The organism is Commensalibacter nepenthis, assembly GCF_029953305.1.
GTDB lineage: Bacteria > Pseudomonadota > Alphaproteobacteria > Acetobacterales > Acetobacteraceae > Commensalibacter > Commensalibacter nepenthis.
Window position 1 is genome coordinate 1,720,163 of the sequence record NZ_JASBAN010000001.1, and the last position, 57,671, is coordinate 1,777,833.

At 37.0% G+C, this 57,671-nt stretch carries 60 protein-coding genes, 4 tRNA genes and 1 pseudogene (2 of these 65 running past the window's edge); 37 read left to right on the top strand and 28 right to left on the bottom strand.

Features of this window, described 5'->3' with window-relative positions; translation table 11 throughout:
- From QJV33_RS08055 to QJV33_RS08065, 3 genes are all read left to right on the top strand, one after another.
- On the top strand, positions 1–634 hold the 3' portion of the coding sequence (locus QJV33_RS08055) for a squalene/phytoene synthase family protein (RefSeq protein WP_281462840.1). Its footprint begins 209 nt before the window's first position; the window shows 634 of its 843 coding nt (coding positions 210–843); its start codon lies beyond the left edge, outside the window; its stop codon occupies positions 632–634.
- Positions 635–738: 104 nt separating this feature from the next.
- Complete coding sequence (locus QJV33_RS08060; protein WP_281462841.1) at positions 739–1,044, top strand: hypothetical protein; 306 nt, start codon at positions 739–741, stop codon at positions 1,042–1,044.
- 76 nt (positions 1,045–1,120) lie between these two features.
- A complete protein-coding gene (locus QJV33_RS08065; RefSeq protein ID WP_281462842.1) occupies positions 1,121–1,474 on the top strand; it encodes a hypothetical protein in 354 nt (117 codons plus the stop codon).
- Here QJV33_RS08065 and tyrS read toward each other — a convergent pair.
- The 3 genes from tyrS to QJV33_RS08080 all read right to left on the bottom strand — a co-directional run bounded on the left by tyrS (position 1,457) and on the right by QJV33_RS08080 (position 3,714).
- Positions 1,457–2,704: a tyrosine--tRNA ligase gene (gene tyrS, locus QJV33_RS08070; RefSeq protein WP_281462843.1), complete on the bottom strand. Its 1,248-nt coding sequence runs from the start codon at positions 2,702–2,704 to the stop codon at positions 1,457–1,459. The genes QJV33_RS08065 and tyrS overlap by 18 nt on opposite strands.
- Positions 2,705–3,090: 386 nt before the next feature.
- Positions 3,091–3,228, bottom strand: a complete 138-nt coding sequence (locus tag QJV33_RS08075; protein ID WP_281462844.1) for a hypothetical protein — start codon at positions 3,226–3,228, stop codon at positions 3,091–3,093.
- Positions 3,229–3,237: 9 nt separating this feature from the next.
- Complete coding sequence (locus QJV33_RS08080; protein WP_281462845.1) at positions 3,238–3,714, bottom strand: hypothetical protein; 477 nt, start codon at positions 3,712–3,714, stop codon at positions 3,238–3,240.
- 147 nt (positions 3,715–3,861) lie between these two features.
- Here QJV33_RS08080 and QJV33_RS08085 point away from each other — a divergent pair, with 147 nt between their 5' ends.
- The 5 genes from QJV33_RS08085 to QJV33_RS08105 all read left to right on the top strand — a co-directional run bounded on the left by QJV33_RS08085 (position 3,862) and on the right by QJV33_RS08105 (position 8,747).
- The gene (locus QJV33_RS08085; protein ID WP_281462846.1) at positions 3,862–4,287 is read left to right on the top strand and encodes a 5-fold beta-flower protein; all 426 of its coding nucleotides are present in this window, start codon (positions 3,862–3,864) and stop codon (positions 4,285–4,287) included.
- A 278-nt stretch (positions 4,288–4,565) separates the two neighbouring features.
- Positions 4,566–4,736, top strand: coding sequence for a hypothetical protein (locus tag QJV33_RS08090; RefSeq protein ID WP_281462847.1), 171 nt, complete (start codon positions 4,566–4,568; stop codon positions 4,734–4,736).
- Positions 4,737–4,977: 241 nt separating this feature from the next.
- Positions 4,978–5,430: a 5-fold beta-flower protein gene (locus QJV33_RS08095; protein WP_281462848.1), complete on the top strand. Its 453-nt coding sequence runs from the start codon at positions 4,978–4,980 to the stop codon at positions 5,428–5,430.
- A gap of 39 nt (positions 5,431–5,469) precedes the next feature.
- Positions 5,470–7,215 carry an aminodeoxychorismate synthase component I gene (gene pabB, locus QJV33_RS08100; RefSeq protein WP_281462849.1) on the top strand — a complete coding sequence of 582 codons (1,746 nt, stop codon included), beginning with the start codon at positions 5,470–5,472 and terminating at the stop codon, positions 7,213–7,215.
- 170 nt (positions 7,216–7,385) lie between these two features.
- Positions 7,386–8,747, top strand: a complete 1,362-nt coding sequence (locus tag QJV33_RS08105) for a mechanosensitive ion channel family protein (protein WP_281462850.1) — start codon at positions 7,386–7,388, stop codon at positions 8,745–8,747.
- Positions 8,748–8,808: 61 nt separating this feature from the next.
- Here the strand turns inward: QJV33_RS08105 and QJV33_RS08110 are convergent, their stop codons facing one another.
- From QJV33_RS08110 to QJV33_RS08130, 5 genes are all read right to left on the bottom strand, one after another.
- A complete protein-coding gene (locus QJV33_RS08110; RefSeq protein WP_281462851.1) occupies positions 8,809–9,177 on the bottom strand; it encodes a recombinase family protein in 369 nt (122 codons plus the stop codon).
- 88 nt (positions 9,178–9,265) lie between these two features.
- Entirely contained in the window at positions 9,266–10,126 is an 861-nt protein-coding gene (locus QJV33_RS08115) for an energy transducer TonB (RefSeq protein ID WP_281462852.1), read from the bottom strand.
- On the bottom strand, positions 10,123–10,548 hold the full coding sequence (gene exbD, locus QJV33_RS08120) for a TonB system transport protein ExbD (RefSeq protein WP_281462853.1): 426 nt from the start codon (positions 10,546–10,548) through the stop codon (positions 10,123–10,125). Before exbD ends, QJV33_RS08115 begins: the two co-directional genes overlap by 4 nt.
- Before the next feature lie 3 nt (positions 10,549–10,551).
- Entirely contained in the window at positions 10,552–11,274 is a 723-nt protein-coding gene (gene exbB, locus QJV33_RS08125; RefSeq protein WP_281462854.1) for a tonB-system energizer ExbB, read from the bottom strand.
- A 127-nt stretch (positions 11,275–11,401) separates the two neighbouring features.
- Complete coding sequence (locus tag QJV33_RS08130) at positions 11,402–11,968, bottom strand: biliverdin-producing heme oxygenase (protein ID WP_281462855.1); 567 nt, start codon at positions 11,966–11,968, stop codon at positions 11,402–11,404.
- 207 nt (positions 11,969–12,175) lie between these two features.
- Here QJV33_RS08130 and QJV33_RS08135 point away from each other — a divergent pair, with 207 nt between their 5' ends.
- Both QJV33_RS08135 and QJV33_RS08140 read left to right on the top strand, forming a co-directional pair.
- Positions 12,176–14,446 carry a TonB-dependent hemoglobin/transferrin/lactoferrin family receptor gene (locus QJV33_RS08135; RefSeq protein ID WP_281462856.1) on the top strand — a complete coding sequence of 757 codons (2,271 nt, stop codon included), beginning with the start codon at positions 12,176–12,178 and terminating at the stop codon, positions 14,444–14,446.
- A gap of 116 nt (positions 14,447–14,562) precedes the next feature.
- A tRNA-His gene (locus QJV33_RS08140) sits at positions 14,563–14,638 on the top strand.
- 26 nt (positions 14,639–14,664) lie between these two features.
- Here QJV33_RS08140 and QJV33_RS08145 read toward each other — a convergent pair.
- Positions 14,665–15,534, bottom strand: coding sequence for an SDR family oxidoreductase (locus QJV33_RS08145; protein WP_281462857.1), 870 nt, complete (start codon positions 15,532–15,534; stop codon positions 14,665–14,667).
- 177 nt (positions 15,535–15,711) lie between these two features.
- Here QJV33_RS08145 and rplM point away from each other — a divergent pair, with 177 nt between their 5' ends.
- On the top strand, positions 15,712–16,194 hold the full coding sequence (rplM, locus tag QJV33_RS08150; RefSeq protein WP_281462858.1) for a 50S ribosomal protein L13: 483 nt from the start codon (positions 15,712–15,714) through the stop codon (positions 16,192–16,194).
- 3 nt (positions 16,195–16,197) lie between these two features.
- A complete protein-coding gene (gene rpsI / locus QJV33_RS08155; protein WP_281462859.1) occupies positions 16,198–16,692 on the top strand; it encodes a 30S ribosomal protein S9 in 495 nt (164 codons plus the stop codon).
- Between the two features lie 264 nt (positions 16,693–16,956).
- On the opposite strand, the gene QJV33_RS08160 is transcribed toward rpsI, so the two are convergent.
- Positions 16,957–18,012: an SEL1-like repeat protein gene (locus QJV33_RS08160; protein WP_281462860.1), complete on the bottom strand. Its 1,056-nt coding sequence runs from the start codon at positions 18,010–18,012 to the stop codon at positions 16,957–16,959.
- 228 nt (positions 18,013–18,240) lie between these two features.
- On the opposite strand from QJV33_RS08160, the gene argC reads away from it, so the two are divergent.
- From argC to QJV33_RS08175, 3 genes are all read left to right on the top strand, one after another.
- Complete coding sequence (gene argC / locus QJV33_RS08165) at positions 18,241–19,158, top strand: N-acetyl-gamma-glutamyl-phosphate reductase (RefSeq protein ID WP_281462861.1); 918 nt, start codon at positions 18,241–18,243, stop codon at positions 19,156–19,158.
- Between the two features lie 271 nt (positions 19,159–19,429).
- Positions 19,430–20,188, top strand: coding sequence for an AzlC family ABC transporter permease (locus QJV33_RS08170; protein WP_281462862.1), 759 nt, complete (start codon positions 19,430–19,432; stop codon positions 20,186–20,188).
- On the top strand, positions 20,181–20,501 hold the full coding sequence (locus tag QJV33_RS08175; protein WP_281462863.1) for an AzlD family protein: 321 nt from the start codon (positions 20,181–20,183) through the stop codon (positions 20,499–20,501). The genes QJV33_RS08170 and QJV33_RS08175 overlap by 8 nt, the downstream gene beginning before the upstream one ends.
- 101 nt (positions 20,502–20,602) lie before the next feature.
- On the opposite strand, the gene rpoH is transcribed toward QJV33_RS08175, so the two are convergent.
- Complete coding sequence (gene rpoH / locus QJV33_RS08180; protein WP_281462864.1) at positions 20,603–21,505, bottom strand: RNA polymerase sigma factor RpoH; 903 nt, start codon at positions 21,503–21,505, stop codon at positions 20,603–20,605.
- A gap of 448 nt (positions 21,506–21,953) precedes the next feature.
- Complete coding sequence (locus QJV33_RS08185; RefSeq protein ID WP_281462865.1) at positions 21,954–22,943, bottom strand: RluA family pseudouridine synthase; 990 nt, start codon at positions 22,941–22,943, stop codon at positions 21,954–21,956.
- Positions 22,944–22,971: 28 nt separating this feature from the next.
- Here QJV33_RS08185 and QJV33_RS08190 point away from each other — a divergent pair, with 28 nt between their 5' ends.
- Positions 22,972–23,349 (top strand): hypothetical protein, encoded by a 378-nt coding sequence (locus QJV33_RS08190; protein ID WP_281462866.1) that lies wholly within the window; start codon positions 22,972–22,974, stop codon positions 23,347–23,349.
- Between the two features lie 78 nt (positions 23,350–23,427).
- Here QJV33_RS08190 and QJV33_RS08195 read toward each other — a convergent pair whose 3' ends face one another.
- The 3 genes from QJV33_RS08195 to QJV33_RS08205 are packed head-to-tail and all read right to left on the bottom strand — an operon-like array spanning position 23,428 to position 24,247.
- Entirely contained in the window at positions 23,428–23,568 is a 141-nt protein-coding gene (locus QJV33_RS08195) for a hypothetical protein (protein ID WP_281462867.1), read from the bottom strand.
- The gene (locus tag QJV33_RS08200; protein ID WP_281463405.1) at positions 23,549–24,031 is read right to left on the bottom strand and encodes a PD-(D/E)XK nuclease family protein; all 483 of its coding nucleotides are present in this window, start codon (positions 24,029–24,031) and stop codon (positions 23,549–23,551) included. The genes QJV33_RS08195 and QJV33_RS08200 overlap by 20 nt, the downstream gene beginning before the upstream one ends.
- A gap of 6 nt (positions 24,032–24,037) precedes the next feature.
- On the bottom strand, positions 24,038–24,247 hold the full coding sequence (locus tag QJV33_RS08205; RefSeq protein ID WP_281462868.1) for a hypothetical protein: 210 nt from the start codon (positions 24,245–24,247) through the stop codon (positions 24,038–24,040).
- A 498-nt stretch (positions 24,248–24,745) separates the two neighbouring features.
- Between QJV33_RS08205 and QJV33_RS08210 the strand changes: the two genes are divergently transcribed.
- Both QJV33_RS08210 and QJV33_RS08215 read left to right on the top strand, forming a co-directional pair.
- Positions 24,746–25,078 (top strand): hypothetical protein, encoded by a 333-nt coding sequence (locus QJV33_RS08210; RefSeq protein ID WP_281462869.1) that lies wholly within the window; start codon positions 24,746–24,748, stop codon positions 25,076–25,078.
- Positions 25,042–25,548, top strand: a complete 507-nt coding sequence (locus QJV33_RS08215) for an integrase core domain-containing protein (RefSeq protein WP_281462870.1) — start codon at positions 25,042–25,044, stop codon at positions 25,546–25,548. The genes QJV33_RS08210 and QJV33_RS08215 overlap by 37 nt, the downstream gene beginning before the upstream one ends.
- A 37-nt stretch (positions 25,549–25,585) precedes the next feature.
- On the opposite strand, the gene QJV33_RS08220 is transcribed toward QJV33_RS08215, so the two are convergent.
- From QJV33_RS08220 to QJV33_RS08235, 4 genes are all read right to left on the bottom strand, one after another.
- Complete coding sequence (locus QJV33_RS08220) at positions 25,586–26,872, bottom strand: adenylosuccinate synthase (RefSeq protein ID WP_281462871.1); 1,287 nt, start codon at positions 26,870–26,872, stop codon at positions 25,586–25,588.
- 46 nt (positions 26,873–26,918) lie between these two features.
- Positions 26,919–28,076: an ATP phosphoribosyltransferase regulatory subunit gene (locus tag QJV33_RS08225; RefSeq protein ID WP_281462872.1), complete on the bottom strand. Its 1,158-nt coding sequence runs from the start codon at positions 28,074–28,076 to the stop codon at positions 26,919–26,921.
- Between the two features lie 45 nt (positions 28,077–28,121).
- Complete coding sequence (locus tag QJV33_RS08230; RefSeq protein WP_281462873.1) at positions 28,122–29,300, bottom strand: phosphoserine transaminase; 1,179 nt, start codon at positions 29,298–29,300, stop codon at positions 28,122–28,124.
- A 49-nt stretch (positions 29,301–29,349) separates the two neighbouring features.
- Positions 29,350–29,433 (bottom strand) — tRNA-Leu (locus tag QJV33_RS08235).
- A 340-nt stretch (positions 29,434–29,773) separates the two neighbouring features.
- On the opposite strand from QJV33_RS08235, the gene QJV33_RS08240 reads away from it, so the two are divergent.
- Both QJV33_RS08240 and QJV33_RS08245 read left to right on the top strand, forming a co-directional pair.
- On the top strand, positions 29,774–29,860 hold the full coding sequence (locus QJV33_RS08240; RefSeq protein WP_281463406.1) for a hypothetical protein: 87 nt from the start codon (positions 29,774–29,776) through the stop codon (positions 29,858–29,860).
- A gap of 99 nt (positions 29,861–29,959) precedes the next feature.
- Positions 29,960–30,793, top strand: a pseudogene (locus QJV33_RS08245) (IS5 family transposase).
- A 7-nt stretch (positions 30,794–30,800) separates the two neighbouring features.
- Here the strand turns inward: QJV33_RS08245 and QJV33_RS08250 are convergent.
- On the bottom strand, positions 30,801–30,926 hold the full coding sequence (locus QJV33_RS08250) for a hypothetical protein (RefSeq protein ID WP_281462874.1): 126 nt from the start codon (positions 30,924–30,926) through the stop codon (positions 30,801–30,803).
- Positions 30,927–31,090: 164 nt separating this feature from the next.
- Between QJV33_RS08250 and QJV33_RS08255 the strand changes: the two genes are divergently transcribed.
- Positions 31,091–32,014, top strand: coding sequence for a DMT family transporter (locus QJV33_RS08255; RefSeq protein ID WP_281462875.1), 924 nt, complete (start codon positions 31,091–31,093; stop codon positions 32,012–32,014).
- 116 nt (positions 32,015–32,130) lie between these two features.
- Here QJV33_RS08255 and QJV33_RS08260 read toward each other — a convergent pair whose 3' ends face one another.
- Complete coding sequence (locus tag QJV33_RS08260) at positions 32,131–32,934, bottom strand: integrase core domain-containing protein (RefSeq protein WP_281462876.1); 804 nt, start codon at positions 32,932–32,934, stop codon at positions 32,131–32,133.
- A 153-nt stretch (positions 32,935–33,087) separates the two neighbouring features.
- Between QJV33_RS08260 and QJV33_RS08265 the strand changes: the two genes are divergently transcribed.
- From QJV33_RS08265 to QJV33_RS08275, 3 genes are all read left to right on the top strand, one after another.
- A complete protein-coding gene (locus QJV33_RS08265; RefSeq protein WP_281462877.1) occupies positions 33,088–39,423 on the top strand; it encodes a beta strand repeat-containing protein in 6,336 nt (2,111 codons plus the stop codon).
- A 333-nt stretch (positions 39,424–39,756) separates the two neighbouring features.
- Entirely contained in the window at positions 39,757–40,257 is a 501-nt protein-coding gene (locus QJV33_RS08270) for an NADAR family protein (protein WP_281462878.1), read from the top strand.
- 79 nt (positions 40,258–40,336) lie between these two features.
- The gene (locus QJV33_RS08275; RefSeq protein ID WP_281462879.1) at positions 40,337–40,696 is read left to right on the top strand and encodes a hypothetical protein; all 360 of its coding nucleotides are present in this window, start codon (positions 40,337–40,339) and stop codon (positions 40,694–40,696) included.
- Between the two features lie 3 nt (positions 40,697–40,699).
- Here QJV33_RS08275 and QJV33_RS08280 read toward each other — a convergent pair whose 3' ends face one another.
- Entirely contained in the window at positions 40,700–41,896 is a 1,197-nt protein-coding gene (locus tag QJV33_RS08280; RefSeq protein WP_281462880.1) for a P-loop NTPase, read from the bottom strand.
- 164 nt (positions 41,897–42,060) lie between these two features.
- Here QJV33_RS08280 and QJV33_RS08285 point away from each other — a divergent pair, with 164 nt between their 5' ends.
- From QJV33_RS08285 to QJV33_RS08295, 3 genes are all read left to right on the top strand, one after another.
- The gene (locus tag QJV33_RS08285) at positions 42,061–43,176 is read left to right on the top strand and encodes an OpgC family protein (protein ID WP_281462881.1); all 1,116 of its coding nucleotides are present in this window, start codon (positions 42,061–42,063) and stop codon (positions 43,174–43,176) included.
- A gap of 172 nt (positions 43,177–43,348) precedes the next feature.
- Positions 43,349–44,935, top strand: coding sequence for a Do family serine endopeptidase (locus tag QJV33_RS08290; RefSeq protein WP_281462882.1), 1,587 nt, complete (start codon positions 43,349–43,351; stop codon positions 44,933–44,935).
- Positions 44,936–44,993: 58 nt separating this feature from the next.
- On the top strand, positions 44,994–46,034 hold the full coding sequence (locus QJV33_RS08295) for an FUSC family protein (RefSeq protein ID WP_281462883.1): 1,041 nt from the start codon (positions 44,994–44,996) through the stop codon (positions 46,032–46,034).
- A gap of 6 nt (positions 46,035–46,040) precedes the next feature.
- Here the strand turns inward: QJV33_RS08295 and QJV33_RS08300 are convergent, their stop codons facing one another.
- A complete protein-coding gene (locus QJV33_RS08300; RefSeq protein ID WP_281462884.1) occupies positions 46,041–46,256 on the bottom strand; it encodes a Trm112 family protein in 216 nt (71 codons plus the stop codon).
- An 84-nt stretch (positions 46,257–46,340) separates the two neighbouring features.
- The gene (locus tag QJV33_RS08305; protein WP_281462885.1) at positions 46,341–47,315 is read right to left on the bottom strand and encodes a tetratricopeptide repeat protein; all 975 of its coding nucleotides are present in this window, start codon (positions 47,313–47,315) and stop codon (positions 46,341–46,343) included.
- A gap of 222 nt (positions 47,316–47,537) precedes the next feature.
- Here QJV33_RS08305 and QJV33_RS08310 point away from each other — a divergent pair.
- The 3 genes from QJV33_RS08310 (at position 47,538) to QJV33_RS08320 (ending at position 48,722) form a co-directional block, all read left to right on the top strand.
- Positions 47,538–47,612 (top strand) — tRNA-Gly (locus QJV33_RS08310).
- Between the two features lie 767 nt (positions 47,613–48,379).
- Positions 48,380–48,454 (top strand) — tRNA-Gly (locus QJV33_RS08315).
- A gap of 100 nt (positions 48,455–48,554) precedes the next feature.
- The gene (locus QJV33_RS08320) at positions 48,555–48,722 is read left to right on the top strand and encodes a hypothetical protein (RefSeq protein WP_281462886.1); all 168 of its coding nucleotides are present in this window, start codon (positions 48,555–48,557) and stop codon (positions 48,720–48,722) included.
- Between the two features lie 165 nt (positions 48,723–48,887).
- Here the strand turns inward: QJV33_RS08320 and QJV33_RS08325 are convergent, their stop codons facing one another.
- Complete coding sequence (locus QJV33_RS08325) at positions 48,888–50,162, bottom strand: O-acetylhomoserine aminocarboxypropyltransferase (protein ID WP_281462887.1); 1,275 nt, start codon at positions 50,160–50,162, stop codon at positions 48,888–48,890.
- A 79-nt stretch (positions 50,163–50,241) separates the two neighbouring features.
- Between QJV33_RS08325 and QJV33_RS08330 the strand changes: the two genes are divergently transcribed.
- Positions 50,242–50,379, top strand: coding sequence for a hypothetical protein (locus QJV33_RS08330; RefSeq protein WP_281462888.1), 138 nt, complete (start codon positions 50,242–50,244; stop codon positions 50,377–50,379).
- A 146-nt stretch (positions 50,380–50,525) separates the two neighbouring features.
- Here QJV33_RS08330 and QJV33_RS08335 read toward each other — a convergent pair whose 3' ends face one another.
- Positions 50,526–51,134 carry a hypothetical protein gene (locus tag QJV33_RS08335; RefSeq protein WP_281462889.1) on the bottom strand — a complete coding sequence of 203 codons (609 nt, stop codon included), beginning with the start codon at positions 51,132–51,134 and terminating at the stop codon, positions 50,526–50,528.
- 181 nt (positions 51,135–51,315) lie between these two features.
- On the opposite strand from QJV33_RS08335, the gene QJV33_RS08340 reads away from it, so the two are divergent.
- The 4 genes from QJV33_RS08340 (at position 51,316) to QJV33_RS08355 (ending at position 54,554) form a co-directional block, all read left to right on the top strand.
- A complete protein-coding gene (locus QJV33_RS08340) occupies positions 51,316–52,125 on the top strand; it encodes a DNA/RNA non-specific endonuclease (RefSeq protein WP_281462890.1) in 810 nt (269 codons plus the stop codon).
- Positions 52,125–52,517 carry a hypothetical protein gene (locus tag QJV33_RS08345; protein ID WP_281462891.1) on the top strand — a complete coding sequence of 131 codons (393 nt, stop codon included), beginning with the start codon at positions 52,125–52,127 and terminating at the stop codon, positions 52,515–52,517. The genes QJV33_RS08340 and QJV33_RS08345 overlap by 1 nt, the downstream gene beginning before the upstream one ends.
- A gap of 239 nt (positions 52,518–52,756) precedes the next feature.
- Positions 52,757–53,368 (top strand): LysE family transporter, encoded by a 612-nt coding sequence (locus tag QJV33_RS08350; protein ID WP_281462892.1) that lies wholly within the window; start codon positions 52,757–52,759, stop codon positions 53,366–53,368.
- 82 nt (positions 53,369–53,450) lie between these two features.
- Entirely contained in the window at positions 53,451–54,554 is a 1,104-nt protein-coding gene (locus tag QJV33_RS08355; RefSeq protein ID WP_281462893.1) for a glycerol dehydrogenase, read from the top strand.
- A gap of 113 nt (positions 54,555–54,667) precedes the next feature.
- Here QJV33_RS08355 and QJV33_RS08360 read toward each other — a convergent pair whose 3' ends face one another.
- A complete protein-coding gene (locus QJV33_RS08360) occupies positions 54,668–54,952 on the bottom strand; it encodes a hypothetical protein (protein WP_281462894.1) in 285 nt (94 codons plus the stop codon).
- Between the two features lie 288 nt (positions 54,953–55,240).
- Between QJV33_RS08360 and QJV33_RS08365 the strand changes: the two genes are divergently transcribed.
- Together QJV33_RS08365 and QJV33_RS08370 are read left to right on the top strand one after the other, a co-directional pair.
- Positions 55,241–56,458: an acyltransferase family protein gene (locus tag QJV33_RS08365; protein ID WP_281462895.1), complete on the top strand. Its 1,218-nt coding sequence runs from the start codon at positions 55,241–55,243 to the stop codon at positions 56,456–56,458.
- A gap of 32 nt (positions 56,459–56,490) precedes the next feature.
- A complete protein-coding gene (locus QJV33_RS08370) occupies positions 56,491–57,633 on the top strand; it encodes an acyltransferase family protein (protein ID WP_281462896.1) in 1,143 nt (380 codons plus the stop codon).
- 15 nt (positions 57,634–57,648) lie between these two features.
- Here the strand turns inward: QJV33_RS08370 and QJV33_RS08375 are convergent, their stop codons facing one another.
- Positions 57,649–57,671, bottom strand: the final stretch of a protein-coding gene (locus tag QJV33_RS08375) for a hypothetical protein (protein ID WP_281462897.1). The gene runs 400 nt beyond the window's last position; only the last 23 of its 423 coding nucleotides appear in the window; the start codon falls outside the window, past its right edge; its stop codon occupies positions 57,649–57,651.

Below are 57,671 nucleotides of genomic sequence, written 5' to 3' on the forward strand. Positions count from 1 at the left end.
CTTACAATGGTGGCGAGAGCTGATTGAAGGGAAAGATCGAACGCACGAGATTGCACCCTTTATCAAAGAAACGATGGAGAAGGGATTATTACCAGCGAATGTTTTGTTGGAAATGATAGAGGCAAAAGAAGAAGAGTTGGATGGTATTCAAGACTGGCATCATTGGGAATCTATTCTGACGCGTTCGTCAGGAAAAACGCATCAAGTGATTGCTCAGATCTTAGGGGTCGAAGATACAGAACAATTAAAACATATTGCGACTTTGGGAATGGCTTACGAGGTGACAAAGATCGCGCGATATTTGCCAAAGATTTTACATTCTGGTCGTTGTCCGTTGCCTCAAGAAATCATTGATGAATATCATTTGCAACGAACGAATGATGGTATTCCAACGACACCAGAGGCAATTGATGCCATCCGCCAAATTCTGATTGCCAAAGCAACAGATTATTTGCAAGCTGGGCGAGGCGTTCGGAAATTAGGGCGTAAAAAAGTCGCTGCTATTTTACATGCGGTCTTAGCAAAAAGAGATTTAAAAAGGTCACAGCATTGGGACCAACTGCCTGAAAAAAGAGGGGCTGGGGATCAGATGGCGGTGTTATGGAGCAATTACCGAGGGAAAGCAGCGTTATAATATTGAGATAATGAACACAAGAATATCTGATTAACATTGGATGTGTTTCATAAATACGTTAAGATGAAAATATAGTGATATAAAAGGCAAAAGGATTATGGGTGATGTTCGAAACATATCTTGTCTTATCTATTCCATTAATCCTTTTGTTGATTTTTATAGGATTAATTATCAGGCTGTTTTTTAGCCCATATAAAAAAATGATATTAATCACGTTGTCTTTGATGGTGGCTGGGTTTATTTTCTTTTGTATTGGAATGCTGCCTATTCTTGCTGCGGGAGCCTCTGCCTCTGGTGGAGGGCAACATTCTACGAGTTTCGATTATGACTCTGGGTTTTATTTTTTGCTGAGTAGTATTTGTACAATAAGTTTCGTACCGTTATCTATTTATTATTTTGTGAAAAAATAACAAAAGACCTCAATTCATTGAGCGAGGTCTGATGATCTAAGGCAATAATGAAATAAAATATCAGAAGGGACATCCAATGGTGGAAGAATGGTTTTGGTTTATTTTTTTGATTTTTGTTGTTATCTTTGTTGGATTACTGATCCGACTTTCATTTAGTCGATACAAGAAAATAATTTTTTTGGCTCTTGTTATGATTCCTGCTGGGCTTATTCTTTTTTGTGTTGGGATATTTCAGACTGTAGCTGCAATTTTGAGTGTAGGACATTCAAATGTTCACTATAATCCTACTTTGTATTTATCCTTGGGTTTAGTCAGTTTAATTCTGGTAATTCCTTGCGCTATTATTGGTTTTTTTGAAATAAAAAAAGCCTCAAAGAATATTTTGAGGCCTGATAATCACCCTTCAAACAGTTTATTTGAATTTAATTAATATATGGTTTTTACGACCAGAAGAAAGTTTAATCGCATCATTTTGCAGATCATTGGCTGTGATGGTTTGTCCTTCATCTTCGACTTTTTCATCATTGATTTTGGCACCACCACCACGAATTAAACGTCTTGCTTCGGCATTACTGGCGGCCAAACCACTTAAAGCGAATATTCTGAACACAGGAATACCTTCGGCAAGTTCATTTTGTGATAAGGTAACTTCAGGCAATCCTGTTTGGGCAACTTTGCCTTGTTCAAAGGTTTCTTGTGCAGCTTTTTGTGCTTGTTCCGCAGCTTCTCTGCTGTGACAAATGGTCGTAACTTCGGTGGCAAGGATCTTTTTCGCTTCGTTAATTTCAGCACCAGGAAGTGCTGCTAAATGTTCGCATTCTGCGATGGGTAAATCTGTGAATAATTTTAAGAATTTACCGACATCGGCATCCTCGGTATTGCGCCAGAATTGCCAAAAATCAAAGACAGAACATTTTTCAGCATTCAACCATACAGCACCTTTGGCGGTCTTACCCATTTTTGCCCCAGAGCTGGTGGTTAATAAAGGTGCGGTCAAACCAAATACTTGTTTGCCTTCCATACGGCGCACTAAATCAACCCCAGAGACAATATTGCCCCATTGGTCAGAACCACCCATTTGCAGGACTGTGCCATAACGTTTATTGAGTTCACGGAAATCGTAAGATTGTAAAATGGAATAGTTGAATTCAAGGAAAGATAGTCCTTGATCCCGATCCAAACGGCTTTTTACGGAATCAAAAGACAGCATTCGGTTGACAGAGAAATGAATTCCAACATCACGTAATAATTCAATATAAGAGAGCTTTTTCAACCATTCAGCATTATCGACCATGATCGCGCCTTTGCCACTATCTTGGATATTCACCACTTGGCGAATATTTTGGGCAATGCCTTCGAGGTTACGATCAATGGTTTCTTGGGTCATCAGGCTGCGGGCTTCTTCTCTGAAAGAAGGATCACCAATTTGTGCAGTTCCACCGCCAATCAAAGCAACGACTTGATGTCCATGCTTTTGTAACAAGCGCAATAACATTAATTGTACTAATGAGCCAACATGCAAACTGTCCGCGGTGGGATCAAACCCAATATAAGCAGAAATTGGACCTTTTAATAGGACTTCATCCAAGGCTTCTATGTCTGTTGCTTGGAAAATAAAACCACGTTCTTGTGCTTCTTGTAAGAATGGACTTTTATGCATGTTGATTCAATCTCAATAAAACGAATATAGGATAATTAGTTGCTTATTATGATTGAACCGATTTTAAAAGTCATCCTCTTTTTTTAAGGAACTCCTTTCATTAAGCGAATGGCTGGATTAGAGGATAAGAACAAATTTACTCCCAAAGCCTATTTATAATTTCAAAGAGTTTCTGAGGTTCTTTTCATACAGATAGGATTTTAAACTCATCATGTTCAAAGATCGGAAATAGTCTTTGCGTAATTCTGGATCATGCCATTCAGCAGGTTCCAAAGCATGTGGATAATCTATTAATTAATAAATTTTTTCATAGACATCGTCAGTGATGGTGAGATTAATTGGATAAACACCTTTTTTATAATTTTCATTCAGATCAATTCCTATAATTAAGGTGTGTTAATATCCCACCCTTGTACGTGGAATCCTTCCAGTGTATTTAAATCTTCTTTAATAATTACCAATGAAATAGGGTTGGTGATTTTATCCAGTGCCGTAAATAAATAACGATATTTTTTACCTGACATTGGTTTGTATTAGTTCTTTTCTGGAGGCAAAGGAATGGGTGCGACATTTCCAGGAAGAGGATTTTGTATTTGGACTGCTTGTTGTCTGTTTCCGTTCTTATAAGGGTTGATCACGGTTGATGGTGGTGTTACATAACTGTTAGGTGACCCATCACTATAGTCGTGTAACATCGTGCCATGTTGCGTTGAGGCGGGATGCGTTTTATTGGTATAAACGCCGCCTTCCTCAATATAAGGATCAGGCAAAGTATGCCATCCGTTGTGACGCAAAGGGTTTTTGGTATTTTTCTTGGCGGGTTTTAAAGAAGGGGTCTTATGATATACAGGACTGTTATGGGGCGAAGTTTGATAGTCTTTTGTCGTATGAACTTGCCATTGTTCTGTATGTATGTTGCCATCTTGATCGCGGGCAAAGGCAGAGCCTGTTAATAATAGACCGACCGCGCAGCCTAATAAGCTATATAAGGGGTGAAAAACTGATTTCATAAGGCGCTCTTGATCTGCTAAACTATTAAAGTAAGAATAGATATATCATTGTTTTGTTAAAAATGAGAACAGCTTTTTATTATCGCAGAATATCAGATTGTCTGATACGGTTAAAATCGTAATAATAATTAAGGGGCAAGGATAACAATGATGTTAAAAAAAATATGGACATTCTCTTTAGGGCTCGTCATGGGGGCTGTTGTTGTGGTTCAATCTGGATATGCGCAAAATAATGGGGCTGTTTATAACAATAACGGTTCCTATCAAGGGCGTATGGATTCAAGCGGTCAATTCTATAACAAGAATGGCACGTATGAGGGGCAAATGAATTCCAACGGCAATATTTATAATAGTTCTGGTTCTTATCGTGGAAAAATAGATTCAAACGGTCAAATATATAATAGTTCTGGGACGTACCGAGGGCGTTTAGATTCCAATGGCAATGTTTATAATAGTTCTGGGACTTATCGTGGCAGAATAGATGCCAGTGGCAATGTTTACAACAGTTCTGGTGCGTATCAAGGTCATGTTGATCCTCAACATAAACAAACAGGATTGTCTTTGTTAAAGTAACGAGCACTTATCTAAAGTCAATGAAAAGCAATAGGGTCTTATTTAAAACAGCTATATATTGTTTTTTAGAGAAGAAAATTTCATTCTGAGTTGAAATCAATCTATATATAATATGAGGCAACCAGTATGAAATTCTCTTAATTTATTTGTTGGTTTTTTGGTGGGTAAGTAACGAGCAATATTATATTCACTAGTTGTGATATTTTAGGTGTTGATATTATTTCTATTGACGAATTAAATATAAATAGGTCGGATTTTTAACAATTGATGTTGAAGGGATGGAAGTTCCTGTTATCAAAGGTGCCATAAAAACGATTGCTTACTATAAACTGTTTTGTTGGGTTGAATATTGGAAAGTCGGATTTGAAAACATTATTGAGTTATTTGACGATGATTATGCTTTTTATATAATGGATAATTTAAATATTTTATGCGCCCCAAAAGAATAATAAACGTCCTAAATGCGGACGTGAACGTCAAACAAATGTTTAAAAAGTAACCTTATCTTTGAATAGGGGGGTAGCGGTGAGTAATAGAGCTTCCGTTGAAGAAAATATCAATTAATTGCAAAATAGATTCAGAGTAATTATGCTTTATTAAAGACAGGTTCTTGTTATTCTTTTGGATAACAAATGTTTATTCTATGTAGATTGCAATGAATTTAACCAGTGATGAAATAAAGGGGATCGTATGAGATTATCTTATGTATTTGCGTGTTTATTGGTCGGGGCTACGCTGAGCAATTCGGTGTTAGCTCAAACGAATGATATTTCGACTGCGGCACTCAACAATAATCCACTTGGTGCAATGATTACTAAAGTTGATAAGCAAGGCTATATCTTTAACGGTAATAATGTCTGTATTGCCAGAATTGATCAAAATGGTAATATTTTTGATGGGAATAACAGAAATCTGGGTCGAATTTATAAGAATGGATATTCTTATAATGCCAAGAATGACAATTTAGGTCATGTAGATAACAAAGGCAATATTTACACGGATTATAATGTGTTGCTTGGTAGAGTTGATAAAAATGGTGATGTTTATAATAGTAACAATGTAAAAGTTGGACAAGTTGATAAAACTCGCAAAGCAGCGGCTTTATTCTTGCTATTGCCAGAAAGTAGCTTATTTTCACAATAGTTAGAATGGATATAAGACCTATCTTTTTGGACAGGTCTTATGCTGTTTCTTGATATTATTTTACCATTGTTGGCATATTTTATGAAAATTCGTTTTGATTTTGCAGAGTATCCTTATTTTTTCAGCCATCCGAAACAAATTATTCAAACGGCTTTATTGTCAGAAATCTTGCCTTGCTTACAACAAATAGAACACGCAGTGCAGCAAGGATATTATGCTGCTGGATTTATAAGTTATGAAGCTGCTCCAGCGTTTCAGACCTATTTGAAAACATATCCTGTGGGGACTTTACCTTTATTATGGTTTGGGATTTTTGAATATCCTCTAGATGCTTCGGTTTTTCCAGAACCAGAGCAGCCCAAACAGGCAATGACATATCCCCAATGGCACGCCAATAGCTCATGGGAAGAATATCAGGTCGCCATCAATGCAATCAAAGATCATATTGCCAAGGGTGATACCTACCAAGTAAACCTTACCCTGCAAATGCAAGCATTTTTCCAACATGACCCTTACCATTTTTATTTGCATTTATTACAAGCTCAGCAATCTCAATATAGTGCTTATATTGATAGTGGTGATTTTCAAATCCTTTCTGTTTCTCCTGAATTATTTTTCGAAGTGCATCAGGGGGTTATTCGTACCAAACCAATGAAAGGAACAGTACCCAGAGGCATGAATAATTTTGAAGATCAGGTTAATCAACAAACGCTGCATAATGAAAAAAATCATGCTGAAAATTTGATGATTACTGATTTATTACGAAATGATTTGGGACAGATTGCACAACAAGGCACGGTTAAAGTCAATTCTTTGTTTGATGCAGAAAAATACCCAACCGTGTGGCAATTAACCTCTACGATCACAGCACAATTAAAACAGGGAATTGTATTAACAGATATTTTCAAAGCATTATTCCCCTGTGGATCCATTACGGGTGCGCCTAAAGTGAACACGATGAAAATCATTCACGAATTAGAAAAAAGCCCAAGAGGGGTTTATTGTGGTGCATTAGGGCTTATTACACCCCATGACCAAGCAATTTTCTCGGTTCCTATTCGGACGATGGTGATTCAAGATCAACAAGCGACTTATGGTGTGGGTGGTGGCATTACGTGGGATTCAACGTCTCAAGATGAATACAAAGAGGTACTGCATAAAATGCAAGTTTTATATGATTCCAAGGTCCCAGAACATTTATTAGAATCTTTATTATTAGAAGAGGGTGTTTATTTTTTGTATGATGAACATTTGCAGCGTGTAAAAGAATCTGCTTTATATTTTGACTTTGCGTTTAATGAAATAATATTCAAAGACACTTTGGATGTATTGAAAGAACACCATCCAACGGGGCGTTGGAAAGTGCGATTATTATTGGATAAACAAGGTCATATTGATTGTGAAGCACAATCGATTAATGTGTTAACAGCACCTTTATTAGTTTCTTGGGCAAATGAACCCATACAAACAAAGAATGTTTTTTTATATCACAAAACGACCAAAAGAGAGTTTTATCCCAAAGCAACTTTGGATCATGAAATTTTATTATTTAATGAACATGATGAAGTAACAGAATTCGTCAATGGCAATGTTGTTTGGTATGACCAAGGTGAGTGGTTCACGCCCCCTTTACAAAGTGGGTTGTTAAATGGCACAATGCGCCAACATTTATTGCAACATGGTAAAATAAAGGAACGTATTATTTATAAAAAAGATATTCAAGATTATTGTAAAATCGCTTTTATAAATAGTGTTCGTGGTTGGCGTGAAGTTATTTGGGCTTAAAAGGTCATATGATTACCATATTTATATGTGCTAATTTACAGTGAAAATCGAATATCAATAACGATTATAAAAATATAGTTTTTGTTTACATTATAAATCTATGTGAAATGACAAGTGATTATTTTTCATCATAGAGTTGGTTTTGATATCAAACGATACAAGGATTTTTAATGCCTAATACACAAATAGAATCAGGAAAACCAGGAATGCTGCAAGAGATGCAACAAGATGGATTGCATTGGTTTTCAGGATTGTTGAGTAAAGTCGGTATTCCGTTAAACGATATTACCTTATTTATTTTGGCGATATCTATTATCATTGTTACAGCTTTTCTCTTACATTTTATTTTACATAAAGTTGTATTAAAACGTTTATATAGCTTTTCCAAAAAAAGTTCTTTGGTCTGGATACAGGTTTTAACTGAGGATCAACTTTTTAATCGTTTAGCCTTTGTCATACAAGGAATTGTATTATTGGTACAGGCGAGTTTTTGGGTACAACATAAAGTTTCGATCCTTTATTTTTTAATTATTTGTACGAAATTATGGATATTATTATATATTTTATTATCTATATTCTCGTTCTTAAATATTGTTTTGCATCTTTCCAACCGGTTGGGAATATCCAATAATTTGCCGTTGGGGGGAATATTCCAAGGGATCAAATTACTCGCTTCTTTATTTATTGGTATCATGATGATTGCAGCGATTATCGATCAATCTCCGTGGAAATTAATCACGGGTTTGGGCGCGATGGCTGCTGTGATTATGTTGGTGTTCAAAGATTCTATTTTGGGCTTGGCTGCGGGAATTCAGCTTTCTGCTAATAAGATGTTAAGGATTGGTGATTGGTTGACAATGGAAAAATATGGTGCTGATGGCACTGTGATCGATATTGGGTTAACCACTGTAAAAGTCCAAAATTTTGATAATACCATGACGATGATTCCAACTTATGCGCTGGTCTCAGATTCATTTATCAATTGGCGTGCTATGCAAGAATCTGGCGGACGTCGTATTAAACGCTCTATTTTAATTGATGCAAATTCCATTCGATTTTTGACCAAAGAGGAAATAGAGAAACTTTCTAATAGTACATTATTAAAGTCTTATATTGTCGAAAGAGCCGCTGAAATTGACAAATTTAATCAAGAAAAAAATTATGATTTGGATATTTCTTTGTTAAATGGTCGTCGTTTAACAAATTTAGGGTTATATCGTGCTTATTTAGAAGAATATTTGAAAAGTCATCCCTCTGTACATCGTAATATGACCTGTATGGTACGTCAAATGGCACCGGATTTTTATGGAATTCCAATGGAAATTTATTGTTTCAGTAACACCGTTGTGTGGAAACAATATGAGGCTATTCAATCCGATATTTTCGATCACTCTTATTCTGTTTTGTCAGAATTTTTCCTGAGCGCAGGACAAAGTGGAACAGGTAATAGTTCAACTGTTACATTAGCTCGTGATTCAGAGGCAACTATGGTCGAAGATGCGAAACCTACGTTGGAGCTCGGTAAATCTTAGAATGTTTTGCTAGGGTATATCATCAATCATTACTTTAAATTGATGACATACCCTAGAGGGTTTATGTATCATAAAGAGATAATTCAAATTGTGCTAAGGCATCAAATAAATGGAAAACGAGTTTACCACCAAGCGTGGTTGTGTCGATATTTTCCGTCAGAGATTTAAAACCAACTTTACGCTCTTTAAGATCATTGATGATTTGGACCAGATGATTAATCGAACGTCCCAAACGATCAAGTTTCCAAACAACCAATGTAACTCCCTCTCTTAAATATAAAATTACATTTAGAAAGTCAGGGCGATCTGTTTTTGCACCAGAGGCTTTATCTTCATAGATTTTATCACAACCAAATTGTTGTAATGCTTTGATTGGCAAAGAGGGGTCTTGGTCTAACGTTGATACTCTGGCATATCCAATATTTACCATTCATCATATGCTTTCTGTCCGAATCTATATCCTATAAAAATTGTCTTATAAATACTCACGAGTCAATATACTGGATGTTTTACACCAATTAATTTAAGTGAAACTCGATTGGAACATTAATTGTCACATTATTTCCTTTGATGCCTTCAGGCACAGCAGGCAAGGGGTCAGCACGATAAGCAAGCGCAACAGCCTCTTTATCCAATAAGGAATAGCCCGAGCTTTTTACGAGTTTGGATGATAATACGTGACCTTGGCGGTTAATGGCAATTTTGATCGTTGCAGAACCTTCCTGCTTATCGCTTTGTGCATCGGCAGGATAACGTTTTAGCCGTTCTAATTTTGCCAAAACATTACCTTGCCAGGTCGCTGGACTCATTGATGATTTTTGATGAGAGGAAGCTGTCGAATTGCTATTTGATGATGCAGAGCTATTGGACGTAGAGGTGGAGTGCAATGAAGAAGCCGTATTATTATTGACGGTTTGAGTATTGATGGGGATATCTTTTTGTTCGTGGACAATTTTTGGTTGTGGTTTAATGTTTTTTTTATGTTGAACGGGTTTTATTTTTTCGAGCTGCTGCGTTTTGGGTAAATTAATTTCAGCCGAGGGTGCCTCTGGTGCATCTAATGGTGCAGTCTCATCCAAAGGTTGGGGCTCAGGTTGTGCAACCATTGGCGGAGGGGCAGGCGGAATAATATCAGTCGACAAATCAAGCGTAATCGCAGGAGGCATATCTGCATTCAAGGGGATTGTTTTGTGATGGGGTATATGAAATGTAACCCATGCGATACCCATTAATAAAATAGAGGTGCCAATTAATGATCCACCCCATAATAACCGATCTTGCTTTTGTTGATAATGTTGATGTTTTTTTTGCCATTGCACAAAAGAGGTTTCTGTTTGTTTATTCATTCCCAAAGACAACTGAAAAAAAGAAGAAATCATTGAGCATCTCCTTCTTTGGCTAAATTGACCAAAGCAATTTTTAAATATCCAGCGGAGCGCAGCTGATCCATAACATTAATAAGGCTTTCATAATCAACTTTTTTATCAGCTCTTAGGAAAATAGGTTCGTTTTTATTGCCTTTGGTGGCTGTTGCCAGAGCTGTTGCTAATTGATCTTTGGTAATTTTATCTTCACCCAATGCCAAAGATTGATCTGTTTTTAAAGTCAGAAAAACAGGATTTGTGGGGGCAGGGGTCGTTTTTTCTGTTGAGCCAGGCAAGTTGACAGGAATATCAACGGTGCTGAGCGGTGCGGCTACCATAAAAATAATTAATAAGACCAAGACCACATCAATGAATGGTGTAACGTTAATATCGTTGACTTCATTGGGTGTTTCATCATTATGACGCATACGAATCATGGTTTATTCTCCAGCAGCACGCAGACCAAATTGAATAACTTGCCCTTTTTCTTGTTGGGCAGTCATTTGGCTGACATCCCGAGAAACAATGCGCATGATTAAGGTGCTGAGATCAGCAATATGGGCGCGGCAATGCATGATATGACGTGAAAAGATATTATATAAAATCACAGCTGGAATAGCGGTTACAAGTCCCAAAGCGGTGGCTAATAAAGCCTCTGCAATTCCTGGTGCAACAACGGTCAGGCTGGTTGCTTTGGCAGAAACAATCCCTGTAAAAGAATTCATAATACCCCATACCGTACCAAATAATCCAATAAATGGAGCGGTTGCCCCTATGGTAGCAAGCAACCCAGTGCCTTTTAATAAACGGCGCCCTTCACTTGCTTCCACACGCTCCAAAGTCATGGCAATACGTTCTTTTAATCCTGTCATGTCATGGGTCATGCCTTTGGAGGATTGATATTCGTCCAATACAGCCATAATCATGGCACCAACAATACATTTTTTATTACTAATTTGCTCTTGTTGCAGCTTGCCAGATTTTTGCAAAGCAGCTTGTTCTTTCGTCAGCTTTTTATGCGTTATAAAAAGCTCAACAGATTTTGCAATACAAATCGTCCAACTTAAAAGGCAACCGAAAAGCAAAATAATCATGACGGATTGAACAACGATATTGGCTTGTAAAAACATTGCCCATGGTGAAAATGAAACTGCTGGGGTCATGAATGATCTCCGTTGAGAATTTAATCATAAAAATCTATAGAAACTCAATAGAATAAAAAAAGCATCAGGGTGAGTTTCATGGTTATAAGAGCTATAGTAACCCTGATGCATAGAATGAAGTCAAAGATTATCCTGTTACATTATGAACATGAGCAAAAACACGATTGAATGTTTGCTCTGCTGCATGAACCGCAGCAGAAATATCAATATTTGCTGTATCAATCGCTGTTTGAAAAGAACGCCATGACACACCACGCCCTTCGTCATCAGCGCCAAGATGTCTGGCACCATATTGATCTGAAAGACCGATCGTGCCAACATGATGTAATAAATATTTTGCTCCTAATTTTGACCCTTCGACAACATATAATGCACCAATCGCAGAAGATGTATTGGTGATTACAGGGGTATGAATTGGTGCTGGGGTTGGGACGTTCAAATCCGTCATGTCTTCTTTTAATTTATCAAAACGATTACGCAGCTTTAAGTTTGGAATAATTGCTGCGAGTTGTGAATTTGAATATAAATGATCGGCATCAAGATGGAGGTAATATTGGATAGTTAGGAATTGTTTATATTTTTCCTTGTCAGAAAATAACCCTAGTCCCATGAGGTGCTTGTCCAATTTTCCGTGAACACTTTTGGTTCTGTTACGGAGTGCTGATGTTAATAAAGGCTCTTGAAGTTCTGACATAGTATAGTTCCAAAAATAATGTCTAAATGAAATAAAATCTCATTGACATGAGAATGAGTCGCAATTACATACAGTATTTATATGATCTGCAAATGATTTGCAATATCTTTTGATTATAATAATTATTCTCATTTCAATTGACATTTATTATCTACTTGTATAAGTGGTGATATTAATAATCATTCTCATTATGGATTTGTGAATAAAATGAAAACGCATCTCATTCGAAAAAAAAATATATCATGGCTAATGGCATCAAGTTTCTTGTGTTTAACATCCGTTGGTGCATGGGGACAAACAACCCAAACAACAACGGATGAATCCACAACAGAACCTGCAACAAACGTTAATCTGAGCCCTGTTAAAGTCAAAGGGAAAAGCGATCCCTTATTGGATTCGATGAAGATTGATCCTGATAAAGATTATACCAATGTGGGTAAATCACGCGTGTTAACCACAACCATTACCAGAGAAACATTAATCGATCGCCAAATCGATGATTTAGAGGATTTTTCGAGACGTGTAGATGCATCTGTTAATTTTAATGAGGATAGTTCTAGCTTAAATATGCGTGGGCTGGATCGAAATCGAGTTTTGGTGACGGTTGATGGAATTCGTCAGCCATTTTCTAACGATGGTGCTTATGCTGGTGGATCGCCAACCCAACAAGGTGGGGTTGGATATTTTGATTTTAATAGTATGGGGGGAATTGATGTTATTAAAAGTTCCGATTCCAGCTTTTTTGGAACGGGGGCATTAGGAGGTGTCCTTGCATTCCGAACCTTGAATCCAGAAGATATCTTAAAACCAGGGGAAAAATTCGGCAATTCAACCAAAGCAACTTATGCTGGACAAAAGGCAGCGGCAGTTTTAAATCAATCTTTTGCAGCGCGATATAAAAATACATTATTTTTGTTGTCTGGTGGCTATCAAAATGGGAGCGAAACAGGTAACAGAGGCGAAACAGGTGGGCAAGGAAGAAATCGAACCAAAGCCAATCCTGCACATTATGTTCAAGGCAGTTTCTTAGGCAAAATCAGGCAATATTTCGCTGGTGGGCATCGTTTGGATTTGACAGGGGAATGGTATGATTTGAATAATCACGAACATACATTGACCTCTCAAACCGCAGCAGGGCAAGATTACCATACAAACACAGAAAATCAACGTTCTCGATTCAGTGCAACTTATGACTATATTGCTCAAAATCCAAAGGATCTATTTGCTGAAGGGCATTTTACAGCTTATTGGCAAGATCAAAATACGATGACAAATACTACAAATTACAATTCTTTGCGTCCAGCTAGCAATCAGTGGCAGGACTTAACACTGAATACGCAAACCTACGGTGCTTTGGGGTCTGCGACTGTGAATGCCTATACGTGGTCTGTGCATCATGCCATTACATTTGGGGGTGAGGCGTATTTGTCAGATACTAGTCAAAAGCAACGTGGTTGGCGTGCAACCCCCAGTGCATTTGTGCATAATAATTATGCCGATATGCCAGACGTTCATGGAACGGATTTAGGGGCAGTTTTACAAGATCGAATTTCTTTAGGTAAAAATGACTGGTTACATTTAACCCCAGGCGTTCGTTTTGACTATTATAAAAGAGACCCTCATGATTCAAAAGATTATCAAAATAATCCAGGTTATACAGGGAAACCTTCTGATGCCAGTGGCTCTCGTTATTCTCCAAAGTTTTTGGCAGAAGCCAGATTGGCAAAGAAGTTAACAGCTTATGCGTTATATTCTCAATCTTATCGTGCACCATCGGCAACAGATCAGTATTTATCTTATAGTACTGCCCCTTTTTATTCTGCGACTGGGAATCCTAATCTGAAAGCAGAAAATGGTCGAGGATGGGAAGTTGGTTTAAAATATGGTGATTCAAAACGTGGGGCTAATGTTGCGTTTTATGATAATTATTATAATAACTTTATCGATATGATGGGGGTTACACCATGTAGCTATATGCAATGTTTTGGGTATACAAACCTCAAAAAAGTAAGGATTTATGGGGTAGAAGCCAACGTAAATTGGGAATTTGATAAACATTGGCACAGTTGGGGATCTTTTGCTTATACCAAGGGTCGGGATACTGATATGGATTACAATTTGGCTTCTGTTGCACCTTTTCGTGGTATTGTTGGTTTTGGTTATAAACAAGAAAATTGGGGAAGCGATTTATCCAGTACATTTGCAATTGCACGAGACAATGCAAAATATATGACCAGTACAGGTACTCCCAGTAAGCAGTGGAATACACCAGGATATGTGATTTTCGATTGGACAGGCTGGTATCGTCCATCTTTCTATAAACCCTTAAAAATCCAAGCAGGGATGTATAATATGTTCGACAAGAAATATTATAACGCGACCTCTTTGCCAATTGGACAGTCAGCAAGTGGTATGCGTCAAGAATTTTACACACAACCAGGAAGATATTTCAAAGTTACAGCGCGAATTGATTTCTAGTATGAATAATTAACTCTCGTCGCTAGTAACAATTCCTACAATTAAAGTAAAATATTTTTAATAAAAACAATTGACGGCTTGTTGGGAAATATAGTAAAGACAGTTCACAGATTGTGGCGGACGTAGCTCAGTCGGTAGAGCGCCGGTTTGTGGTACCGGTTGTCGCGGGTTCGATCCCCGTCGTTCGCCCCATCTGTTATCATTTTCCCCTTAAAATATCATAGCTTTGTTTGTTTAATTCCAATTGTGAACTCAATAGGTTCAAAGTCGAGCTTTTCTTTCATTTCAGTAATATCAAAATTCTTATTTTCCACCAATCTTTGAATCTCATCACGTTCTATGGTGGGAATAAAAGGCACAAACTTCGTAAAAAAAGCTGCTGTTTTAAGTAAAGAAACAGGGAGAGGTATGAAAATTTTGGGTTGAATGCCCAATTGCTGTAAAATAATTTGAATAAATTCTTTGTAAGACAGCACTGATCCTCCTGCAATAACGATACTGTTGGGGGCGTCCCATTGTCGTGATAAAGCGGACAAAACGGCTTTTGTGACATCTGATTGATGAATCGGTTGCACCAATGCTTTACCACCGTTGGGTAACGGAATAATGGGGAGTTTGCGCAGTAGTCTTGCCAAACGTTGCACGTTATTTTCCCCTTGACTGCCATAAATCATCGTAGGATGCAGAAAGACCCCTTTGCGTCCGCTTTTTATAAAAGCCTGCTCGCCAGCAAGAACTCCATTTCCATGCGAATCTGGCCATTGCGTGAATTTGCGCGTGCTGCCTAAAAAGACATAGGTTGCGTCTTTTGGACCTGCTTTTAAGATTGCAGGGGCGTGTCGTGCATGAGCTGTATTCACAATATGGGTTGCATCTTGCAAAGCATCCGCTAACATTGCCGGCGAGTCTTTAAGGTCAATAATCCGATAGTCACAAGAAAGATTGATTTTGTGCCATTTCTCGGGATTCCGAACCAAGGCAATGACTGTACAGCCTTGATTTTGCAGTTCTTTGATTAACGCAGAGCCAGAACGTCCAGAAGCGCCAATAACATGTATTTTTTGAGGAAGAGAAAAGGGCTGTTTCATAAGGGTTTCACATTGATTTATAAAGAGAAAATAAAATTGCGGTAACAGGATACCACGCTCAAACGCACTGAAAAATAATAAAACTAATTATCTTGCAAAAATTACTTGACGAAATCCTTTCTAACGTTAATAACAGGATTAAATTTATAGCTGATTAATTAACGGAATTTAGAGTTAATGAAAACAACCCTTTCGATTAAACCAGCGGAAGTAACAAAAAATTGGGTTCTGATTGATGCAAAAGACATCGTATTAGGTCGCCTTGCTGTTATTATCGCTAATCGCTTGCGTGGCAAGCATAAAGCACAATATACACCACATGTTGATTGTGGCGATCATGTTATTGTGATTAATGCAGAAAAAATTGCTTTGACAGGCAGAAAAGTAGAACAAAAGAAATTCTATTATCATACCAATTTTCCAGGCGGAATCAAAGAACGCACTATTACCCAACGTTTGACAGGTAAAAACCCAGATCACGTTGTTGTAAAAGCTGTGGAACGTATGATTAGTCGTGGTCCATTACAACGTAAACAAATGAAACATTTGTATGTTTATGCTGGTGAAGAACATCCTCATACAGCACAACAACCTGTTCAATTAGATGTTGCTGCATTAAACCGCAAAAACAGTGTTAACAACAAAAAAGTTGGAGCCTAAGAAATGTCAGAAACACAAGAACGTACTGGTGGTTTGGCAGATCTTAAAGGGGCTGTTGTAAACACTCCTTTGGCACAAGAAGCTGTTATTCGTGAACCAAAACGTGACCAATTTGGTCGTGCATATGCAACAGGTCGTCGTAAAGATGCAGTTGCTCGCGTATGGGTAAAACCTGGTAAAGGTGAAATTACTGTAAACGGTCGTGCTGTTGACGTATATTTTGCACGTCCAGTATTGCGTATGGTGATTAACCAACCTTTCGAAGTTGCAAATCGTCAAGGACAATTTGACATTTATTGCACCGTTAGTGGTGGTGGTCTGTCTGGTCAAGCCGGTGCAGTGCGTCATGGTCTAAGCCGTGCGCTTTGTAACTATGAACCAGAATTACGTGGTGCATTAAAAGCTGCTGGGTTCCTTACCCGTGATGCTCGTGTTGTTGAACGTAAAAAATACGGTAAAGCAAAAGCTCGCCGTTCATTCCAGTTCAGCAAACGTTAAGATTTACAGTTTGTATTTCAAAAGGGCGGGGAAAGGGTCAAACTTTTCACCGCCTTTTTTTGTTGGGGAAGTAGTTTTTATGTTTTAACAGGAATATAGGATGCTTTTGAGGGCGATCATAAAAGGTCTTTACTCTTATATGTGAAACATAACAGAAAACATGGTGAGTTTATCCATTATTTGAAAAACGAAGTTAGATACTTCAATTATTTAGTCTTATCAACACAGAAATGAGTCTGTTTTGTTATAAAATATATTCAATTCTTAACCTATTAAATCTTGTTCCTCAGTTAATCTTTCATAAGCGTCGCATCCATCTTGTGATCCATTTGAACAAGCCTGTTGATAATATTCCTTAGCCTTTTCTATATCTTTTGGCACAGCCTCACCATTTTCATACATGACCCCAATACAATATTGTGCTTTTGCGTGATCTTGATGTGCAGCATCCATAAAATACTCCATTGCTTTTGTAGAGTTCTGTGGAACCCCTTCGCCGTGTTCGTACATCAAAGCAAGATTATATTGCGCTCCTTCATCCTCTTGATCTGCGGCCTTGAGGTACCATTCTATTGCTTTTTTATAATTCTGACGAACCCCTAAACCTTGGCCATACATCGTTCCAAGATTGTATTGAGAATTAACTTCTCCTTGATCCGCAGCCTTCTGAAACCATTCGAATGCATCTTTATAACTTTGCTTTACCCCTAGTCCCGCATAATAGGCAGATCCAACTCTATACTGGGCAAAATCATATCCTTGATCGGCGGCTTGCTGATACCATTCAAAGGCTTTTTTATAATCGTGAGGAATATCTTCATCACAATTATAGAGTTCACCCAGTTCGAATTGTGCCCTTGCATGTCCTTGCTCCGCAGCTTTGCGATACCATTCAATCGCTGTATCTATATTTTTAGGAACACTACAAGCACCGATACTGTATATCTCGCCAAGATGAAATTGTGCTTCGACATATCCTTGATCCCCCGACCTAAGACAATAAAATATTGCCGTCAAATAATCTTTTGGAATACCATGAGCATATTCATACATAAGTGCTAAATGAAATTGAGCCTCTGCATCCTCTTGATCGGCTGCTTTTTGAAATAATTCACGAGCCTTATCGTAATCTGGTGGAACGGAAATACCATTATCATAAAATTGCCCTAAAATTCTTTGAGCCACAACATCACCTTGATCGGCTTTTTGTTCTAGTTCTGAGAGTTCTCGTTCACTCAGAGGAGAATGGGTTTTGGTAGATTGTGATGGTTTGCTTTTATTATTTTTCAAAGTTGAAAATAATTTCTTTAAAAAAATCATAAATAACCTGCTTCCAACAAACTGAATATTCTGTGGAAAATTACTGCTTTATCATAGAGTAATATTAAAATTTTTGGAAATAAAATGATTGTTCTTTATAGATTATTATTTATTTAATCATATAGAGGATCAAAATAGACCTGATAAATGGGATAGATAGTATTGATAATAGAAGCCATTCTATCATATAGTTTAATTGATTGAGTTATTTAAAGTTAAAGGTGCATAATGTCTCAAATGCCAAAGATTTTCATCGATGGTGAATATGGAACAACGGGTCTGGGGATACGTCAACGGTTGGAAACATTGCCTGTGCAAGTCTGTTCTATTCCTGTCGAACAACGCCATGATATGAAAGTGCGCTTGGACATGATGGCGCAAGTGGATTTGGTGGTTTTATGTTTGCCCGATGATGCGTCACGGGAATCTGTGGCGGCGATTCAATCTTTGTCAGGGCATCGACCCAAGATTTTAGATGCGAGTACGGCGTTTAGAACCCATCCAGATTGGGTGTATGGATTTGCAGAGTTACAGTATGGACATGATGAAAAAATAAAAGCAGCCCCCTTGGTGGCTAATCCTGGATGTTATTCCAGTGGTGCGATTGCGTTATTGCACCCTTTGGTAGAGGCAGGGATTATTGCCAAGGATTATCCATTAACAATTAATGCGGTCAGTGGTTATAGTGGAGGGGGTAAGCAAATGATTGCCTCTTATGAAGTGGAAAAAAATGCACCACCTTTTATGCTCTATGGACTGAATTTACAGCATAAACATTTGCCAGAGATTGTGCATTATGCAGGACTAAGCCGTGAGCCAATATTTGTGCCTTCTGTGGGGAATTTTGCTCAAGGGATGATTGTGTCCATTCCGTTGCATATGGATACCTTGTCCAATGATGTTGACGTGAGTGACATTACGCTTTGTTTAAAACATCACTATGAAACGTCCAAATTTGTTCGTTTTATGAAGGATAAACCTGCGAAACTAGCAGGGGATATGTTGGCATATACCGATCAAATGGAATTGCACGTTCATACGAACGATCGCAAAGATATGGTGGTATTAACAGCAATTTTTGATAATCTTGGTAAAGGTGCTTCTGGTGCAGCCATTCAGAATATCCGATTGATGTTGGGTGTGTAGAGGGTCGATATTAAATGCTTATTGCGGAATGTAATAGCATTCTACGATTTGTCTTTATTATTTAAGAATGGAATTTAGTTTTTTATTTGCTCAATTATAGTTTTTTCTTCTGATAACTTTAGGAATTGTTCGCGTTGTTTACAGTGGTATGGAATATTACTGTAAACAACGCGAACAATTCCTACACTTAACGTAATGTGTGTGAAGCCGTTTACATTATGTGTGGGAAATACTAAGATTTTTCCTCAATTTTTGAAAATAGGAAAAGGAAATGTCTCCTCCATCTTCTGTTGCGCATCAGAAATTAAAACATCATGTTCACCATGAATGTTTGCGTGCTTTTAAAACCGCTATTCCTTTAATCATTAGTTTTATTCCGTTTGGAATGATGTTGGGTGCCCAAGCGAAAATTAAAGATATGAGTTGGCTAGAATTGGTTTTGATGTGTGGTATCAATTTTGCGGGTGGGTCTGAATTTGTGGCGATTGGATTATGGCAACAAACGCCACCCTTGTTGTTAATCGTCTGTATGACGTTGTTGGTAAATTGTCGTCATATATTAATGGGGGTCACAATGATCCCAATATGTCGCAGGCAGCCCGTGCGCAAGATGCTGCTTTCTTTCTTTTTATTATGTGATGAAACATGGGCGCTATCGTTACAAGACAGCTACCGCAGGATGGAAGAGGGCTATCGTGAACCTTTCAGCTATCCTCATTACATCACGATCGCGGTTTCCTTTTATATTACATGGATCATTACAGCACTTTTAGGAATCATTATTGGACCCATGTTGGGGGATTTGACGCAATATGGATTTGATATGGCGTTTCCAGCTGTGTTTATTGTGTTACTAAGAGGGATGTGGAATGGATGGCGCCGAGGCATTCCTTGGATTGGCAGTTTGTTTGTGGCTTGTGCTGTTCATCTTTTAATTCCTGGGCAATGGTATGTGATAGCAGGTGCAATAACGGGATTATTAATCGTATTATGCTTACCCCCAAGCTTTTTCGAGGTCGATCATGCATGATAGTTTGATTAATCATCATGCATTTTTGACGATCTTATGTATGGGGCTGGTGACTTATTTAACGCGGATCAGTGGTTATCTTTTGTTAAGAAACAAAAATTACCCTCGATTAATAAGGGTCTTAGAAATATTGCCAGGATGTGTGATGATTTCTTTGGTTGCGCCTATCTTTGTGACAGGCAAATTGTCTGATTTCATCGCAGCGATTTTAACCATTTTAACAGCAATGCGTTTTTCGTTTTTAGTTACATTAATTGTGGGGATTGGATCAGCAGGGATATTACGACATTTTTTACCAATGGTTTTACATTAGGTATATTAAAAGAGATTTATATTGAGATATAAATCTCTTTTAATAAAAGGAACATTTAATTTCAGTATTCTATGTAATTATTTAACGTCAGTATTTTTAATTCATGCAATGGCATGGTTACCAAAATGATTATTTTGTGAAGTGATGACATTGCCTTGTATCAACTCTTGTAGTTTTTCGAATGCTCTTACTTCAATTTGTCGAATACGCTCTCTTGATATATTGTACACTTGAGAAAGCTCTTCAAGGGTAGCAGGCTTTTCTTTTAATCTCCTTTCTACTAAGATTTCTCGTTCTCTTGGCTTTAGAGACTTCATCGCTTCTTGCAACATATTTTTGCGGTTTGATAGTTCTTCTTGTTCAGCATAGCTTTCCTCTTGGTTGCTGCTTTCATCAATCAACATGCTTTGCCATTCGTCATAGTCATTATCATTCCCAATAGGTGAGTTCAAACTATGATCGTGTGTGCTAAGGCGTTGGTTCATGTTTTGCACTTCTGTTTTAGGCACGCCTAGAGATTTAGAAATCATTTCGAGTTGTTCAGGATTTAAGTCATTTTCACCCAAGGCTTTGATTTGGCTTTTCAAACGGCGTAGGTTAAAGAATAATTTCTTTTGCACTGCTGTTGTACCGATTTTAACCAAAGACCAACTATGTAAGATATATTCTTGAATAGCCGCTTTGATCCACCAAATAGCGTAGGTTGTGAAACGAAATCCTTTTTCAGGGTCAAAGCGTTGAGTTGCTTGTAACATCCCGATATTGCCCTCGCTAATCAATTCGTTCAAAGGCAGACCGTAACCTTTATATCCAGATGCAATTTTAACAACCAATCTTAAGTGGGCAGTAACCAAGCGATGTGCAGCTTCAATATCCCCCTCATCTTTCCATTTTTTTGCATATTCATATTCCTGCTCTGGTGTTAAAAGTGGAAATTTGCGTGTATATTGCATATATTGAGCAAGGTTCGTATCCGGAGATACTTTTAACATTGTAGACACCATAAGCTTAAGCTCCTTTATGATATTAACTTTGCTGTTGCAAAATCGTTTGATAGGTCTTTTTAATTATTCGTGTACGACTTTATTTGGTCGCTTTTATTTTTGATTGAGTAATTATCACTCAATGATTATTTTCTATCAGACCAAATTAGTCCTGTCAAAAGAAATACGTCTTTTTTTTTTCTTTTTCATCGAAAAAATCGATTTTAGATCGCAATAATATTCATCGTTAATAAATTATATTGCACAGACTTGTATTGGAAATTGGTATATGGCACATAATAAAGACTTTGTTAATAAAAAATTAACGAAAAAAATTATAAATTTTTAACAATTTGTAACGTTTTGATAGTGGTAAAATGATTCGTTGCGCAGCGAATCGAAGTTTCTTTAGAATTTATTTTGATTGTTTTTATTTGTCATCATTATGAATTTTTTCAATTACACGATTTTATGAATTGACATATATTTTGTACATCAATTCTTGCATATCTGGGGGCAGGTCACTTTCAAATTGCAAATATTGCCCAGTGATTGGGTGGGTGAATCCTAAATAGGTTGCATGCAGTGCTTGGCGTGGAAAGTCCAAGGCGCTATTCTTTTGTTCTTGTGGAATATGTTTAGAGATTGCAGGGACGCGCTTTAAATAAACAGGATCACCAATCAAGGGATGTCCTTCTTTTGACAGATGAACGCGAATTTGATGCGTGCGTCCTGTATCCAGTTTACATTGGATTAAACTGATGGCAGGATTAACGATTTTTAGAGTCTTGTAATGGGTTCTGGCAAATTTTCCACCGCGTTTGACAACAGCCATTCTTTTGCGATCATAGGGATCGCGACCTATATTGCCCTCGATGCTGCCATTGGCAGGATTTAACACGCCCCAACATAACGCAAGATATAAACGATCAATATTTCGGTTGGCGAAATCTTCCGATAGTTTCGTTAATGCCTGCTCGGTTTTCGCAACAACAATGATGCCTGATGTATCTTTATCCAAGCGATGCACAATCCCTGGACGTTTTTCTCCACCGATACCCGTCAGTTGGTTACCACAATGGGCAAGTAATGCATTAACCAATGTGCCATCTTCATTCCCTGGTGCTGGGTGGACAACTAATCCTGCGGGTTTGTTAATGACAATTAAATCATGGTCTTCGTATAAAATATCAAGTGCAATATATTGAGCTTCGACAATATAAGGCTTGGCGGCTGGAATAGATAATTCGATATGATCCCCTTCTTTGACAGAAGTTGATGGGTCGCGAACGATTAAATGATTGCGTTGACACAATCCTTGCTCTATTAGCGATTTAATACGAGATCTGGAATAGTCATCGCATGTTTGGGCAAGGAAACGATCAAGACGGATATTATTGTTTTCTTTTGCAACGAGGGCTACAATAGAAGACTCAATCGTAGTATTTATATCAGACATAGAGAAAGTTCCAAAAAAAGAGATGAATATGCCGCCAGAACAAACAACAGAGCCTTTAACACCAAAAAATAAAGGAATGTTAGCATTAGTTATTTTCCTAGGGGTGTTGATTATTATTGCGACGACAGTTCTGATTTTTGTCATTGTCAGTCGTATTCTTCATAAAAATGATCACCCAGATGTCGCCAATGTCACAAGCTCTGCACCCTCTATTACCCGTCCAGTCAGTGTTTTACAAGAGCCTAATGGCACCCATATTACCCAAGTGTTCCGCCAATCGGATCAAACCATGGTTATTTCGCTCAGCGGTGGTGGGTTGCCTGATCGTGTGATTCTTTGGGATGTTGCCAATCAACAAAAATTATCTGAAGTGAAGTTATCTGAAATCCCATCTTCTGGGCAATAAAGCTGATATTCAATAATAAAGAGCGTTTGAATTGATCTATTTTGTATAGTTATCGATTTTGTCACGCTCTTTCATAGATTATATTTCAGCCAATGCACGGTGATATACCGCATCCAGTAATGTCATTGCTTGTTTTAAAGATTTAATTGTTGCTGGAAGATTGAGTGTTCCGTTTAGGTTAGTTTGACGATAATTTTTTTCAAAGCGAGCTAAAGACATATTTTTTTCCAGAACGACCATTCTTTTTTAATAAAATATTGTGCTGTTGGGCTTCGTCTAATACGATTTTTTGTAAAGCGATGTAAAAGCCTTGCCAACAATGTTGATCCCATTGATTTATTTTTTCTGTTAAGTATTTATTTATATTATGATCGATTTCGTTTAGCTTGTTATAAAAATCAACAAGAATATCGTTTTTTCTTTCAGAGGATGGCGAGGTAATATATTCTTTTAAAATTCTTAACATATTTTCTCTGGTATAAATTGTATATCCAGCAGCATTAACTTTGTTATAATTTCCTTGCTCATGCATTTTAAAATAGACTTTATGGATATGCTCTGTGTTATATTCTTTTTTAATTATTTCAGCATATCTTTCTAATTGATTAGAATGCTCAGAACTGAAAATCTTATCTTCTATAATAATTATTTCTTGCTTGTTAATAATGACTAAAACATCGATGTTTTTCTATTGTCGCTTTACTTCAATTGTTTGAATATTTAAATGATGATCTTTTTTGATTAAAGAGTGAATAAATTGCAAGGCGCAATGATATAAATCGTGATTAATTGATTTATATTGCGGGTCTGCCCAGCTTACTAACCAAGCAAGAAAAGCGTCTTGCGATAATTCAGATGTTGCCCAATGAAAAATATTAAGTGTATTGATGTTTTGCATTTTATGACAACATTCAATTCGCAAAAGATTATTTTCCTAAATCGTAATAAATTTAAACTTATTTTACAATCTATTTATCAAAGTTATAGAAATATTGATTTTACAACGAATTAAAATCATCATAATACAGCAATTAAATATTTCATAAAAGATCATAATATATCATACTCTTTAAATCAAAATAATCTAAGAGTGATAACGAATATGGTTCATTCTTCTTTACCTTCATCTGAATTCTTACATGATTTAGCAGAGATTGCTGAAAAAATATTTTGCAAATTTATCTGAAGACTCATGAATTTGAGATCGATACCAAAGTTAAAAAGGGTGTTCGCTTTGATCCTATGACGAATGTTGATCGGGATACAGAGTTAGAGTTATTATTGTAATAATTGCATAGAAAACCTCTTTTTTAGGTTCTTAGTAGAAATAATGATTATAATTGACAACTTTTAGGAATTGGTCGCGTTGTTTACAGTGATATGGAATATTACTGTAATGACCATGCATAGAAAAACGAAGCTTACGCTGTATCATCGAGAGGAGATATGGCGATTATATCATCAAGAGAAAGTGATGATAACGGATCTGGCTAAGCGTTTTATGGTCAGCAGACCTACGATTTATGTTGTATTAAGGCGAGCTCGGTTGCAATTATTTGTGCCGATGTCCAGCACAAATGAGCGTTATAAAACGATCAAATATGGCATTAAACGCCTTGCTAAGATTGAAAAAACACTTGAGGACAAGCTCAGACGGCAAGCCAAAAATATAACAACTCTTATCCTGGGGAGATGGTGCATGTTGAGATTAAACGGCTTCCTTTGTTGAAAAATGAGACTAAACAGCAAACTCGGGAGTATCTTTTTGTAGGTATTGATGATTTTTCTCGAGAACTCTATGCAGGGATTTACAACGATAAATCTCAGTTTAGTGCAGCTCAGTTCCTACAAGACGATGTGCTGGTTCAATGCCCTTATACGATCGAATGTGTTTACTCTGACAATGGCAGAGAATACCAAGGAACGCTTGAACATCTGTTTGTTAAATCTTGTTATACCAATCGGATTAACCAGAAATTTACCAAGCCAGCTTGCCCTCAAACCAATGGCAAAGCAGAGCGCGTCATTCGCACACTCATGGAAATGTGGCATGAGCGTGAATTGTTCGTCAATGCTCAAGATCGAAAGTTAAAGTTGAAACGATTTATAAATTATTATAACATTGTTAAACCCCATAAAGGCATTCAAGGAAAAACACCCTATGAGGTCTTAAATGGTTATTTTAAACAAAATCTGTAAACAACCGCGATCAATTCTTACAATTAATAGTTAATAATTAAACCACAAAATCATCAGATTTAATCGTATCTTCACGTTCTGGACTGGTGGAGATAACCGCAACTTTAACTCCAGTTAACTCTTCAATACGGTTAATATAATTATTGGCAGCATCGGGCAGCCCATTACGGCTTCTGACCCCGTATGTGCTTTGATCCCAACCTGGCATTGTTTCATAAATTGGTTTTAAGCGTTTTTGAGCTTCTAAGGTATAAGGGAAACGATCAGTTTTTTGACCGTCCAACTCATATCCAACACAAATTTTAATTTCTTTTAACCCGTCTAAAACATCCAGTTTCATGAGGGCTAATCCATCCAAACCACCCACTTGCACGGCCCGTTTAACCAATACGGCATCAAACCAACCACAACGACGTGGACGACCTGTTACCGTACCAAATTCATGACCTTTTTCACCTAAGAATTGACCCACATCATCGAATAATTCTGTTGGGAAAGGTCCAGCACCAACACGCGTCGTATAGGCTTTGGCAATCCCCAAAATATATCCCCCTGCACGAGGACCCGTGCCACTGCCAACCCCTGTTTGTGCTGCAACAGTATTAGAGCTGGTTACGAAAGGATAGGTACCATGATCTACATCCAACATGACTGCTTGGGCACCTTCAAACAAAACAAATTTATCTTGTTCCAAAGCATTCGCGAGCAATTCAGGAACATGCGCCATAAAAGGTAAAACCTTTGGTGCGATATCGGCTAAATAAGTCAAAATTTCTTCTTTGATAAAGGTCTTTTCACCCAAAGAAGCCAATAACGCATTATGATGAGCCAATAATTCATCCAAACGCCAATCAAGCGTTTCAGGTTCCGTCAAATCACATAAACGAATAGCACGACGCGCAACTTTATCTTCATAAGCTGGACCAATTCCACGACCTGTTGTGCCGATTTTCTTATCACCGCGTGCTTTTTCACGCGCTTGGTCCAATGCCACATGAGAAGGTAAAATTAACGGGCAATTTTCAGCCACTTTTAAGAAGTCAGGCGTAATATCAATATGTTGTTCTTTAAAACGTGCGATTTCATTCAACAAAGCCTGTGGGTCAACCACAACGCCATTTCCAATCACGCTTGTTTTTTTACGCACAACACCAGAAGGCAACAAAGAAAGCTTATAACTTTCCCCATCAATTACCAAAGTATGCCCAGCATTATGCCCCCCTTGGAAACGAACCACGACATCTGCACGACTGGCTAACCAATCGACAATCTTACCTTTTCCTTCATCACCCCATTGAGAACCTACGATGGTAACACTGGACATAAAATTTTTCCCTATCCAATTATATAAAAATCAAACCAAACAAACTTTAAACCGAAACTGGCTGTAATGCGTTATCTTGCAAAATATAATGACAGTTTAAACGACGTGCTTCGGTCAACACATCTTCGTCCGCAGTCAATCCCATAATTAAAATATACCCATCCTGACGCAGACGACGCACTTCTTCTATTGTATATCCAAATGGCACAAATACACGTTCCCGTTGGAAACAATCATCATCATTAATCAACGGCAATAACAGATCAGGGCGCAACGTCAACCCACATGCAGGCTCACCATTATTAGATAAATAACGACCCCCACGCCCAACTTCACCACTAATTCCATTCATATACACCGAAAAGCACAAACCCGTATGATAATTCCAACCACGAAATTCAACGGGATCAATAGTCAGTTGTAATTCGGGATTATGTACTTTGACTGCTTGCACGACAGTAAATAAACGATCTAATAATTGCTGTGAATCTGAGGGTAAATCCAACCCTTTTAACATCTCTATTGCACGATCTGCTGGACCTGCGGCTTGTAACATGGTTATTAAAACACTCGCAAGATTGCCACCATATTGCTGAACCGCAGCAACGTCTTTACGATCCAATGCACGCATCAATAATTTAGTTTGTTGTTCGTCAAAATCTTCGCCTTGAATAATGCTATTTGCCAATTGTGGCATCATTAAATCAATTGAAATTGGTGGCAAAAGGTCTTCTACACTCATAGCCTCAGCAGTCACGATAATAATTTCTGCGTCCGCTTGAGGGCTATCAATCCCAATAATCTCTATCCCAGCTTGTAAAATTTGTCGCGCAGCATTATGTTTGGCACCACTGACCAACACACAAGGTCCGGCATAAGATAAACGCAACGGACGGGGAGAGTTGACCAAACGTGTTGCCGCAATACGCGCAATTTGTGGGGTAATATCTGGACGTAACCCCATCATATAATGGGTTTCAGGATCCATCACGCGAAATGTTTGTTCTGCAATTCCTGACCCCGCATGAGATAACAGGCTTTGCTCAAATTCTAACAAAGGGGGACTGACCCGTTCATACCCATAATCAGAAAATGCATCAATCATCCATTGAACGATGCTATCCTCACTCTCGGCATGTGGAGGTAAAAGATCACGAAAACCAATAGGTAGCAGCGCATTGCTTATCTCTGAATTATCAATCATAGGGTCTTGCTTTACGTTATTTTATTAAAAGACGACTAAAATATATTAATAGGTAGATTTAACCAAGGCAAATGCCCAGTCCAACCATGGCAATAATAATTCAATATCTGAACTTTCAACCGTTGCCCCACCCCATATACGCAAACCCAACGGGGCATCACGATAGCTGGCCAGATCATATCCTGCTTTTTCATCCGCAAGGTGTTTGATTATTTTTGAAAAAGCAATTTTTTGTTCTGTATCATTCAACCCAACAAACCACGGATCAACAATTTTTAAACAAATTGAGGTATTAGAACGCAATTCCTTTTTGCTAGCTAAAAACTCAACCCAAGGCGTTTGTGCGACCCATTGTGCAATCAAGGCTAAACTTTGATCGCAACGTTTTTTTAGTCCTTGTAATCCACCAACAGATTGCGCCCAACGCAATCCATCCAATGCATCTTCGACACATAACATAGAAGGCGTATTAATTGTATCCCCTTCAAAGATTTTATCATTCAATTTTCCTTGTTTTAACAAACGGAAAATCTTTGGTAATGGGCGTAATTGTTCTGTTTCTTCTAAACGTTTTACCGCATTCGGGGACAACGCAATCATGCCATGAGCAGCCTCGCCCCCTAATGCCTTTTGCCAAGACCACGTGACAATATCCAGTTTAAACCAAGGCAAATCCATCGCAAAAGCAGCAGAGGTCGCATCGCAAATGATTAACCCATCATGATGTTGTGGAATGAAATCATCATTTGGAATTTTGACCCCAGAGGTCGTTCCATTCCAAACCATGACCACGTCATGATCCCAATTAATTTTATTTAAATCAGGCAAATCGCCATAATCAGCTTGATGTATCGTTGCCTCTGGTAATTTTAATTGTTTGACAACATCAGTCACCCATTCGGCTGAAAAACTGTCAAAAGAAACCATTTCAACGGGGCGTGATCCTAGCAAAGCCCATAATGCCAATTCAACTGCACCTGTATCGGATGCGGGAATAATACCTACCTTCCAATCTTGTGGAATTCCCAGAATATCGGCTGATAAATCAATCACGTCTTTTAATTTCTGACGCCCTTCTGTCGAACGATGAGAACGACCAACCAATGCATCTTGTAATACATCTAAATTCCAACCAGGACGTTTTGCACATGGTCCAGAAGAGAAACAAGGATTATTTGGTTTTTGATGGGGTTTTGGGGGTATATTTGAAATTGTCATTGACATCAGAGCTCACAATTACATCACGCATATTCATATTATATAATATGCAATTTGGTGCGAAAGGGGGGATTTGAACCCCCACGCCTTGCGGCGGTCGATTTTGAGTCGACTACGTCTACCGTTCCGTCACTCTCGCTTATGTAATTCTCTTAACAGATATTCATATCAAAAGACAATGTTCTTTTAAAAAAAAACAAGAAAAATTGCAAGCGTTTTTATTTATTATCTTTAAAAGTTGTTTTCTTATAATAATAAATTAAGTATTTTAAATACATTTAAAGTGGTATATACTATTATTTATATATGGTTAAATGATAATAAACTATATATAAATATATATTTTACAACCTAGCCTATATTTTATTTTTTTATTATAATTAAAAAAGATTTAATTATGAAAAAATTATCAAAAAGCAGATGTTTTTGTTAAAAATACTGCTAAAACACTTGATAATTTATATTATCCAAAATTTCACATTGCCGCAGAATCAGGTTGGATTAACGATCCAAATGACTTGATTTATATCGACGGCACCTATCTTTTCGGACTTGTTGCAAATTGATTTTATTGAGTTTAACCTGTAAGTGCCTGACCGATAATTAATTTGAGTGATTTCAGTTATTTATGATTCTCTGTTGTTAGCACAACGACGGAGGCTCAAATGACGTGGACCAAAAACACTCGCAAGCAATATGAACGCAACTCAATGCGCTATGCAAGCGATAGTTCAGACAATGAATGGTCAATTATAGAACCGTTTCTTCAACGCTACAGTTCCGTTGGGCGTCCATGGACGCATAAGCCGCATGATATATGGGATGCTGTGCAGTACATCGTGTCAACAGGTTGTCAGTGGCGAGCACTTCTGAAATAATTTCCGCCTTACTCGACGGTACAACATCATTTCTACAATTGGCGCGACAACGGTCTTTTGGTCTTGATCGACGAGACTTTGGTGGAAGCAAAACGCATTCTTGAAGGGCATAGTCCTTTACTAACAGCGGATATTATCGACAGCCAGTCGGTGAAAACGACTGAAAGCGGCGGTTCGCGCAGTTATGATGCTGGAAAGAAAATCAAGGGGCGCAAGCGCCATATTCTGACCGATACAGCAGGCAACTTGCTGACAGCTATTGTGCATAATGCTGACATTCAGGACCGCGACGGTGCTACTCACGTCATCGAGCTAGCTAAAGGGAACTATCCCTCCATGATAAAGTTCTTTGCCGATGGAGGCTATGCAGGAGACAAACTCGCAACCGCTGTGGCGCATATTAAAGACTCCTCCATTGAGATAGTTTGTCGTTTGGACTGTATGAAAGGCTTCGTTGTTATCGCTAAAAGATGGGTGGTAGAGCATACTTTCTCATGGCTCAACCGCTGTCGGCTATTGGCAAAAGATTGGGCAGCCACTCTTGCTTTGTCCGAAACACGGGCCTTCACCGCTTCAATCCGAAAAATGACACGAGCTATCCCGCAACGCTTACAAAAATAATTATAAGTCAGACTCTAAGACGATAGCGTAAATACCAGTTGATCGCTTGAATAATCATCAAGCCATTTAAATGACGATCTTTAAAATCATCCCTAGATCTTAATATAAGCTTGCTATAGATACCAATAGACATAAATCAATCCTAAATATAAATAGTCAAATTCATATCTATATCACACTAAAATACATAATATAAATTTGCGGCAAGACCGTGCTGACGCTAAAATTACTGGAACACAGATTAAATCAAACTAATCCCATTCAATCCGTTTGGGCTAAAAATAAAAAGATCTTAAAATGCGTATACAATCTATGCCCATATTCATCGGTATCCTGTGCGGTTTAAGTGCCAACCTAATTTGGGGATTAGCGTTTTTAATTCCCGTGCTTCTTCCCAGCTCGGATTCAGTAGCTCTGGCCTTAGGCCGTTACCTGGTCTTTGGTGTATTATCTGCCTGTATTCTTATTGCACAAGGTCGTAAGGGAATACGCGGTATTAGTTGGCGTATATGGATCACAGCCCTGTTGTTCGCTTTTGCTGGACATTTAGGGTATTACTTCTTCTTAGTTCAGGCCATAACTCATGCAGGTACCACTATCGCCACAGCGATTATTTGCACCCTACCAGTTACCATCGCACTTACTGGCAACTGGATACGCAAGGAGTTTTCGTTCCCACGCTTGTTTGTTCCACTCAGTTTCATTATTATTGGCTTGACCTTAGTTAACATTATAGAGGCAGGGGCAGCAAACAATATTAAAGGTAATCACTTAGATTTGGACCTATTAATTGGCACTGTTTCAGCATTAATAGCACTAACCTTGTGGACTTCATATGCAGTGGCCAACGCAAGTTTTTTACGTAGGCATCCCGATATCTCATCGTCTACTTGGTCAACACTTATGGGAGTGAGTTCACATATTATGTCCCTACTCGCACTACCAATCGCTATTGGCTCTGGTGCAATACATATTAATGGAGCAGACAACTTACTGCCGCTAATTTTTGCTGCATTGGTAATAGGAATAATAGTGTCTTGGGTTGGTACATTGCTCTGGAATCGCGCTTCTGGGTTATTACCTATCTCTATTGCGGGGCAGATCGCAGTAGTCCAGACGATCGCTGGGATGGTCTATGGTTTTGCTTGGTTCCATCATATGCCCCCCCCTAGAGCTATTAGGGATTATTTTGCTTATTGGTGGCGTAATATTAGCTATTAAACGTACGTGCAATATTCCAAGACCTACACTAACAAAAACTGATATTTAAAGTTATTAACGGTCTTGTCACAAATTTAGAATTAGATTGTATTAAATGTAAGAATTGGTCGTGTTGTTTACAGATTTTGTTTAAAATAACCATCTAAGACCTCATAGGGTGTTTTTCCTTGAATGCCTTTATGGGGTTTAACAGTGTTATAATAATGAATAAATCGTTTCAACTTTAACTTTCGATCTTGAGCATTGACGAACAATGCACGCTCATGCCACATTTCCATGAGTGTGCGAATGACGCGCTCTGCTTTGCCATTGGTTTGAGGGCAAGCCGGCTTGGTAAATTTCTGGTTAATCCGATTGGTATAACAAGATTTAACAAACAGATGTTCAAGCGTTCCTTGGTATTCTCTGCCATTGTCAGAGTAAACACATTCGATCATATAAGGGCATTGAACCAGCACATCGTCTTGTAGGAACTGAGCTGCACTAAACTGAGATTTATCGTTGTAAATCCCTGCATAGAGTTCTCGAGAAAAATCATCAATACCTACAAAAAGATACTCCCGAGTTTGCTGTTTAGTCTCATTTTTCAACAAAGGAAGCCGTTTTGTATCGACATGCACCATCTCCCCAGGATAAGATTTGTTATATTTTTTGGCTTGCCGTCTGAGCTTGTCCTCAAGTGTTTTTTCAATCTTAGCAAGGCGTTTAATGCCATATTTGATCACTTTATAACGCTCATTTGTGCTGGACATCGGCACAAATAATTGCAACCGAGCACGCCTTAATACAACATAAATCGTAGGTCTGCTGACCATAAAACGCTTAGCCAGATCCGTTACCATGGCTTTCTCTTGATGATATAATCGCCATATCTCTTCTCGATGATACAACGTAAGCTTCGTTTTTCTATGCATGGTCATTACAGTAATATTCCATATCACTGTAAACAACGCGATCAATTCCTACAATTTATATATATCAAATACATTTATTTTATATTTAAATTTTGTTGATTTATTTTTATATTGTTATAATTTTATTATATTAATAATATTAAACCAAAGGAGTTGAAAATGGGAACTATTGCTAGTGATATTGCTTCGAAAACCGCTAATATGAATAAAGACCAAGCCTTAGAATTTCTGCATAATAATTTAAATAATTTACCATTTAACCCCGCTTATGACGGGGGGGATGGATGGAAACAAATAATGGAAATTAATGTGCTTGAGGGATGGGGTTATAAAAATGCTATAGATTTATTTAATGATGTTAAAAGTTATAAAAAAGATCATGATAGTAAGAGAAATACAAATAATGATTTTCTTACTGGTGTTGAAGCCATCAAAAGAGACCCTCTTGTTATTGATTTAAATAAAAACGGTATTGAAACGACATCTTCTGATAAAGGAACAAGTTTTGATTTTGATGGTAATGGGGTAAAAGACGGGACAGGTTGGATTAACTCTACCGATGGTATTTTGGTTATGGATCGCAATGGAAATGGTATCATTGACGATGGTTCTGAATTATTTGGCATCGATACAGTTAAAAGTAATGGGCAAAAGGCTACCGATGGATTTGATGCTTTGCGCGATCTTGATAGTAATCATGATGGTATTTTTGATGCAAAAGACGAGGCTTTTTCAAAAGTTAAAGTATGGCAAGATTTGAATCAAGATGGTATTGCACAAACTGATGAGTTAAAATCTTTATCTGACTTAGGAATTGCTTCCATCTCTCTGGATAGTCAAAAAACAAATATCCAAAGCAATGGAAACATTATTTCTCAAAAGTCAACAGTTACTTTTACTGATGGTTCAACATCTGTTGCAGGGAATGTAGATTTAGCTATTAATCATTTTTATGATCAGTTTGGTGATGATATTGCTTTAGACGAAACTACTTACAATCTGCCTTATATCTCAGGTAGTGGTGCTGTTAGATCATCTTTACAAGCAAGTATGCTTAGTGAAACATTTAAAAATGATTTGATTACGTTTAAGTCTGTTAGTCGCAGCGAACGAACAAATATGTTGGATAAATTAATCCAAGATTGGGCTTCAACATCTTCTTATAAAACGATTGATGATAAGTTATCTGACTTAGGAAAAGATATTAAATTCTCATATTCATGGGATAACACACAAACCCAACCAACGGACTCTCAACTTGCAACAAAAGAATTATTTGATCATATTCAAGTATTGGAAGCCTTTAATGGCAGTGATTTTTTTAAATTTGAAGTTATTAACCAGACAGATACCTCATATACTTTACGTATTCATGTTGGAAAAACAGTAAGAGACATCAGATATTCAAATACAGATACAGTGGTCATTACAGAAGAGAATTTAAGTTTAATTAATGAACAAATTACTCCTATGATGAATGCTTATGAAAATTTAAAACACTTTACATATCGTTCAGCTGTGTCACAAGCATACCAAATATCTGATTATGCCATATATTTATCACCAAGTAGCGATGGAAATACATTTAATATTTCTTTTGATAATATTCAAAGAGTATTTAATGGACAATTACAGGCAGACCCTGTAAATGCTATTTTAAATTTATTGGATTTAAAAGGAACAGGATCTTTAGATATAGATACTATTCAATCTATTGACCAAACATATAAAACTGCATTTACCAGTTTAAATAGTGATCAATATGAGCAATTATATCAATCACTTAATGAAATATCGTTAACGGATGATATCACCTTCGGAGCGAATAAATTATCAGGTAGTAATGGTAATGACTTCTTATTAAGTAGCACTGGTAATGACAATCTTTATGGTGGCAATGGGAATGATATCCTCATTGGTGGTAAGGGTGATGATTACCTAGAAGGTGGAAATGGGTCAGATACCTATATCCTGTCCAAAGGCGATGGCAATGATATTATTGCTAATTATGATTATTCTACTGGTCGTAATGATGTCGTTAAGTTCACCAATATTGCCTCAACAGATGTCAAATCCGTTTCTGTGAAGAATAATGACCTTGTTATTCGTTATGGAGAAAATGATAGTGTTACCGTAAAAGATTATTTTTATGGTGCTAATTATAAAATCAATGCATATCAATTTACTGATAAAACACTAACGAATAATGATATAACCGCATTGTTAGAAACGCATATCGAAGCAAGCGATTATAGTGGTAGAAATTATTCTTTTGGTAACGGCAATAATCAAGTGACTGCAGATATCTATGCTAATATTTATACAGGTAGTGGCAATGATGTAATTAAGACAGGAGATAAAGGCAGTTATGTTCAGGCTGGTGCTGGGAATGACAAGTTCTATGGTGCTGCTGGTAATGATACAGTCTATGGTGATGACGGTAATGATACGCTAGATGGTGGTGCTGGTAATGACAATCTTTATGGTGGCAATGGGAATGATATCCTCATTGGTGGTAAGGGTGATGATTACCTAGAAGGTGGAAATGGGTCAGATACCTATATCCTGTCCAAAGGCGATGGCAATGATATTATTGCTAATTATGATTATTCTACTGGTCGTAATGATGTCGTTAAGTTCACCAATATTGCCTCAACAGATGTCAAATCCGTTTCTGTGAAGAATAATGACCTTGTTATTCGTTATGGAGAAAATGATAGTGTTACCGTAAAAGATTATTTTTATGGTGCTAATTATAAAATCAATGCATATCAATTTACTGATAAAACACTAACGAATAATGATATAACCGCATTGTTAGAAACGCATATCGAAGCAAGCGATTATAGTGGTAGAAATTATTCTTTTGGTAACGGCAATAATCAAGTGACTGCAGATATCTATGCTAATATTTATACAGGTAGTGGCAATGATGTAATTAAGACAGGAGATAAAGGCAGTTATGTTCAGGCTGGTGCTGGGAATGACAAGTTCTATGGTGCTGCTGGTAATGATACAGTCTATGGTGATGACGGTAATGATACGCTAGATGGTGGTGCTGGTAATGACAATCTTTATGGTGGCAATGGGAATGATATCCTCATTGGTGGTAAGGGTGATGATTACCTAGAAGGTGGAAATGGGTCAGATACCTATATCCTGTCCAGAGGCGATGGCAATGATATTATTGCTAATTATGATTATTCTACTGGTCGTAATGATGTCGTTAAGTTCACCAATATTGCCTCAACAGATGTCAAATCCGTTTCTGTGAAGAATAATGACCTTGTTATTCGTTATGGAGAAAATGATAGTGTTACCGTAAAAGATTATTTTTATGGTGCTAATTATAAAATCAATGCATATCAATTTACTGATAAAACACTAACGAATAATGATATAACCGCATTGTTAGAAACGCATATCGAAGCAAGCGATTATAGTGGTAGAAATTATTCTTTTGGTAACGGCAATAATCAAGTGACTGCAGATATCTATGCTAATATTTATACAGGTAGTGGCAATGATGTAATTAAGACAGGAGATAAAGGCAGTTATGTTCAGGCTGGTGCTGGGAATGACAAGTTCTATGGTGCTGCTGGTAATGATACAGTCTATGGTGATGACGGTAATGATACGCTAGATGGTGGTGCTGGTAATGACAATCTTTATGGTGGCAATGGGAATGATATCCTCATTGGTGGTAAGGGTGATGATTACCTAGAAGGTGGAAATGGGTCAGATACCTATATCCTGTCCAGAGGCGATGGCAATGATATTATTGCTAATTATGATTATTCTACTGGTCGTAATGATGTCGTTAAGTTCACCAATATTGCCTCAACAGATGTCAAATCCGTTTCTGTGAAGAATAATGACCTTGTTATTCGTTATGGAGAAAATGATAGTGTTACCGTAAAAGATTATTTTTATGGTGCTAATTATAAAATCAATGCATATCAATTTACTGATAAAACACTAACGAATAATGATATAACCGCATTGTTAGAAACGCATATCGAAGCAAGCGATTATAGTGGTAGAAATTATTCTTTTGGTAACGGCAATAATCAAGTGACTGCAGATATCTATGCTAATATTTATACAGGTAGTGGCAATGATGTAATTAAGACAGGAGATAAAGGCAGTTATGTTCAGGCTGGTGCTGGGAATGACAAGTTCTATGGTGCTGCTGGTAATGATACAGTCTATGGTGATGACGGTAATGATACGCTAGATGGTGGTGCTGGTAATGACAATCTTTATGGTGGCAATGGGAATGATATCCTCATTGGTGGTAAGGGTGATGATTACCTAGAAGGTGGAAATGGGTCAGATACCTATATCCTGTCCAGAGGCGATGGCAATGATATTATTGCTAATTATGATTATTCTACTGGTCGTAATGATGTCGTTAAGTTCACCAATATTGCCTCAACAGATGTCAAATCCGTTTCTGTGAAGAATAATGACCTTGTTATTCGTTATGGAGAAAATGATAGTGTTACCGTAAAAGATTATTTTTATGGTGCTAATTATAAAATCAATGCATATCAATTTACTGATAAAACACTAACGAATAATGATATAACCGCATTGTTAGAAACGCATATCGAAGCAAGCGATTATAGTGGTAGAAATTATTCTTTTGGTAACGGCAATAATCAAGTGACTGCAGATATCTATGCTAATATTTATACAGGTAGTGGCAATGATGTAATTAAGACAGGAGATAAAGGCAGTTATGTTCAGGCTGGTGCTGGGAATGACAAGTTCTATGGTGCTGCTGGTAATGATACAGTCTATGGTGATGACGGTAATGATACGCTAGATGGTGGTGCTGGTAATGACAATCTTTATGGTGGCAATGGGAATGATATCCTCATTGGTGGTAAGGGTGATGATTACCTAGAAGGTGGAAATGGGTCAGATACCTATATCCTGTCCAGAGGCGATGGCAATGATATTATTGCTAATTATGATTATTCTACTGGTCGTAATGATGTCGTTAAGTTCACCAATATTGCCTCAACAGATGTCAAATCCGTTTCTGTGAAGAATAATGACCTTGTTATTCGTTATGGAGAAAATGATAGTGTTACCGTAAAAGATTATTTTTATGGTGCTAATTATAAAATCAATGCATATCAATTTACTGATAAAACACTAACGAATAATGATATAACCGCATTGTTAGAAACGCATATCGAAGCAAGCGATTATAGTGGTAGAAATTATTCTTTTGGTAACGGCAATAATCAAGTGACTGCAGATATCTATGCTAATATTTATACAGGTAGTGGCAATGATGTAATTAAGACAGGAGATAAAGGCAGTTATGTTCAGGCTGGTGCTGGGAATGACAAGTTCTATGGTGCTGCTGGTAATGATACAGTCTATGGTGATGACGGTAATGATACGCTAGATGGTGGTGCTGGTAATGACAATCTTTATGGTGGCAATGGGAATGATATCCTCATTGGTGGTAAGGGTGATGATTACCTAGAAGGTGGAAATGGGTCAGATACCTATATCCTGTCCAGAGGCGATGGCAATGATATTATTGCTAATTATGATTATTCTACTGGTCGTAATGATGTCGTTAAGTTCACCAATATTGCCTCAACAGATGTCAAATCCGTTTCTGTGAAGAATAATGACCTTGTTATTCGTTATGGAGAAAATGATAGTGTTACCGTAAAAGATTATTTTTATGGTGCTAATTATAAAATCAATGCATATCAATTTACTGATAAAACACTAACGAATAATGATATAACCGCATTGTTAGAAACGCATATCGAAGCAAGCGATTATAGTGGTAGAAATTATTCTTTTGGTAACGGCAATAATCAAGTGACTGCAGATATCTATGCTAATATTTATACAGGTAGTGGCAATGATGTAATTAAGACAGGAGATAAAGGCAGTTATGTTCAGGCTGGTGCTGGGAATGACAAGTTCTATGGTGCTGCTGGTAATGATACAGTCTATGGTGATGACGGTAATGATACGCTAGATGGTGGTGCTGGTAATGACAATCTTTATGGTGGCAATGGGAATGATATCCTCATTGGTGGTAAGGGTGATGATTACCTAGAAGGTGGAAATGGGTCAGATACCTATATCCTGTCCAGAGGCGATGGCAATGATATTATTGCTAATTATGATTATTCTACTGGTCGTAATGATGTCGTTAAGTTCACTGATTTAAATTCAAATCAATTATACTTTTATAAAAACAATAATGATTTGATGATCAAAAATACCGACACTACAGATACTATTGCTATTCAAGATTGGTATAATGGATCTAATTATCATATTAATGACTTTTTAACTCATGATAATAAAATTTTATCTGAAAATAAAATAGATCAATTAGTCAATATAAGTAAAAACTATTTTTCAGTTACAGAAAACAACACCGCAATATGTAGTAATCAAGAACAATTTAATACTGAAATAAAAAGTATTTATGTAGATAAAATATAGAAATAAGGCTCGTCTTTGTATTTAAAGGCGAGCCTTACTATATAAAAAGGTCTTGTTACAAATTTATAATTGACTAGTATATCCTACAAACTTGGGAGTTGCTATAGTTTGTGGCTTGGGCTATTTCTTTAATGGTAAGCCCAGGTTTCTTAAAATCAACAACTTTTTGATGACGCTCTAAATCAGTTTTGTCGCAAATATTGAATGGTGCTGTAATTAACCATAAAGCTAGTTAATTCCTACAGGTTAAACTTAATACAATCAATTTGCGACAAGATTGTTTCAGGTATATGTTTATTTTTACGTAAACAAACAGATAATGATGGAAATTTAATGAATTACTCTGATTACACTTTTTTCTGGGGGCATAAAGAGGATGCTGTGCATCCAGAATGTAGTCAATTTTATAAAAGCTCTTTTGTGATTAATGGGATTGAATTTAATTGCACGGAACAATGGATGCATTGGAAAAAGGCTATGATCTTTGGGGACCAGGCAGTTGCACAAAAAATCCTGCTGGCAAAATCTCCTTTTGACCAAAAGAAGTTAGGGCGCGAAGTTTCTAATTTTAATGCAACATTATGGGGTGCAGTGTCAGTAGATATTGTATTTCGTGGAAATATTGAGAAATTTTCTCAGAACCCAGAGCTTTTAAAGCGGCTTTCATTGTCACAAGGCACTTTGTTGGTAGAAGCCTCACCGTATGATACAATTTGGGGAATAGGTTTGGATGCTTCTGATCCCAAAGCCTTACATCAAGATCAATGGCAAGGACAAAATTTATTAGGCAATATTGTCACACGAGTTAGGGATATTTTATGTGGTGTGCTATAAAAGCGAATCAAAGGGTTAAAATTATTTCTGTGCGTGTCTGACAGAGAAATAATCAACAGGTTTTTAAAAAGGCATCATGATGAGTAAAGATAAAAAAGATTTTGGAATCAAAGAAGAATATGAATACGAACTGCCAGGTCAACCGTTAAATCCTTCTGATGAACCATTGGGGAGGTCTTTTTTTTCAAATCCTTCTGACGTTCCTGCTGATGCTAAATATCTAAATACCGATGAATATACGAATTTAGGGTATTTAAAATATTGGCTGGTTGCTTGTGTCGTGATGCTTGTCTTGGGATTAACGTTTGAGTTTGGAATATTGGGTAAAGATGGAAAGGAAGGACCTTTATGTCAGTACCTTCCTAAAAATAAAGTTTGTTATTACATGGCAGGTGTAGCCCCAAAACCAGCTAATCCTGCGCCATCTTCTGTAAAGTAAAAACTATTCTTCAGTCTTTTCTTGTGGTTTATTAGCTCTTTGGATGGTTAATCGCTTAATCACCGGTACCATTAATTCTGTAATGTCTTGGTATGCTTTTGCAGCCACGCTGTCTGGGTCTTGAGCAACGATTGGAACGCCTGCATCTGCGCCGCTACGAATGGCTTGAATTAATGGAATTTCACCCAAGAAAGGGAATCCTAAGGTTTGCGCTTCATTTTTTGCACCATTTTCCCCAAAAATATAGGTTTTTTCATTACAGCATGGGCAAGAGAAATACGCCATATTTTCAATAATTCCTAAAATAGGGGTTTTGGATTTTTGAAACATAGCGATTCCTCGTCTTGCATCTAGTAATGCAACATCTTGAGGGGTGGAAACAATAATTGCACCATCAATTTGAACCGTTTGTGTGAGGGTTAATTGAACGTCGCCTGTGCCAGGAGGGGTGTCAATCAAGAGAACATCAAGTTCTCCCCATTTAACATCGGATAGAAGTTGCTTCACAGCCCCCATCACCATTGGTCCACGCCAGACCATAGCTTGTTCTTGTGGAACCAGCATTCCAATAGACATTGCTGAAATTCCCCAAGCGGTCATGGGTAATAATTTGTGGTTAACGACTTCTACTTGACCTTCAAGCCCTAGCATATGTGGAACAGAGGGACCATAAATATCAGCATCCATTAATCCCACTTTTAATCCTTGCTTGGCAAGGCTGACAGCAAGATTAATGGCAGTGGAAGACTTTCCAACACCGCCTTTGCCAGAGGCAACGGCAATAATGCAGCCAATAGATTGTAAGGTTTCAATTGGACCATTATTATTCGGTTTAGCGTGTAGATGCTTATGGGGCTGTTTCCAAGTAGGGTCTGCATTCTTTCCTTGGGCAGTATTGGCAGGTTGCCGAGGGGGGAAAACCAAACGTTTGCTTGATGCTGTTCCTGAATTTAAAAATACACGGGCTTGGGTAATATTTTCGAGTTGTTGTAAGTGTTGCTCTATTTTTGCTCTTAAAGGTTCAGCAGCATCGGGTGGAATCGTCGAGACATTTAATGTTAAATGAACTTTTTGACCTTGAATGGTTATATTTTCAATAATATTGGCATCTAATAACATTATATCAGGCGCCCAAGGAAGGGTAAAATCAGATAAGGTCTGTTTAATGGTTTGCTGATCAATTGAATTTGGGCTAGTCATAGATATGCTTTCTAAAGATGACAATAGGAATAAAGACGATCATAAAGGATCCTTGAAAATAATATATAACAATTTTTAAAAAGTTTTTTATGATTATTTTTAAATTTCCTTTATAAGATGCAATAGAAAGATACTTTTTTTATTCATTATAAAGGGCTGGCGCGTTGTCTATTCCAACAACCAAACCAGGTAGAGATCATCGGATTGATGCTTTACGAGGTTTGGCATTGATTATGATGTATGTGGATCATATTCCAGAGGATTTGTTAAATCGTTTTACGATGCGGAATGTTGGATTTGCGGATGCTGCTGAAATATTTGTATTACTAGCAGGATACGCATCTTGGTTGGCGTATGGCAGGAAAGTATCAAAAGATGGTTTGTGGGGAGTTGTCAAAAAAATCCTGCATCGTTGCTGGAAAATCTATTTGTTTCAAATGGGATTGGTTCTGATTAGCTTATTAAGTATTTATCAGTGGCGGCGTTTTTGCGTATTACCTGTCGATTTTTTAGAACCAGAGCTAGCGCATGGATATAGTATAGCACGTCAAATTTGGCGTTTATTATTGTTGGATGCGCTGCCTAGCAATTTAAATATTTTACCGCTTTATATTATTTTATTAGGAATATTTCCTTTATTATATTTATTGATACAATGCCGATGGTGGTTGGCAATCGGGCTCAGTTTTATAATGTGGTTGGGGGTCAATATTAATCCGTGGTTTAATTTTCCCAATTGGTTAGACCCAGATGGATGGTTTTTTAACCCATTTGCTTGGCAGTTTTTATTTACGATTGGGATTTATGGTGCCATCATTGCAGGAAAACACCAAGGAAGTTTCCCTGCCTATTCATGGTTAAAGTGGCTTTTGTCTCTATATTTATTATTTTCATTTTTCGAGGCTTTTCCTTGGCAATATTGGGGATTGCCTGATCTGAGGATATTGCATGTGTCTGTTCCAGCCAAGGCATATTTGTCCCCTTTAAGATTGCTTGATGTGGTGGCTATTTTTTATTTAGTACAATCTTCTGAACTAGCAAAACGGCTTTCCGAAGGGAAAGTTGGACAGTTTTTAGCTTTATATGGTCGTCATTCGCTAGAGATTTTTTCTTTAAGCACAGTATTTGATTTGTGGGGTCGTCTGATGTTTGCAAGTTGGGGAACCAGTTTAATGTTACAATTTATTGTAAATTGTATTGGCGTTTTTCTTTTATATTGTTTGGCTGTATATTTAGATAAAAAAAGAGTCAAAGCAAAAGCGATGCTTAATGTGAAGTAACCAGGAAATGATTAGAAGAAATATAGAGATTTTCTTGATAAATAAGCGCTCTGATGGTTTACTTTTAAAAGATCTTGGGTAAAGTATTGACCCTACACCTACGTTCTTTATATGTGGGCTTTGTTGATGTAAAATAGTTTATATAAATAATCTGAACAGGAAAAATATGCGAATGAAAATACGCACAAGATTTTTAATACAGCCTTGTTGCTTGTTATTCATGGGTACCACTTGTTTATTCCCTGTTTCAGAAAGTAAAGCGCAATCCTCTTTTTTTTCTTTCCCTCTTTTTCATAAAGCTGTGCAAGTTGGTCATTCTCAGCGTGTACCAGAAAGCTTTGCTGATTTAGCAGAAAAATTATTACCAACCGTGGTGAATATTTCGTCGAGTAAAGTGTTAAAACCCGGTCAAACAACAGATGATGATGAAGATGAGGACAGTGATGAAGGCGATGATGAGAGTAATGCTGCCCCGGATCCTAATTCTCCGTTTGAAAAATTTTTTCGAAATTATATGAATAATCGTGGTATTCCTGATGATGGCAATAATCATTTACAGGCATTGGGATCAGGATTTGTGGTCGATCCAGCAGGGTGGATTGTAACCAATTATCACGTGATTAAAGATGCAGACCAAATTACCGTCACGTTGCAAAATAATCATATGTTGAAAGCAACGTTAAAAGGGGTAGATGAGCGAACAGACCTAGCATTATTGAAAATCAATCCAAAAACGCCTTTGACCGCCACCTCTTTTGGTAATAGCGATCAATCAAGAGTAGGGGACTGGGTATTGGCAATTGGTAACCCGTATGGGTTATCAGGAACAGTAACCTCGGGTATTATTTCCTCTCGTGGGCGAGATATTGAGCAAGGACCCTATGACGATTTTATTCAAACCGATGCCCCGATCAATAAGGGGAATTCTGGTGGTCCTTTATTTAATATGAAGGGTGAGGTTGTTGGCATTAATACTGCTATTTTCTCTCCTTCTGGGGGATCAATCGGAATTGCTTTTGCTATTCCTTCCAATGAAGCCAAAGGCATTATTGATCAATTAAAAAAATCCGGTAAAGTCGCCAGAGGTTGGGTGGGTATTCGTATCCAAGAGGTCAGCGAAACCATCGCAGATAGTTTAAATATCCAACCATTCCAAGGGGCTTTGGTGGTACAAGTCGACCCCAATGGTCCAGCTGCAAAAGCAGGGATTAAAGCAGGGGATGTGATTCAAACTCTGGATGGAAATAATGTAACTGCGCATACGATGCCTCGTCTGGTTGCGCAAATGGCTGCTGAAACCAAAGCAACCATAGGGATATTAAGGCAAGGTAAAAAACTCGATTTACCTATTCTTATTGCCAGCCTACCTGATGATGGTGCTGCGCAACCTGATACACATCACGATGCTCAAAATGAAAAAGAGAAAATCTTTTTATTAAAAGATTTAGGTGTTTCAGTCAGTAACATGACTGATCTTTTAAGACAAAAATACAATCTTTCTGAAAAACAACAAGGGGTCATTATTGTTGGTATCGATAGCCGTAAAGGCAAAAATCAAAGTGATTTAAAGGTCGGCGATGTGATTATTGGTACGAATAAAAGTAATATTACACAGACCGCCGAATTACAAAAAGAAATTACTTTGTTTAAACAAGAAGCAAAGAAAAAAAATCAACAAAAACCAACGATGTTACTTCTGATTCAAAGTGGCAATGCTATGCGTTGGATTGCGGTGCCTGTCAAAGATAGTAAAAAGTAATGTGACTTGCTTTGAATAATGCAAGAACAAAGAAATGAACTTATAAATGCGAAAGATTATGTTCTATAGTCTTAAAAAACGTGAAATCTATTCTGCTGTGCAACAAAGTTTGCGCTTATTGCTCTCAATTGCTTTGTCTAGTTTGATAGCGTATGTTTGCAGATTGCATGAGCCTTATTGGGCGTTGATTACCTCGGTCATTGTAACGCAAAGTCGTATTGTGCAAACGATTCAGACCAGTCAAGATCAGATCGTTGGCTCTTTGATTGGTGGGGTGGCTGGGTTAATTGCTATTGTTTTAGAAAATTACTCACAATGGTCGTCGTTGATCGTGTTTACGATTGTGATTATTCCAATGGTTGCTTTGGTTGCTTGGCGACCCTCTATGCGTTTGGGGGTTGTCACTTTGGCGGTGGTGTTTTTATTTCCGTCTCCTGGTGGGATGTTTGAGCGTCCTTTTGACCGTATAATGGCCATTATTGTTGGGGTGATTGCGTCTCTTGCTGCCAGTTATTTTATTTTACGTCCACAAGCACGATGCAATGCGTTTATTCATGCTAAGGTTGCGTTTGATAAATTACATATATTGCTACATTCTGTTTTAACGTCCCATATCATATGGGAAGAAGTTGAATCAATGAATGACGATGTTGCCTCTGAATTACGTGATTTAGCTAGTGAAATCGCCGAAGCACGCAAAGAGCATCCAAATTATACGCTGGAACATTCAGACCCTACATTGGTAAAAGTCTATCCAATATTAAGGCGTTTACAAAGTGATAGTATTTTTGTTGCCAGAGCAATGGATGAATATCACCAAATGTTACCCGATGAAACAAGGGATGTTTTGAAAATCTCTTTGAATCAAGTGTTTGAAAGATTTATTCAGCTTTGTAACGAGCAGGCAGATCATAGCGAACCATTTTTCTGTTCTATTCAAGCAGCCAATGATTTTGAAGCAATGATAGAGCCTATCTTAAAAGAAATCAAAGAAAATTGCCCAAAAACCATTCAATTTACACTGGAAGCATTGTGTCATGATTTGATTCTTGGGCATGATGTATTTATGCTATCAAAAAAGCTAAGAGCGTTTTCTTAGGAAATTTTATTTATATTTATTGATTTCGTCATCTGTCAGATGTCTGGCTTCATCAACCAGCATTACAGGGATTCCTTCTTTAATCGGATACGCCAGAGCAGCGTTACAACTAATCAGTTCGTTTTTTTCTTTATCGTAAATCAAAGCACCTTTTGTTAGAGGACATACTAGAATTGAGAGTAGACGTGGATCAATAGGAGGGGATGAGGTTTGTTCTGTCATGAGAGCCTTGTGATTTGTTGAATGGGTTGCAGAAAAATTAAAGAATAGAGCAAGATATCTATTTGCTCTATTTTATTATCGATATTATGAAAAGAGGAGGCTGGATAAACGTCTTCTTGCTTCTAAAGTCGATGGATCATCCAATCCCCATGCTTCAAAAAGACGGAGAAGTTGTTTTTTAGCAGCTTCATCATTCCAACTGCGATCTTTTTTTACGATTTCTAATAATTCATTTGCAGCCTCTTTGCGTTTTCCAGCTGCATTATAGGCAGTTGCGAGATCATAGCGTGCTTGGTGATCGTCAGGATTAGCAGAAACATTATCGAGAAACGTTTGGAATTCACTTTGTGCTTTTTGTCCTTCTATAGCAAGGTCAATCGCAGCTTGTGCGCCTGTAATCTCACCATTTTCAAGTAAATTTTCAGGAACTTGTTCAATGACTTCTTGTGCAGCCTCTGGACCAGAATGAGCCAATAATGCGCGAATCATTCCCCCCCAAGCCTCTGGTTTTTCTGGGTCAAGTTCTAATGCTTGAGAATACGCCCCCATTGCTTCTTCATATTGATTATTGTCAAGGAATTCTTTTCCTTGTTCAATGAAATCTTCACTAGGCATAGCGCTGCCAGCTGCTTTCAAAACCTGATCGATGAATTTTTGAATAGCACTTTCAGGTTGAACTCCTTGGAATAAATCAATAATCTGACCTTGCCAAAAAGCGGCAACGACAGGGATCGATTGAATGGGTAGACCCACTTGCATTAATTGTTGCGTTAAGGCTGGGTTTTCATCAATATTGAGTTTAACCAGTTTAATTCGCCCTTTGGCAGCAATCACAACTTTTTCAAGAACAGGGGTTAGCTGTTTACAAGGAGAGCACCAATCTGCCCAGAAGTCTACCAGCACAGGGATGGTTTTACTGCCGTCTAGTACTTCCTGCATAAAGTTATTTTGATTGCCATCGATAATCATATGTTGAGTTGATTGAGCGCTAGTAACTGCAGAGCCATCTTCTGATAAGAGTTGTGCAGGCGAGGGTGAAGAATTGTTAAAAGGCGTCATAGAGTTCTGTTATCCCGTATATAAAGAGGTATATTTAAAATGATACCAAGTATCATGTCTTTAAAGAATAAAATGTGCGTTAATACAATTCAATCCCAAAGTATTTGTTTCTATTATATCAATAAGGGCATAGAGAAACAAAAGTAAAAATTTTTTTAATTTTTTAATTTTTCTCTTGCAAGGTTTTTAAAAATCTCTTAAAAGCAATTTACGCAATGTAAAGCGGGCGTAGCTCAGGGGTAGAGCACAACCTTGCCAAGGTTGGGGTCGTGGGTTCGAATCCCATCGCCCGCTCCAGATTATCAAATCTGCAGCGATTTTCCATGGAATTAATTTAACAGCATTTATTATATAATCGTGTTCTGTTCAATATTATCGTAACATTTTCGCAATGTTTGATTTGGCTATTAATTCCATATTCTAAAATAATCATATTTTTTACACTGTTCTTTTGAGAGAGTTATAATGGATTTTAATATAAGCAGCAAAATACTTGAGAGAATGTGCGAAACTGTAGAAAAAGCTGGTATAGCTATATTCAGACCTTGGGTAATGAAAAGGGATGCAAAGGCACGTTTATATATAGAAAATTTGGATAAACTATCAAATATTCAGTACCAACATTGATTCTATTGAAAAAATTTTAGCTCAAGATCCAACCTCTATAGATGTCGATGCAAGAGTTACAAAAGAGCCTTATTTCAATGCAATAACGTATCAAATAACAGAAAATATGGTGCAAAGAGAATTTCAAAAAGAAATTAATCTTGCCAATACATTAAAGGTTACAGCAGAAATTCTGTTATAAGATGATTGCTTTGTTTTTACGCATGATAATCGTAATGAAAAATTAATATTTAACAATTGCAAACCTACAAAGTTAGGAGAAGAGCTATATAGTTTATGCTGTGTTGAAATGGATAGAGATTATCTAAATTACGTTATTCAATCATTAGCGGAACAAGGTTTGAAGCAACTTCCTCAAAATGAGATAAAATTAGATTTTAAATAATTACCCTCTTGCATAACTATAAAAAATATCGTAAATAACCTCTACGTTCAGAGCGGGCGTAGCTCAGGGGTAGAGCACAACCTTGCCAAGGTTGGGGTCGTGGGTTCGAATCCCATCGCCCGCTCCAGATTTGTTTATGCTTTTATTAATAAAGCACTTATTAAAGATTCTAATCATTGCTAAAATAGTGAGTTTTTTAACCTTTGATTATCTGCATAAATTCATAAATGTCTGATAAGGATGTGACCTTGGATTTTATGACAGAAAAAGAATTATTAGAAATTCGAGAGCGATGTGATAAAGCGACCAAAGGTCCTTGGGTATCTTATGTTGAGAGTAGAGAGTATGGATATGGGTCTAACTTTATCATGACAGATGGCGAAGACATTGAATGATGAGCTGCAATGATCGTCGATTAAGGTTTTATCGCTTATGCTCGGCAAGATATTCCAAAGTTATTGTAAGAAATTAAATGCTTAAAACAACAATTGGCAATGTTAAAATAATTCATTTTTACCGATATAAAAATTATTCTATATCGGCAAAAAGTAAAATGACTATTATATAATAGCCAATGCTTGCTCTAAATCAGCAATAATATCTGCTGCATTTTCGATCCCTATAGATAAACGTACCACATCAGGACCTGCACCAGCAGCAATTTTTTGTGTATCTGTTAATTGACGGTGTGTTGTAGATGCTGGGTGAATAACCAAAGAGCGTGTGTCTCCAATATTTGCCAATAATGAAAACAAACCTAGTTTGGATACGAATTGAACACATGCGTCATATCCGCCTTTGATCCCAAATGTAAACACGGAACCTGCACCATTAGGAGCGTATTGTTGTTGTAATGCATGATATGGGTTGCTTTTTAACCCAGAATAAGAAACCCAGGATACTTTTGGGTGATTTTCTAGGAAGGTTGCGACCGAGAGTGCATTATCACAATGGCGTTGCATTCGTAATGGTAAGGTTTCTACACCTGTTAGGATAAGAAATGCATTAAATGGTGAGATTGTTGGTCCTAAGTCGCGCATTCCAAGGATGCGTGCGGTTAATGCAAATGCCATATTTCCAAACGCATCACTGGCAACTAAACCTGCATAATCTGGACGAGGCTCTGTAATTTTTGGATATTTTCCTGATTGTTTCCAATCAAAATTACCACCATCAACGATGATGCCACCCATCGAATTGCCATGACCACCAATAAATTTGGTCAAAGAATGTACGACAATATTTGCCCCATGCTCAAATGGACGAATGAGGTAAGGGGTCGCCATCGTATTATCGACGATTAAGGGAATATTGTGTTTTTGAGCGATTTTGGCAATTTTCTTAATATCAACAACGATCCCTCCTGGATTAGCAAAACTTTCGATGAAAATAGCACGGGTGCGATCGTTAATTTGAGCTTCAAATGTTGAGGCATCATTTGCATCAGCAAAGCGCACATGCCAATCAAATGATTTAAATGTATGGGTAAATTGATTAATCGATCCGCCGTAAAGTTGTCGTGCAGCAATAAAATTATCACCAGGTTCCATTAATGTTTGAAAAGCTAAAAATTCAGCTGCATGACCTGATGCGGTTGCTAGGGCTGCGCTGCCTCCTTCTAAAGCTGCAATGCGTTCCTCTAGAACAGCTTGAGTAGGGTTCGTGATACGACTGTAAATATTTCCAGGATCAGATAAAGCAAAACGATTGGCAGCTTGATCGACATCGTCAAAAACATAAGCTGTCGTTTGGTAAATAGGCGTTGCGCGCGCGCCTGTGGTCGGATCGGGTGCGGCACCAGCATGCACGGATAGGGTTTCAAATTTTTGTTTCATTGTTGGTTCCTTTTATAAATTTATATAGTTGATACACTATAAGATAATAGGATTTTAAAATATTATAAATGGTAGATTAATGAATAAAATAAATTCTATTACATTTCTTTTTTATGATCCTTATTACACTCCAATTGATGATAATTTTTATATCGATGACGGCGATGATACATTGGTTTTTGAGGGTTCCTTACTGGTTACCAAAGAAGCACTATAAGATTTTTACCAGGAATTATTATTGCTTTGATGGGTTCCAAATATGATAACAAGTGTGGAAAAATGATAGAGATTAAAGGTAAACGTGAGTTCATACAAATTGATATCATTGAATTTATGACGTAAGTTTAAAAAATTTCTAATCGATTATTTTTTACTTTGTTTAGCCTGTGTCAGCATTTCGTATGAACGTGCAAAGTTTGTTTTAAAATAAATGATATCTGTTTCTGCTAATTTATTTTCTGCATAAGCACAGCTGAGTAAATAATCTTTGATTTCCTTGGGTAAATCGAGTTTTGTTGGAAATAAATCAGCTGTTGTTAAGGAACCAATGGGGGCGTTTTGAATAAGCTTGGTTGCTCTGTATTTTAATGGATATTCAATCCAATCATGATGGTTCCCGATCATTTCAATAATAACAGGATTATTTAACAAAGCATGGATAATTGTTGAATGCACCAAGTAATTTTGAAAATATAAATTCATGAAGATTGTTTTCTCTTCTGCGTCTTTGAAATCTTGGAAAATATAGAGAAAATCTGACGGTTTTTTAATGAAATACACACAGACATAATCAATCAGATAATCGCAACAAATACTCAAAGGGCTGTTATTGTCATTAACAGAACATTCTTTGACGGCATGATATAGGATTGTTGAAAAAACATCTTCTGCACACCATAGTTTTTGAACAAATTCTGGGTTTTGAAAAGATTGACGAATATAATTTTGGGGTGTTGTGGCTTGTTCTGCCATGGGTTTTCCTTGAGTGTTAAAACAAGTTGTTGATAATTTCTGACTATTTATAATGATATCTATTGAATTTTAATCTGTAAGAATTAATCATTATATGATACTCGGCTAAGACGAAAATATAGTGTATATTACAGCAAGAAAAATACATTCAAATGTTAAAATCTGATTGATAGGTGCTTTTTTGAAGAAAATATATATTGCTGCTTTATTCGGATTGTTGATAACAGTTCCAGCAAAGGCATATCTTGCTTGTCCATATGTTGTTCCTATGCCTTCTATCACCGCTTCATCAGCGCCATTAATCAATTCAGAGCCTACCCCATTGGCTGGTGAAGCAGATAAGAAAAATTGTGATAGCGGATATGCATGGGGATTTTCTACGAAAACGAACGTCAATGTCTATGCCGCGGAACATATAACCAAAGATCAAATACTCAAAGCTCGGGAAATGAGGCGTTTTGGAACATTTGATAACAGAGATCCTTTGATTCAAAATTATCGCAATTCTGGATATGATCGGGGTCATATGGCACCAAGCGGAGATATGGGAGATTATGAATCTCAGGTCAAAACATTTGTGCCGCAAAATCTGGTGCCTCAGACACGACAATTAAATAGTGGTAAATGGAATTGGATCGAAAACCAAACGCGCCAAATGGCGGTGCAAAATAGTGAAGTTTACGTTGTAACAGGTCCATATTTTCAAGGAAGAACGAAAAAAGTTGGTAAAGATAATCTGTGGGTGCCTTATGCAACATGGAAAGCCATTTATATTCCATCTTTGAAGCAAGCGGGGGTCTATTTTTGTCGTAATACACAAAAGCCAATATGTTATATCCAAACGGTGGCTTTCTTTACAGAAAAAACGGGAATTGATCCATTCCCAACATTGGCACACTCTATCAAAGAGCAAAAGCCAAATTTTCCAAAAATGGGAAAATATCAAAAAAAATCTAATTCACCTGGTAAGCATCAAAGATATAATTATTGATGCAAAAATACTCTCGATTATTAAGTATAATGGTGATGATATTGGCAAGCGCTGTCACGTTCCCTGTTGTTGCGCAATCAGACATGCATAGCCATATGGTGAGCAGCGAACTACGTTATATTCAAGACAAAGCAAATGAGTTTTTAAATCATTATAATCAAGTGCATCATACAGATTGGCAGGCGCTTGCTTTGAACCCGAAAATGATGGTGTCTCAATGTGACGGTTCGATATCGGCAGCATGGGGGAGCAAGTTTATGAGTGGATATAAATCAACCATAGATGTGGAACGTTATAGTATTATTGTAACCTGTAAAAAAGACAGTAGAAATGTTGCTTGGTCAGTTGATGTTCCCACAACAAGACCTGACCATATTATTGTAAATCAATAAAAAAGCATATCAATAATGGTTAATCGGGATTAGCGTACGAACTGGCAAATATTTAAATTTATGATAATAAAGTTAGATGAATTAATTATACAGGGGATCAAATCCCCACCTACCTAAGATGCTCTGATAATGACTTAATATAAGAAAATAAGTTGAAGGTGAACCTTGGATAATAATTATTCAGTTGTTTTGCCTAAATCATGTCATCATTTAAAAATGAATAGTAGGTTTTCAATCTTATGTCTTTTATCGGAATTTTAATCCTTCAGTTTTTTGCTTTGATTATTCCTGGACCAGACTTTCTTTTGGTTTCCAGAACAGGAATAACAGACAGCAAAGTGGCAGTTTGTCAGGTTGTGGCAGGGATTTGCACAGGTGCATTGATATGGATGATTTTATCCATCTTGGGATTACATATTTTATTTCAAACATATCCTGTGGTTAATCAATTAGTCATGCTGGGTGGTGCTTGTTATTTAATGGTTTTGGCTTATGGAATTGCTGTGCAATCCAATCAAGAGGTTGCAGAAGTTAAAAAAATTCAAGGTCAGTTTTATTTTTTAAAAGGATTAATGTGTAATTTATCCAACCCCAAAGCAATTATTTATTTTGCGAGTATTTTTTCAGCATTGCCTTTAGGATCAGATATAACGAATATTCTTATAATCATTACTCTGCTTTTAATCGAAAGCTTTGTTTGTTTTGTAGGGTTGGGAATTTTATTCTCTCATTCCACGATTAAAAGAACCTATTATCAATATACAAAGAAAATTGATATTGTTTCTTCGTTTATATTTGTATTTTTTGCATTGTTATTATTAATTAAATTTTTTGTTTCGCTTGATCTATGACCAGTGATGGATAAATGTGATTTGTTATTTTAACGAAAAAATGATTAACTTATACTTATTTTATTAAAATAGGACGGCTATTATGTTACAAATTATTCAGTCTCCTTCTAAATATATCCAAGGACCTAATGCCTTACAAAAAATCGGGTGTTATGGAAAATTATTAGCAGATCATTATTTGGTTATTGCTGATAAAATTGTAATGAATATAACCAAAGACATTATTGAAACAAGTTTGGTAACCGAATCTGTTCAAAGTCATTTTGAGCTTTTTAATGGCGAATGCTCAAAAAATGAAATTCAACGATTGGGTGATGTATTAAAAGCGCATAATTGCCGTGGAGTAATCGGTGTGGGTGGGGGTAAAGCTCTTGATACTGCCAAAGCCATTGCATTTTATAATAAGGTTCCTGTTTTAATTGTACCAACGATTGCTTCGAACGATGCACCAACCAGTGCTTTGTCTGTGATTTACACAGAGAAAGGCGAGTTCGAAGAATATTTAATGTATCCCACCAACCCAGATATGGTTTTTATGGATACAACGATTGTCGCCAAAGCGCCTGTTCGTTTATTTGTGGCTGGAATGGGGGATGCGTTATCGACGTATTTCGAAGGGCGTGCTTGTTCTATTTCTCGTGCCAAAACGATGGCTGGGGGGAAATCCACCTTGGCTGCAATGGGATTGGCAAAATTATGTTACGAGACATTATTGGAAGAGGGCTATAAAGCAAAATTAGCCGTTGAAAATGGTGTTTCAACCGCAGCTGTAGAGCATATTATCGAAGCAAATACATTTTTAAGTGGTATAGGTTTTGAAAGCTCTGGTTTGGCTGCGGCACATGCGATTCATAATGGATTTACGGTATTAGAAGAATGCCATCATATGTATCATGGTGAAAAAGTTGCTTTTGGAACTTTGGTGCAATTAGTCTTGGAAAATGCATCTGAAGAAGAGTTGGAAACCGTATTGGATTTTTGTGATCGTATTGGATTGCCAATTACTCTGGCTCAGATTGGGGTTAAAGAGGGTGATGGTTTCAAAGAAAAGAAAATTATGGAGGTCTCAAAAGCCAGTTGTGCAGAGGGAGAAACTATTCATAATATGCCGTTTAAAGTAACGCCAGATCAAGTATATGCTGCTATTTTGACCGCTGATGCGTTGGGTCAGGCTTGGCGAGAATAATTTAATTCATCTTGATTTTGAAACCAAGAAATGCACAAATAGTTTCCTGTTTGTGCATTTTTATTTGGTAAATATTGAAGCGAAATCGCTATAAACATATGAATATTACTAAGTTATACGGCGCGTATGAATACCAAAACGGTGATAAGAAGAAATGCCAATTTGCATCTGTCACTCCATATTTTAAGATAGATATTGTTTTTATGATCTTGGCTATAGGTAGCCATATCTTTGACGAGAGTTACCAAAACCATCACAATAGCAGCAACAGGATATGCTTTTAGGATGTGATTGATATTAGTCGCTATGGTCAGATATCCATTCCAAGAAGATTGTGATTTTTCAGGAAGAAATGGGATATGTGAGGATATTATCGTATAATGGGCAGATAATATCATTACAAATACAAAGAACTTACAAAAATAGAAGTTATGTAACTAATTAGGTTTTTGTGGCTAATATAAATAGAACTCTTTATAAATATTCTTATTATTTCGAATGCTAGTATTATTACTGAAAAAGTGATTGCTATCATAAAAACGTTCACATAAAATATTTTTGTTTTTATACGTAATAATTATAATTAGTCAAACATAAAGTGGCAATGCTGAGTTTGATTAATACAAAATATATGATATGGCACATAGTGCATTGAGAATGGTTTTTCAAAACAAGTAGAGGGTAAAATGACCTATGATGCGGTTTGGCCATTATGTATCATTTTATTGATAATGGTTATTTTACTGAGCTTACCAATAGCTGTGTTTCGAAATATCCAAGTGATTCAAAAGACACAAAATAATCGTTTATATACAATTGATGGTTTGCGTGGATATTTGGCCTATTTTATTGTTTTTTTGCATGCAACCGTTTGGTATAATTTAATATCAATCCACCAATTTAAAGGTTCAGAGCAAACGAATGTAGAGCTGTTGGGAACAACAGGTCTATGTATATTTTTTATGATTTCTGCTTTTTTATTTTGGACAAGATGGTTGAATCATCAAGGGAAAATAAAAGTCATTCCTTTTTATATCAAACGTTTCTTTCGAATAGCGCCGATTTATTATTTATGTATTCTATGTTTGTTTATTGCTGTGATGGGCAAAACCAACTGGCATTTAGAGGTTTCGATTGGCAGTTTTATCAAACAAATTGTTGCTTGGTTCAGCTTTGGGTTATTTTCCTTTCCAACGATTAATGGATATCCTTATACTTCTTTATTGGTAATGGGGGTGGTATGGACTATTCCTTATGAATGGATGTTATATCTAGCTTTACCTATTATTGGAGTATTTAGTAAGAATATTTGGGTATCTTTGTGTTTTGCAATAACATTATGTGTAATAACGATTTTATCGCAATTTTATTGGAAAATCCATTTGATTGCTGATAATGACATGATGCCTTTTGCGTCTTATGCGATTGGTATATTAATTGCAACATTAAAGCATATGAAATGGCAACCTCCATTTCGTGATTTTTATGGGTCGTTGGTTATGGCTGGGTGTATCGCTTTATTATTGGCTTTTTGTCATAAATATCCAGAGCCTTTAATGCTTCTGTTGGGAGGTGTGTTTTTTTATTGTGTTGTATCTGGAGGTTCTTTATTTGGTTTATTTAAATTACCCGCATCACAAAGAATGGGTAGGGTAAGTTATAGTATTTATTTATGCCAAGGTTTAGTTTTATATTTCTTTAGTGATACGTTGGTTTTTGTAAAACAATTGATCTTGCGTTCAATTTGGCATTATTGGAGTGTATTTCTTGGGGAATGCATCGTTCTTTTGTTTGTTGCTTGCTGTTTATATATATTCATTGAAAAACCTTGTATGGATTTGGGGCGAGAAATTGCTAATAAATACACAAAAAATCAAAGAAATAAGTATGCTATAACTAAATGACATATTTTTCAATCTGGCCATTTTTTATAATTATGGCGTTCCTTTTATCGATTTTGTCTTTACCCGTATTTAAGGTGATTAAACCCAATTTAACAAATATAAATCGTGTTCAAACGATTGATGGGGTAAGAGGGTTCTTGGCTTATGGGGTTGTATTTTCTCATGGTCAAAATTTTTACACATTATTAGCAACAGGACAATGGGCAGGCAGCGCCAATCCTTTTTATAATATGTTTGGTACGGTGGCAGTTCGTTTATTCTTTATGGTAACAGCGTATTTATTTTGGTCGAAATTATTGGTATCCCAAGGGCAAATGAACTGGCGGGCTTTTTATATGAAGCGGTTGTTTCGTATAGCCCCTGTTTATTGGTGTGCTTGTTTGGGTGTTTTTATCATTGTAATGACGGAAACCCATTGGGTAGTGCAAGTGTCTTGGGTGGAATTTGTTAAACAAATTGGTGCTTGGTTGGCACTGGGGATTTTACCTTTGCCTGATATTAATAATCATATGATGAGCTTTATGATTTTATTAGGGGTCGTATGGACATTACAATATGAATGGTTGTTTTATGGAATATTGCCTTTCGTTGCGTGGTTTGCACGGAATAAAGAACGTGCACTTATTTTTATTATTTGTGCCAGTATTTTTATTTTAATTTCAGCTTATTTGTTGCAATCATGTCCTATTATCAGGCAAATATTAGCCGTATTATTCATGTTTTTAATAGGGATGTTTTGTGCAACCCTACAACAATATGAGTTTACTATTCCGTTTCATTCAGTCCTTCAATCACTCTTTGTATCAATAATGATAATGGCTATTTTTATTTATGCACCCGAAGGCGTATATATTTCATCTATTTTATTTGCTGTGGTTTTCTTTTGTATCATTTCTGGTTGTTCGATTTTTGGATTACTAACTTTTTCCGCGTCTCAACGTATGGGGGAAGTAAGCTATGGTATTTATTTGCTGCAAGGAATTGTTTTTTATTGGATTTATTCCGTTCCATTGATACGTCATTATGTATTACGAGGACCAATCGAGTTTTGGGGTATTATGGCCTTAATTTGTATCTTGATCCTGTTTTTGGCAATGATTGTACATATTCTCATTGAAAAGCCAGGGATTAAAATAGGGTATCAATTATCTGCTTTATTTAATGCTAGGAAATAGATGATATGATTAAAATCATGATTCATTAATTTTTTTAT

Bases quoted from the DNA above. Each gene is read 5' to 3' on its own strand.
- argC (WP_281462861.1), top strand. From the start codon at position 18,241: ATGTCTCAAATGCCAAAGATTTTCATCGATGGTGAATATGGAACAACG.
- QJV33_RS08250 (WP_281462874.1), bottom strand. From the start codon at position 30,926: ATGTCTATTGGTATCTATAGCAAGCTTATATTAAGATCTAGGGATGAT.
- QJV33_RS08060 (WP_281462841.1), top strand. From the start codon at position 739: ATGTTCGAAACATATCTTGTCTTATCTATTCCATTAATCCTTTTGTTG.
- QJV33_RS08195 (WP_281462867.1), bottom strand. From the start codon at position 23,568: ATGTCTTTAGCTCGCTTTGAAAAAAATTATCGTCAAACTAACCTAAAC.
- exbB (WP_281462854.1), bottom strand. From the start codon at position 11,274: ATGACCCCAGCAGTTTCATTTTCACCATGGGCAATGTTTTTACAAGCC.
- QJV33_RS08220 (WP_281462871.1), bottom strand. From the start codon at position 26,872: ATGTCCAGTGTTACCATCGTAGGTTCTCAATGGGGTGATGAAGGAAAA.
- QJV33_RS08185 (WP_281462865.1), bottom strand. From the start codon at position 22,943: ATGTCTGATATAAATACTACGATTGAGTCTTCTATTGTAGCCCTCGTT.
- QJV33_RS08275 (WP_281462879.1), top strand. From the start codon at position 40,337: ATGAGTAAAGATAAAAAAGATTTTGGAATCAAAGAAGAATATGAATAC.
- QJV33_RS08170 (WP_281462862.1), top strand. From the start codon at position 19,430: ATGTCTCCTCCATCTTCTGTTGCGCATCAGAAATTAAAACATCATGTT.
- QJV33_RS08370 (WP_281462896.1), top strand. From the start codon at position 56,491: ATGGCGTTCCTTTTATCGATTTTGTCTTTACCCGTATTTAAGGTGATT.
- QJV33_RS08230 (WP_281462873.1), bottom strand. From the start codon at position 29,300: ATGTCAATGACAATTTCAAATATACCCCCAAAACCCCATCAAAAACCA.
- QJV33_RS08320 (WP_281462886.1), top strand. From the start codon at position 48,555: ATGTCTGATAAGGATGTGACCTTGGATTTTATGACAGAAAAAGAATTA.
- rplM (WP_281462858.1), top strand. From the start codon at position 15,712: ATGAAAACAACCCTTTCGATTAAACCAGCGGAAGTAACAAAAAATTGG.
- QJV33_RS08085 (WP_281462846.1), top strand. From the start codon at position 3,862: ATGATGTTAAAAAAAATATGGACATTCTCTTTAGGGCTCGTCATGGGG.
- QJV33_RS08145 (WP_281462857.1), bottom strand. From the start codon at position 15,534: ATGAAACAGCCCTTTTCTCTTCCTCAAAAAATACATGTTATTGGCGCT.
- QJV33_RS08360 (WP_281462894.1), bottom strand. From the start codon at position 54,952: ATGATATTATCTGCCCATTATACGATAATATCCTCACATATCCCATTT.
- QJV33_RS08110 (WP_281462851.1), bottom strand. From the start codon at position 9,177: ATGGTAAATATTGGATATGCCAGAGTATCAACGTTAGACCAAGACCCC.
- QJV33_RS08210 (WP_281462869.1), top strand. From the start codon at position 24,746: ATGACCATGCATAGAAAAACGAAGCTTACGCTGTATCATCGAGAGGAG.
- QJV33_RS08325 (WP_281462887.1), bottom strand. From the start codon at position 50,162: ATGAAACAAAAATTTGAAACCCTATCCGTGCATGCTGGTGCCGCACCC.
- QJV33_RS08345 (WP_281462891.1), top strand. From the start codon at position 52,125: ATGCAAAAATACTCTCGATTATTAAGTATAATGGTGATGATATTGGCA.
- QJV33_RS08355 (WP_281462893.1), top strand. From the start codon at position 53,451: ATGTTACAAATTATTCAGTCTCCTTCTAAATATATCCAAGGACCTAAT.
- QJV33_RS08265 (WP_281462877.1), top strand. From the start codon at position 33,088: ATGGGAACTATTGCTAGTGATATTGCTTCGAAAACCGCTAATATGAAT.
- QJV33_RS08330 (WP_281462888.1), top strand. From the start codon at position 50,242: ATGAATAAAATAAATTCTATTACATTTCTTTTTTATGATCCTTATTAC.
- rpoH (WP_281462864.1), bottom strand. From the start codon at position 21,505: ATGGTGTCTACAATGTTAAAAGTATCTCCGGATACGAACCTTGCTCAA.
- QJV33_RS08350 (WP_281462892.1), top strand. From the start codon at position 52,757: ATGTCTTTTATCGGAATTTTAATCCTTCAGTTTTTTGCTTTGATTATT.
- QJV33_RS08135 (WP_281462856.1), top strand. From the start codon at position 12,176: ATGAAAACGCATCTCATTCGAAAAAAAAATATATCATGGCTAATGGCA.
- rpsI (WP_281462859.1), top strand. From the start codon at position 16,198: ATGTCAGAAACACAAGAACGTACTGGTGGTTTGGCAGATCTTAAAGGG.
- QJV33_RS08115 (WP_281462852.1), bottom strand. From the start codon at position 10,126: ATGATTTCTTCTTTTTTTCAGTTGTCTTTGGGAATGAATAAACAAACA.
- QJV33_RS08290 (WP_281462882.1), top strand. From the start codon at position 43,349: ATGAAAATACGCACAAGATTTTTAATACAGCCTTGTTGCTTGTTATTC.
- QJV33_RS08205 (WP_281462868.1), bottom strand. From the start codon at position 24,247: ATGCAAAACATCAATACACTTAATATTTTTCATTGGGCAACATCTGAA.
- tyrS (WP_281462843.1), bottom strand. From the start codon at position 2,704: ATGCATAAAAGTCCATTCTTACAAGAAGCACAAGAACGTGGTTTTATT.
- QJV33_RS08065 (WP_281462842.1), top strand. From the start codon at position 1,121: ATGGTGGAAGAATGGTTTTGGTTTATTTTTTTGATTTTTGTTGTTATC.
- QJV33_RS08270 (WP_281462878.1), top strand. From the start codon at position 39,757: ATGAATTACTCTGATTACACTTTTTTCTGGGGGCATAAAGAGGATGCT.
- QJV33_RS08260 (WP_281462876.1), bottom strand. From the start codon at position 32,934: ATGACCATGCATAGAAAAACGAAGCTTACGTTGTATCATCGAGAAGAG.
- QJV33_RS08130 (WP_281462855.1), bottom strand. From the start codon at position 11,968: ATGTCAGAACTTCAAGAGCCTTTATTAACATCAGCACTCCGTAACAGA.
- QJV33_RS08305 (WP_281462885.1), bottom strand. From the start codon at position 47,315: ATGACGCCTTTTAACAATTCTTCACCCTCGCCTGCACAACTCTTATCA.
- QJV33_RS08255 (WP_281462875.1), top strand. From the start codon at position 31,091: ATGCGTATACAATCTATGCCCATATTCATCGGTATCCTGTGCGGTTTA.
- QJV33_RS08075 (WP_281462844.1), bottom strand. From the start codon at position 3,228: ATGTCAGGTAAAAAATATCGTTATTTATTTACGGCACTGGATAAAATC.
- QJV33_RS08090 (WP_281462847.1), top strand. From the start codon at position 4,566: ATGGAAGTTCCTGTTATCAAAGGTGCCATAAAAACGATTGCTTACTAT.
- QJV33_RS08280 (WP_281462880.1), bottom strand. From the start codon at position 41,896: ATGACTAGCCCAAATTCAATTGATCAGCAAACCATTAAACAGACCTTA.
- QJV33_RS08175 (WP_281462863.1), top strand. From the start codon at position 20,181: ATGCATGATAGTTTGATTAATCATCATGCATTTTTGACGATCTTATGT.
- QJV33_RS08225 (WP_281462872.1), bottom strand. From the start codon at position 28,076: ATGATTGATAATTCAGAGATAAGCAATGCGCTGCTACCTATTGGTTTT.
- QJV33_RS08080 (WP_281462845.1), bottom strand. From the start codon at position 3,714: ATGAAATCAGTTTTTCACCCCTTATATAGCTTATTAGGCTGCGCGGTC.
- QJV33_RS08105 (WP_281462850.1), top strand. From the start codon at position 7,386: ATGCCTAATACACAAATAGAATCAGGAAAACCAGGAATGCTGCAAGAG.
- QJV33_RS08095 (WP_281462848.1), top strand. From the start codon at position 4,978: ATGAGATTATCTTATGTATTTGCGTGTTTATTGGTCGGGGCTACGCTG.
- exbD (WP_281462853.1), bottom strand. From the start codon at position 10,548: ATGATTCGTATGCGTCATAATGATGAAACACCCAATGAAGTCAACGAT.
- QJV33_RS08335 (WP_281462889.1), bottom strand. From the start codon at position 51,134: ATGGCAGAACAAGCCACAACACCCCAAAATTATATTCGTCAATCTTTT.
- QJV33_RS08295 (WP_281462883.1), top strand. From the start codon at position 44,994: ATGTTCTATAGTCTTAAAAAACGTGAAATCTATTCTGCTGTGCAACAA.
- QJV33_RS08160 (WP_281462860.1), bottom strand. From the start codon at position 18,012: ATGATTTTTTTAAAGAAATTATTTTCAACTTTGAAAAATAATAAAAGC.
- QJV33_RS08215 (WP_281462870.1), top strand. From the start codon at position 25,042: ATGGTGCATGTTGAGATTAAACGGCTTCCTTTGTTGAAAAATGAGACT.
- QJV33_RS08365 (WP_281462895.1), top strand. From the start codon at position 55,241: ATGACCTATGATGCGGTTTGGCCATTATGTATCATTTTATTGATAATG.
- QJV33_RS08190 (WP_281462866.1), top strand. From the start codon at position 22,972: ATGCCGCCAGAACAAACAACAGAGCCTTTAACACCAAAAAATAAAGGA.
- QJV33_RS08300 (WP_281462884.1), bottom strand. From the start codon at position 46,256: ATGACAGAACAAACCTCATCCCCTCCTATTGATCCACGTCTACTCTCA.
- pabB (WP_281462849.1), top strand. From the start codon at position 5,470: ATGCTGTTTCTTGATATTATTTTACCATTGTTGGCATATTTTATGAAA.